Origin of the sequence: Burkholderia sp. MSMB1078WGS (assembly GCF_001528895.1) — a bacterium.
In the GTDB taxonomy this organism is placed as follows: Bacteria; Pseudomonadota; Gammaproteobacteria; order Burkholderiales; family Burkholderiaceae; genus Burkholderia.
Map to the genome: position 1 here is coordinate 170,062 of NZ_LPDI01000098.1, position 57,671 is coordinate 227,732.

Here is a 57,671-nt window from a genome sequence, read left to right on the forward strand (position 1 = left end):
TATGAACGGGACGCTCGCCGGCACCCGTCACGACTGCTGCTTTCATGGTGGTTCCTTCAATTCTGGAAGATGGGTCTTTACCGGGCATCGAGCCATGCGCGCAGCGCGGGATCGCGTACTTCCAGCACGTCGAACAGGCCGAGCGCACGCAGCGCAGGCAACGCGTCGATCGCATCGGCCTCCGCACGCGCCCGCTCCGCCGGCGCGGCATTCGGATCGGTCAACACCCGTGCGTTGACCAGAAACGCACCAACGGTCCCCTTGCGAATCGTCGTTCCGCCGGCATCGACCCGGTCGGCATGGTCGGGAAGCATCTGTTCGGCTCGCATCGCGTCTTGCTCCGGTTGTCATCGATGGACGCAGTGTAGGCGTGCGAATCCGTCCAATCTCCGGTATAACGGCCATTCGATACCGATATCCGGCCATGTCCGATCCGCTCCTGCCCGCCCGCTTCGTCACGTCCGACGACGGCCCGTTCGTGGTCGCCGCCGTCCTGTCGCAACGCGACCCGCGCATCACCGCGCCGCATTCGCATGCGCGCGGCCAGCTCGTCGGCGCGCTGAGCGGCCTGGTAACGATCGGCCTCGACGACCAGGAGTGGGTCGTGCCGGCGATCCATGCGATCTGGATCCCGCCGCATTGCCGGCATTCGTTGCGCTCGTTCGGGCCCATTTCCGGCTGGTCGGCGTTCGTCGCCGAAGCCCGCTGCGCGGCGTTGCCGGCGACGCCGCGCGCGATCCGCACGACGCCGCTGCTGCGCGAAGCCGTGCAGCGCGCGGCAAGCTGGGGCGATGGCGAGCTGGATGCCGCACAGGCCCGGATCGCCGACGTGATCCTCGATGAAATCGCGGCATCGGAAGCCGAGGCGCTGGGCCTGGTCCGGCCGCGGGATCCGCGCCTCGTGAAGATCACCGATGCGCTGGCCGCGGATCTCGCGAACGACCGGCGGCTGGAGGAATGGGCCGAATGGGCCGGCATCGGCGCACGGACGATGAGCCGCCGCTTCGTCGCCGAGACGGGGTTGACGTTCGCGCAGTGGCGTCAGCAGGCGCGACTGCTGCGGGCGCTGGAGCGCATTGCCGACGGTGCGCCGGTGACGACGATCGCGCTCGATCTCGGGTACGACAACGTGAGCGCGTTCATCGACATGTTCCGACGCGCGCTGGGAACGACACCAGGACGGTATATGGAGGCGGGACGAAGCGCGAACGGATAGGCGCGGCCACGCGCGGGCACGAAGCCGCGTGGCGAAACGCCGCGGGCGGCACACGACCACCGCCTGCTGCCGCGTCAATACGTGCCGTCGCCCTGCTTCGCGGCGGCGTCGCTGCTCCTTTTGAACTGCGCGGCGAGCCGTTCCGCGCTCCGCGCCAGCAGCGTCGTATCGACGCCGACCGCGACGAACAGCGCCCCCGCGTCCAGATAGCGCCGCGCGGCCGCCTCATCCGCGCTCAGGATCCCCGGCGCCTTGCCGGCCGCCTTGATCGCGCGGATCGCACCGTCGATCGCGGCCTGCACGTCCGGGTGCCCGGGATGGCCGAGATGACCGAGATCGGCCGCCAGATCGGCCGGCCCGATGAATACGCCGTCCACGCCGTCGACCCGCGCGATCGCATCGATTGCATCGAGCCCCGCGCGCGTCTCGACCTGCACGAGCACAGCCATCTCGTCGTTCGCGCGATGCAGATACTCGCCGACGCGATTCCACCGCGATGCGCGCGCCAGCGCGCTGCCGACGCCGCGCATGCCGTGCGGCGGGTAACGCGTCCCGGCCACCGCCGCACGCGCTTCGTCCGCACTCTGCACCATCGGCACGAGCAGCGTCTGCGCGCCGAGATCGAGTACCTGCTTGACGATCACCGAATCGTTCCACGGCACGCGCACGACCGGATGCGACGGATACGGCGCGATCGCCTGCAGTTGCGCGAGGATCGTCGGCACCGTGTTCGGCGCATGCTCGCCGTCGATCAGCAGCCAGTCGAAACCGGCGCCCGCGACCACTTCGGCGCTGTATGGATTCGCGAGGCCGAGCCACAACCCGATCTGCGCATCGCCGCGCGCGAGCGCGGCCTTGAAGACATTCGACGAAATCTGCATCGTTCGCTCAACTCATTCGAAGTAGCACTGGATCGTCCCGAGCGGGCCGTAATCGACGCTGAACGTATCGCCCGAACGCGCCGCGCACGGCCGCGTGAACGACCCGCCCAGCACGATCTGCCCCGGCTCCAGCGCGACGTCGAAGCGCGACAGCCGGTTCGCGAGCCACGCGACGCCGTTCGCCGGATGGTTCAGCACGCCGGCCGCGACACCGGTTTCCTCGACCACGCCGTTGCGCGACATGATCGCCGCCACCCAGCGCAAATCGACGTCCTGCGGGCGCACCGGCCGGCCGCCGATCACGACGCCCGCGTTCGCCGCGTTGTCGGCGATCGTGTCGAATACCTTGCGCGGCCGCTTCGTATCGGGGTCGATCGACTGGCTGCGCGCGTCGATGATCTCGAGCGCCGGCACGACGTAATCGACCGCGTCGTACACGTCGAAGATCGTGCAGTTCGGGCCGGTGAGCCGCTTGCCGAGCACGAATGCGAGCTCGACCTCGACGCGCGGCACGATGAAGCGGCTAGTCGGAATCGTGCCGCCGTCTTCGAAAAACATGTCGTCGAGCAGCGCGCCGTAGTCGGGTTCGTCGATCTGCGACGTGTTCTGCATCGCCTTCGACGTGAGGCCGATCTTGTGCCCCTTCAGCGTGCGGCCTTCCGCGAGCTTGAGGGCCACCCACGCGCGCTGGATCGCATACGCGTCGTCGATCGTGATGTCGGGATGGTCGAGCGAGATCTGGCGGATCTGCGTGCGCGCGCGTTCGGCGTCGTGCAGACGGTGCGCGAGCTGGTCGATGATGGCGGGTTCGAGCATGGTCGGATCGGGAATGGAGTTCAGCCGGCCCGCTTGTAGCGGGCGTGAATGTTGTTGTGCTTGTACGAGCCGCTTTCGCTGAACTCGGTCAGTTCCATCGACAGCGCAAGGTAGCGTGTCGCGTACAACTCGGCGAAATGCACCTTGATCGCGTCGAACAGCGCGTCGCACGCGGCCTTTTTCTGCGCGTCGGTGCGGCCCGCGCCGATCTTCAGCGTCACGTGGACGAACGCGTCGTCCTCCGTGCCGTCGGCGACGCAGTAGTCGCGCAGCTCGATCGCGCGCGAACGGATGCCGCCGGTCGGGAACACGCCGCCCTGTGCGATCAGCGTCGCGTTGATCGTGCGCAGCAGCACGGGAATGCGTGCGTCGTCGCGGATGTTCGCGGTGTATTCGACGACGATGTGTGGCATGGCAGGTCTCCGGTCGGATTCGAATGCGTGGCGGGCGGTAACGCTCAGGGCAGCGGGAAGATCGCGTTGATCTGCCCGGTGCCCGAGCTCGCGAAATAGTCGGTGACGATCTCGACGGGCCGATCGTAACGATCCCAGCCGAGCAGCCCGAGCAGCATCGCCGTGTCGTGCATGCCGCCTTCGCCGTGGCAATGCACGTTGTACTCCGGCAGCATCGCGCAGAAGGTCTTGAAATCGCCCTGTTTCCACAACTCGACCACGCGCAGGTCGACCTGCCTGAAGAATTCGCGGCTGATCTCGTGGATCGATTCCTCGGGGCTGCCGTTGTCGTTGAAGCGGTGAGACAGCGAGCCGCTCGCGAGGAACGCGACGTTCGAATCGCTCTTCTCGATCGCTTCGAGCAGCGCCTCGCCGAAGCGCCGGCTTTCGTCGAGCGTGTGCCACATGCACCACCCGGCAATCGACACGACCTTGAAGTGCTGGTCGCCGTTCATGTAGCGCATCGGCACGAGCGTGCCGTATTCGAGCTCGAGGCTGTCGATCTCGTGCGCACGGGTCGCGACGCCGCGCGCGGTGGCCGTTTCCGCGATCAGCCGGCCGAGCGCCGGGTTGCCCGGATACGCGTACTGCATGTCGCGGATGAAGTGCGGCAGCTCGTTGCTCGTATAGGTGCCGGCGAACCGCGCATTGCAGTTCACGTGATAGCCCGCGTTGACGAGCCAGTGCACGTCCGACACGACGATCGTGTCGACGCCGAGCGCGCGGCAGCGCTCGCCGATCAGTTGATGGCCGCGGATAGCCGCCTCACGGCAGCCGTGATGCCGGCCGGGCAGTTCCGACAGGTACATCGACGGCACGTGCGTGATCTTCGCAGCGAGGGACAATTTGCCCATCGTTCAAGTCTCCCTGTCGACCGGAGTTAGCGCTTTAGCGGTTACTCCGGTCCCATGCTTCGCGGTCGGCCAGAGTCAGCGCTTTAGCGCTTACGCTGGCCCCATGCTTGGCCGGCGTGCCGGCCAAGGAATCGTTCGTTCTTGCGGCGACACGACCCGCTCCCGTTACACGCCCCAGCGAGGAATGTGATGCGAACCCATCGAGATGCACACGTTCTTGATCTCCGCGAACACCTCGAAGCTGTACTCGCCGCCCTCGCGCCCGGTGCCCGACTCCTTCACGCCGCCGAACGGCTGGCGCAGGTCGCGCACGTTCTGGCTGTTCACGAACACCATCCCGGCCTCGATGCCCCGGGCGAGCCGATGTACCTTGCCGACGTCCTGCGTCCAGATGTACGACGCGAGGCCGTACGTCGTGTCGTTCGCGAGCCGCAGCCCATCTTCCTCGTCGTCGAACGGGATGATGCACGCGACCGGCCCGAAGATCTCTTCCTGCGCGATGCGCATCCGGTTGTCGACGTCGGCGAATACGGTCGGCCGCACGAAGTTGCCGTTGCGCAGATGGTCGGGCAACCCGGCCGGCTTGTCCGCGCCGCCCGCGACCACGCGCGCGCCTTCCTGCTCGCCGATGCGGATGTAGCCCGTCACCTTCTCCCAGTGCTGGCGCGTGATCATCGCGCCGAGATTCGTGCCCGGATCGGACGGATCGCCGACCACCAGGTTGTTCGCGCGGCGCGCGAATTCCTGCACGAAGCGGTCGTAGATCGTGCGCTGCACGAAGATCCGCGAGCCCGCGGTACAGCGTTCGCCGTTGATCGAGAAGATCGTGAACAGCGACGCGTCGAGCGCGCGGTCGAAATCGGCGTCGTCGAAAATCAGCACCGGCGACTTGCCGCCGAGTTCCATCGAATACTTCTTCAGGCCCGCGCGCTCCATGATCCGCTTGCCCGTGACCGTGCCGCCCGTGAACGACACCGCGCGCACGTCCGGATGCCGCACGAGCGCATCGCCGGCCGTCGCGCCGTAACCCTGCACGACGTTCAGCACGCCGGGCGGGATGCCGGCTTCGAGCGCGAGCCGGCCGAGCTGATCGGCCGTGAGCGGCGACAGCTCCGACATCTTCAGCACGGCCGTGTTGCCGAGCGCGAGACACGGCGCCGTCTTCCACGTGGCCGTCATGAACGGCACGTTCCACGGCGACACCAGTGCACACACGCCGACCGGCTGGTACAGCGTGTAGTTCAGCATCTGATCGTCGACCGGATAGGTCCGGCCGTTCATCTGCACGCACACTTCCGCGAAGAAGTTGAAGTTCTCGGACGCGCGCGGAATCAACTGCCTGCTCGTCTGCGCGATCGGCAGGCCGGTGTCCTGCGTCTCCAGCGCCGCGAGCATCGGCACGTTCCGTTCGATCAGCTCGCCGAGCTTGCGCATCAGCTTCGCGCGCTCCTTTGCCGGCGTGTTCGCCCATTTCGGGAACGCTTCCTTCGCCGCGCGCACGGCCGCGTCGACCTCTGCCTCGCCGCCCGACGCGACGTCGGTGATGACGTCGCCCGTCGCCGGGTTCAGCGTCGTGAAGGTTTCGCGGCTCTCCACTTCGCGGCCGTCGATCCAGTGCTTGATGGTCATGTGCTCTCCTTGGGCGACGGGCTCAGCCGGCGCGATAGTAGTCTGCTTCGCCGACGATCGTGTTCACGAGCCGGCCGATCCCTTCGATTTCGGTCACGACCTCGTCGCCCGGCTGCGTGTCCGCCAGCCCCTCGGGCGTGCCGGTCAGGATCAGGTCGCCCGGCGCGAGCGTCATGAAGCTGCTGATGTGCTCGATCAGCGCCGGCACGTCGAAGACCATGTCGCGCGTGCTGCCGCGCTGCGTCTGCCGGCCGTTCACCGTCGTGCGCAGCGTCAGGTCGCCCGCGTCGCCGATCTCGTCGCGGCTGACGAACCACGGCCCGAGCGGCGTGCAGGTGTCGCGGTTCTTCACGCGCAGGTTCGGACGGTAGTAGTTCTCGAGATAGTCGCGGATCGCGTAGTCGTTCGCGACCGTATAGCCGGCCACGTAGTCGATGGCCTGCGCGCGGCTCACGCGGCGCGCTGGCCGGCCGATCACGACGGCCAGCTCGCACTCGTAGTGCATGTGCGTGGCGTCCGCCGGGCGCACCGTGCGCGACCGGTGGCCGACGAACGTGTTCGGCCCCTTCAGGAAGATCAGCGGTTCGCTCGGCGCATTGAAGGCGAGTTCCTTCGCATGGTCGGCGTAGTTCAGGCCGAGCGCGAACGTCGTACGCGGCGCGACGGGCGGCAGCCATGCCACCGCATCCTCCGCCAGCACGCGCCCCGTATCGAGGCGGATCGCGCCGTCGCCGGCCGGTTCGGCTGCATGCAGTGCGCCGTTGTAGATCACGCGCGCCGTCTTCATCGTGCTTCCTCCGCAATCAACGTATGCCGCAACGCGCCGATACCGGCCGCGGCGATCTCGATCGTGCTGCCCGCGCGGGCGCGCGGTGCGCCGCCCGCGACGCCGAGCAGCAGCACGTCGCCCGCGTCGAACGACATGAAGGCCGTCACGTCGGCGATCAGCTCGCGCACCGGGCGAATCAGCGTCGCGGTCGATGCGGACGCGGCCACCTCGCCATCGATCCGCACCGTCAGGCCGATCGCGTCGACGTCGGCGAGCGCGGCAGCCGGCACGATCGCCGGGCCGAGCGGGCAAAAGCCGTCACGGCACTTGAAACGCACGGCCGGACGGTAGTAGTCGGGATGCGGCACCGACACGTCGCTCGCGAGCGTGAAGCCGTGCACGTAGTCGAGCGCCTGCGCGGCCGCCACGCGCGTCGCGCGCCGGGCGAACACGACGGCCACCGACGCACCGATCTCGAGCGCGTCGACGCCGGCCGGCACGACGACGGCAGCACCGTCGGCCACATGCGTGTTGGCGGATTTGATGTACAGGATCGGCGCCTGCGGCGGGCGGCCGTAAGGCGGTGCGTTCACCGCATCGCCGAGCGCGGCGAGCGCCGCGCGCTCGTTGAGCAGCGCGCCGTAGACGGTACCGATGGCGACCGGCAACGGCGGCGCCGCGGCGGTCGTGCAAGACAGCTCCATGCGTCATTCCCCTGCCGCGCGTCGCGGCGCATCGTCAATAGTTAATATCTTAAGTAAACAATTGGGCGCTGGCAACCTCGATTACCCTGATACACGAAATTCATCAGCTTCGGCTGTTAAGATTGATGCGTCCCCGTCCTCTGCTCACCCTGATGAACCGTACGCTCGACCATCGCAACCTGGCCATGCTGCTGCTCGAGGCCCGCGAAACGCTGATGGGCCTGTTTCGCCCCATTCTCAAGGAATTCTCGCTGACCGAACAGCAATGGCGGATCATCCGCGTGCTCGACGGCGAACCGGCGCAGGCGCTCGAAGCCGGGCAGATCGCGAAACGCTGCTGCATCCTGAGCCCGAGCCTGACCGGCGTGCTGGAACGGATGGAGCGCGACGGCCTGATTACGCGCATGCGCGCGCAGGAGGATCAGCGCCGGCTGCTGGTCAGCCTGACGCCGCAAAGCAGGAAACTGGTGACGGAAATCGGTCCGCGCATCGACGAGCAATATCGTCAGCTCGAATCGCGATTCGGCCAGGACGGCCTCGAGGACATCTACCGCGCGCTCGACCGGCTCATCGAGCTCGGCAGCCACGCGTAAAGGCGGCGCCCGCGCCCGCCACGTGCGGGAACGGGCGCCGGTACGACGCGGGCGGTCAGTGGATCGCGCCGCGCATCAGCTCGGTCACGGCCACGCCGCGCGACGTGCGCATGCACTCTTCGACGTAATCGATGAACGGCAACGGCTCGAAATCGATTTCGTCGCGCACGCGGCGATTGTCGAACACGCGATCGACTGTCGCGAATTCCCCGCAGCGCTGCAACGCCCGGCCGATCACGCGCTCGAGTGCCGGATCGCGGCGCCCGAGCACGTCGCGCACGACGAGCGGCAGTTCGGCCGGCGCGCATGCCGCGTAGCGCGGCGCCCCGGTCATCCCCGCCGCCTCGTCCATCGCGCGCACGATCTGCGCGACCTGCGGCGCCTCGTCGCCGGCCGACACGTGATAGACGTCGTGCGCGAGCGTCGGCTTGACGGCCAGCAGCATCGTCGCGCGCGCGACGTCGTCCACCGACACGATGTCGATGCGCGTCATCGGCCGCGCGGTGAAGCGGCGCGCCGCATGCGCGAGCCGGAACATCCAGAACGAATTCGGCGCGGGCCGCGTACCGAGCACCGTGTGGCCGACCACGTGCGACGGCCGCACGACGACGAGCGGCAGCCCGAGCGCACGCAGGCGCTGTTCCGTCTGCGCCTTCGCGTGCAGGTAGCCGGCCGCGAGCACCGCGCCCGGCAGGCCTTCGCCGCCCGGCGCGGCATCGTTCCCCGCGTCGCGTTCCGCCTCCTCCTGGACGATCCCGCCACGGCCGGCATGCGCGTAGGCCGTGCCGACGTAGACGAAGCGCTGCAGGCGCGGCGCGCGCGCAAAGCGTTCGGCGAAGCGCACCGCATCGGCGATGTCGGCCTGCAGGTGCGCGCCGTCGGCCGGCGACGCATGGCCCGCGCAGTGAATCACGTGTGTCGCGCCGGCCAGGCGCGGCGCATCGGCGCCGTGCCAGACGTCGGCGAGCGCGCCGACGATCACGTTCGCATCGGTCAGGCGCGACGCCCAGTACGGCGCGAGCCCCGCGCGGAGCGCCGCTTCACGCAGCCGCGCGACCGCGTGGCCGCGATCCTGCGCGCGCACGACGCAGACGATGCGTTCGAGCAGCCCTGCATTGACGAGCGCCGTCAGCACGGTACTGCCGATGAAGCCGGTCGCGCCGGTCAGCACCAGCCGTCCGACGTTCGCCGCCGCGACCGGTGCGCTGGCCGGCGACACGAGGCTCGTCCGCCAGTTCAGCGACAACGCGGTTTTCCAGATCAGCACGATAGTCTCCTTCGAAGAGTCGGCCAGGCGGCGCGGCACCCGCGGTTGCGGGCGGCGCACGGCTCACTGGCCGGGCCGGGGCTGACGCGCGCCCCGGCGGCTCCCGATCGGGCATGCGGCCAGCGATCGCGTCGATCGCGCTCTGGCACGAGGCGGCGGCAGCCGGCGCGGACGGGCGTCCGTCGCACAGGATCGGGAAGCTTCCAGTGTGGGGCCGGACCGCATGCAAGTCTGTCCCGAAAGTTTCGTGAAAGTGTGCCGATTTGTACGCGATTGTCGGAGTGTGTCGTGCCGGCCGCCGCGTCGACGCGCCGAGAGGTTCGGTCCGGCTGCATTCGACCGGCTCCGCAGCGCGTCGATCGCACCGGTTTCGACGGCGGCCGGTGCGCGACCGATCGACGCGGCCGGCGGCCCTGTCATCCCATGTCTGGGTCACCGCGCGTGCCCGCCCGGACATCGTCGTTGCCGGTATCGCCCGTGTGTGCTGGCGCATCGGGAAGACCATGCATCGTCAGACGTCGTTTCATCTGAAACCGAAATAGACTCGATACGGATTTATTGCGGATTATCACTTGCGTTTCACACCAGTCTATCTAGACTGTTCAAGTCCAAACGGTCGAATGTGTCATTTTTTTCAGGAGACGATGCAATGCGCCTCACCATTCGGATTAATGGCAGCGAATCGGCAACCCGGCATTCGTTCGCGGTATTGTGGGTCGATACCGACGAAGGGCTGTGGTCGCGCGAGGCACACCAGGGCATCGACCTTCCAACCTGGGGCAAGGTCCGCGACGTGGAGGGCGCGATGGCGCTCTGCGCGGCCGACGGCGGCAATGCCGTCTGCCAGTTGAAGGGGCTGTCGTTCGATGCGACGCAGCGCGAACAGGGCCCCGCGGTGCTCGCCGGCGAGCACCCCGACGGCGCGTGGCGCCTGCAGGCTGTCGATACCTGCACGACCCAGCCGGAATACCGGGAATTTATTTCCGTTGCCCGATAGATATCGACAAGTACTATTGACGTCAATCGTCTGCGGTTTTCGGGTTTATTCCGGTAGAAGTAATATTCATTTCGATATTCAGCATGAATGGCGCCTCGACTGGAGGCGCTTTTCATTTTCGGGATTAAAGAAATAACCGAGGCGCGGGCAATTGATCGTACGCCGGGACGATCGCCATCGAGCCTCGCCGGAGACCGCCCGGGTCGGCATGCGATGAGTCGTCCGTATTTAATCCTCCGCACCCGGTGCGAAATCCCGCACTCGGCCGCGCCTTTCCTGCTCTTCCCCCTTTTCCAGGCTGCCTTCCATTCGTCTTTTTGCGGGGCCGGAACATACTTTCCCCACACGATGTTTACTCATTTATTACAATCGCATTATTCAGACTGACCAGCCGCCGTCCGGCGGCCCGACCCCGGCCATTGCATGAGCGTGAAAAAGAAGACCCACCCTGCCGATCCGTACGCGACGGCGACCAAGAATCCAATGCTCGCTTCGCGCCTGCCGATGTGGCGCTCACGGTTGATCGTGGTGGTCGTGTTCCTCGCGTTCGCGGCGCTGATCGCGCGCGCTTTCTGGGTGCAGGTCGCCAACCAGGATTTCTACGTCGGCCAGGGCCAGAAGCGCTATCAGCGCACGATCGAGCTCGACGCGATGCGCGGGCGCATCGTCGACCGCAACGGCGCGATGCTCGCGGTCAGCCTGGCGACCTATGAAATCTGGGCGAACCCGAAACAGGTCGCCGACACCGATTACCCGCAGATCGCGAAGCTGCTCGACATGCCGCTCGTCGAGGTGAAGCGGCGTCTCGGCAACGACAAGACGTTCGTGCTGCTCAAGCGGCAGGTCGACGCGGACACCGCCAGCCGGCTCGACAAGCTCGCGATCGACGGCATCACGCAGATCGCCGATTCGAAGCGCTTCTACCCGGAAGGCGAATCGGCCGCGCACGTGGTCGGCTTCACGAACGTCGAGGACAAGGGCCAGGAAGGGGTCGAGCTCGCGGCGAACGCACGCCTGCAGGGCACGTCGGGCCAGCGCGAGGTGATCCGCGACCGGCTCGGCCGCATCGTGTCGGACACGCGCCCGCTCGTCCCCGCACAGCACGGCGCGACGATCGAGCTGACGATCGACCGCCGCATCCAGCAGCTCGCATTCAGCCAGCTCAAGGCCGCCGTGATCGAGAACAACGCGCTGGCCGGCAGCGTCGTCGTGCTCGACGCGAAGAACGGCGAAATCCTCGCACTCGCGAACTATCCGACCTTCGACCCGAACGACCGCGCCCGCCTCACCGGCCAGCAATTGCGCAACCGCGCGGTGATCGATACGTTCGAACCGGGCTCGACGATCAAGCCGCTCGTCGTCGCGCTGTCGATCGACGAGCGCAAGGTCACGCCGAACACGATCATCAACACGTCGCCGGGCACCTACAAGATCGGCCCGGCGGTAATCCACGACACGTCGAACCATGGGTCGCTGACGGTATCGCAGGCGCTGCAGAAGTCGAGCAACGTCGCGCTCGCGAAACTCGCACTGAACCTGCCCGCCGAAACGATCTGGAACAAATACCAGGAGTACGGGATCGGCCGCGCACCGGAACTGACGTTCCCGGGCGTCGCAGCGGGCCGGCTGCGCGGCTACAAGCGCTGGCGGCCGATCGAGCAGGCGACGATGGCGTACGGCTACGGGCTGTCGATGTCGCTGCTGCAGATCGCGCAGACCTACACGGCCTATGCGGGCGACGGCACGCTGCACCCGGTGTCGCTGCTGAAGAACGGCACCGACCAGCAGACGATCGACGCGCATCGCGGCCACCGCGTGACGTCGCCGCAAACGGCAGCCGCGATCCGCTCGATGCTCGAGATGGCGGTGGGTGAAGGCGGCACGGGGCGCCGCGCGCGCGTGGACGGCTACCGGATCGGCGGCAAGACGGGTACCGCGCGCAAGCAGGTCGGCGCGACCTATGCGAAGGGCAAGTACCGCGCGCTGTTCGCCGGGATGGCGCCGATGAGCGACCCGCGCCTGATCGTCGCGGTGATGATCGACGAGCCGCGCGGCAAGGGCTACTACGGCGGCACGGTGGCCGGCCCGGTGTTCGCGTCGGTCACGAGCGGCTCGCTGCAGTTGCTCGGCGTGCCGCCCGATGCACCGGTCGAACCGGAGAAGAATGCGCCGGCGAAGGCCGCCGCGCCGCAGAAGACGGCCGCGGCGCCGAAAGCGGCGGCGACGACCGTCGCGCAGAAACCGTCGGCATCGCTCAAGACGACCGCGCAATCCGGGCTCCCCGCGCCCGCGAAGGCGGCTACCGCCGGCTGACGGCGCCACGGGCGATGCCGTGTCCGCATCGCCCCGTCCCACCCCGCTCTCCAGGAACGCACCGCCGAGACCGGCGCACGCAGGGCCGATCGCGGCCGCGCGCCGTCAATGCGCGGCCGCGGCCGGCTTCGCCATCCGCCCGAGCACGTGCTCGGTCATCCCCCGCGCGAGCTCGGTCTCGCCCATGAACACGGTGCCGACGCCCTCGCTCGACAGCAGCGCGGCCTCGTCGCCGCTGTTCGTGCACAGCACGACCTCGAGCGTCGGATTCAGCGTGCGCGAGATCTCGACGATCTGCCGCACGTCGAACACGTCGGGCAGCGTCACGACCAGCATCCCGGCGCGGGCGATATGCGCCTGCACGAGCACGATCGGCTCGATCGCGTCGCCCGACACGGCCGCGATGCCGTCCGCGCGCAGCTTCTCGACGAGTTCGCGATTCTGCTCGACGACGACATACGCGATGCCGCGCTCGTCCAGCGCATGCGCGATCCGCGTGCCGACCTTGCCATAGCCGACGATCACGACCTGCCCGGTCAGATGCGTCTGCGGCGTCGACATCGGCAGCGCGGCGAGCGGATCGTCTCGCGCCTCGAGCTTGCGCGCGAACGCCGAATGCTTGCGGATCCATGCGAGCGCCGGATCGATCAGCGCGAACAGCAGCGTGTTCATCGCGATCGAGATCAGCGCGACCGCGAGAATCAGGCTCTGTCCTTCGGCCGACAACAGCCCGAGCGCACGGCCGAGGCCTGCGAGAATGAACGAGAATTCGCCGATCTGCGCGAGGCCGGCGCCCACGGTCAGTGCCGTGTTCAGCGGATAGCGGAATGCGATCACGAGCGCGACGGCCGCGAGCGTCTTGCCGATCAGCACGATGGCCGCGACCTCGATCACGTGCAGCGGCTCGTCGAGCAGCACCTTCGGGTCGAACAGCATGCCGACCGAGATGAAGAACAGCACCGAGAACGCGTCGCGCAGCGGCAGCGTCTCGTCGGCCGCGCGCCGGCTGAATTCCGACTCGCGCATCATCATCCCGGCGAAGAACGCGCCGAGCGCGAACGACACGTCGAACAGCTTCGCCGCGCCGAACGCGATGCCGACCGCCGCGGCAATCATGCACAGTGTGAACAGCTCGCGCGAGCCGGTGCGCGCGACGAGCCAAAGAATGCGCGGGAACACGCGCTTGCCGACCACCAGCATCAGCGCGATGAACGCCGCGACCTTCAGCATCGTGACGCCGAGCGTGCCCCATACGCTGCCGCCGGCCGCATGCGCGTCGCCGGGCGGCGTGCCGCCGAGCAGCCCCGCCACTGGCGGCAGCAGCACCAGCACGAGCACCATCACGAGATCCTCGACGACCAGCCAGCCCACCGCGATACGCCCGTTGACCGTCTCGACGAGCCCCCGCCCTTCGAGTGCGCGCAATAGCACGACGGTACTCGCGACCGACAGTGCGAGCCCGAACACGAGCGCCGCACCGAGGCTCCAGCCCCACATGAGCGCGAGCCCGCCGCCGAGCAGCGTCGCGACGGTAATCTGCACGATGGCGCCCGGCAGCGCGATCTTGCGCACCGCGAGGAGATCGCCGAGCGAAAAATGCAGACCGACGCCGAACATCAGCAGCATCACGCCGACCTCGGCGAGCTGCTGCGCGAGCGACAGGTCGCCGACGAAACCGGGCGTGCCGGGGCCGATCACGATCCCCGCGAGCAGATAGCCGACGAGCGGCGGCATTTTCAGTAGCGACGCGAGATAACCGAAGATCATCGCGAGACCGAAACCGGCCGCGAGCAATGCAATCAGGCTGACGTCATGAGGCATCCCCCCTCCCAAGCTCTTGTAACGATTTAGTAAGGTTCAAGAGTGAAAGGATACGGGATGAGGCGGAAAAATGGCGCGCCGCCGCGAAAATTTCAACGCGGCGGCGCATATTGGCGGGGTGCAACCCCTGCGCAGGGGAAACGCGTCGCAAGCCCGGCCGCACGTCGCGCGGGCCGGGCAGCCGGCGGGCTGGCGCCCGTCAGCGCGACGCTTGCGGGAACCGCGCGCCCGGCGGCGGCTCGGGCCGCGTCGACGGCACGCTCTTGCGCACCTTCGCGACCTGCGCGGCGGTCACCGGCGCGCCCGTGTTGCCCCAGCTCGTGCGCACGAAGTTCGACACGTCCGCGACTTCCTGGTCCGACAGGCGCCAGCCGAACGGCGGCATCGTGAAGGTTGACGGCGCGGTGCGCGTGCCCTGCAGCGCGCTGCCTTCCAGTACGACGTGGATCAGCGAGGTCGGATCGTCGCCCTGCACGACCGGGTTGCCGGCGAGCGCCGGGAACACGCGCGTATAGCCGTGGCCGTCGCTGCGATGGCAGGCCATGCAGTTGTCGCGATAGACGGCCGCGCCCGGCTTGCTCGCGTCGCCGGTCTGCAGCGCCTTCGCCGCGGCCGCGTCGTACACGTGCGGCTGCTCGCCTTGCACGCGCGGCGGCAACGTCTTCAGGTAGCGCGCGATCGCGTTCAGGTCGTCGTCGGTCATGTGCTGCATGCTGTGGCCGACCACGTCCGTCATCCCGCCGAATGCGGCCGTACGCAGCGTGCGGCCGGTCTTCAGGAACTGCACGATCTCGGCCTCGTTCCACGTGCCGAGGCCCGTGCGCGGCTCGCCGCGCAGGCTCGTCGGCACCCAGCCGTCGATCGCCGCGCCGCCGGCCAGGAAGTCGAGGCCGTCCGCGTCGGTCAGCCCGCGCTCCTGCATCGTCGGCGCGCGCGGCGTATGACACGCGCCGCAGTGGCCGAGCCCCTGCACCAGATACGCGCCGCGCGCGACCACCGGGTCGGTGTACGGCGCCGCGTCGAACGGCTTCGGCGACGGCGCGAACATCTTGCGCCAGATGCCGAGCGGCCAGCGCATCGACAGCGGCCACACGATGTCGACCGCGCGGTTCTCGTGCTCGACGGGCGCGACGCCGTGCATGAAGTACGCGTACAGCGCCTTCATGTCGTCGTCGGTCAACCGCGAATACGACGGGAACGGCATCGCCGGATACATCGTGTCGCCGTTCTTGCGCACGCCTTCGCGCACCGCGCGGGTGAAGTCCTCGTAGGTCCAGCCGCCGAGGCCCGTCTTCGGGTCCGGCGTGATGTTCGTCGAGTAGATGCCGCCGATCGGCGTGTCGAACTTCAGCCCGCCCGCGAACGGCTTGCCGCCGCTCGCGGTGTGGCATGCGATGCAGTCGCCGGCGCGGGCAAGGTATTCGCCGCGCTTGACGAGGGCCGCGTCGGCGGACAGCGCCGCCGGTGCGGCCGCCGGGCCCGAAGCCGCGGCCGGCGCGGACGCCGGCTGCGCGAACGCGGCGCCGCCTGGCAGACCGAATGCCGCCCATGCCGCGCCGATCGCCAGCGCGCGCCGCAGCGGAGCAATGCGGCGCGCGGCGTTGTGGTGGTTCATCGTCCTCTTCATGCGGTCACCAGCGGGGCGGGATTTTTCAGGTACTGCTCGCGGATCGCGCGTGCCGACCAGTAGGCCAGCGCCGCGATGATCCCGGTCGGGTTGTAGCCGATGCCCTGCGGCAGCGCGGACGCGCCCATCACGAACACGTTGTGCACGTCCCAGCACTGCAGATAGCGGTTCAGCACGCTCGTCTTCGGGTCGGTGCCCATGATCGCGCCGCCGACGAGGTGGGTCGTCTGGTACTGGCGCGAGTCGAAGTGCTTGCCGAACTCGCGCGTCGACACGCCGATCGCCTTCGGCCCCATCGCCTCCGCGATCTTCTTCATCTGCCCGGTCACGTACCGCGCCATCCTGATGTCGTTGTCCTTCCAGTCGAACGTCATCCGCAACAGCGGCTGCCCGTACGAATCGCGATAGGTCGGATCGAGGTCGAGATAGACGTCGCGGTACGACATGTTGGTGCCGTGCGCGTCCATCGAGATCGTGTGCGCGTAGTTGTCCTTCACCGCCTTCTTCCACGCCGAGCCCCACTGCGGCGTGCCGGGCGGCGTCGCGATGCCGCTGATCGGCTTCACGCCGGCCTGGTTCACCCACAGCGGCGAGCCGCCGACGAAGCCGAGCGGGCCGTGGTCGAAGTTGTCCGCGTTGAAATCGTCCACCGCGACGCCGTTGCCGCCCGCGCCGATGAACGGATTCGTGTAGGTATCCTTGTCGAAGAACGCCTTGATAGTCGACAGGTTCTGGTACGCGAAATTGCGGCCCACGACGCCTTCGCCAGACACCGGGTCGTACGGCTTGCCGATGCCCGACAGCAGCAGCAGGTGCACGTTGTGATACTGGAACGCGGCCACGATCACGAGGTCGGCCGGCTGGTGCACTTCACGCCCGGCCGGATCGACGTAGGTCACGCCGGTCGCGCGCTTCTTCGTGTCGTCGAGGTCGACGCGCAGCACGTGGCACTTCGAGCGCAGCTCGAAGTTCGGTGCCTGCTTCAGCGCCGGCAGGATGTTCAGGTTCGGCGACGCCTTCGAGTACATGTAGCACGCGTAGCCGCTGCAGTAGCCGCAGAAGTTGCACGGGCCCATCTGCACGCCGTACGGGTTCGTGTACGGCCCCGACGTGTTCGCCGACGGCAGCCGGTACGGATGCAGGCCGAGCGAGTGCGCCGCATCGAAGAAGCGCTGCGCCGAATACGTATTGAGCTGCGCGGGCAGCGGGAAATTGTCGCTGCGGTTCGCCTCGAACACGTTGCCGTCGCCGACCACCTTGCCGCCGACCTTGTACGCCTGCCCCGACGTGCCGAACACCTTCTCGGCGAAATCGAAATGCGGCTCGAGCTCGTCGTACGTGACGCCCGTATCCTGGATCGTCATCCCTTCGGGGATGAATTTCTTGCCGTAGCGCTCTTCATAGTGGCTGCGCAGACGCAGCTCTTCGGGCGTGATCCGGAAGTGCACGCCCGACCAGTGCAGCCCCGCGCCGCCCACGCCTTCGCCCGGCAGGAACGCGGCGAGCTGGCGGTACGGCAGCGCGGTGTCCTGCAGGCCATGGCGGATCGACACGGTCGTCTTCGACAAGTCGAGGAACAGCTTCTTGCGGATGTTGTAGGTCAGCTCGTCGATCGTGTTCGGGTACGCGCCGTCCGGATAGGTGTCGCGGTATTCGCCACGCTCGAGCGCGACGACGTTCAGGCCCGCTTCGGTCAGTTCCTTCGCGAGAATCGCGCCGGTCCAGCCGAAGCCGACGATCACCGCATCGACGTGCGGCTTCTTATCTGCGGCCATCAGCTGCGCTCCCCGTTGATCGAGACGGGGCCGTACGGATAGGGCTTGCCGCTCTGGTTGACGAAATCCATGAAGTCCGCGCGCGCGCCCGGGAAACCGATCATCTTCCACGCGGCCATGTCGCGATTGCCGCCATGCACCGGATCGCAGAAGTAGCCTTCACGCGTGTTCTGCAGCAACTGGCCGAGGAACACGCCGGGCGGGACGTCGTCGATCTGTGCGCTGCCCTTCTCCAGCGCGCCGAGCACCGTGTCGCGCGTCGGCGCGTCGAGATCCGCGAACGCCTTGCCGTGCGCCTTTTCGCAATAGCGGTTGACGGCCGCGATGCCGAGCCGGTAGATGTCGCGCGGCACCAGCTTCAACTGGTAGCCGAGCTCGGGCACGCCCTGCTGGAACGGCCCCTGCATGTACCACGTCGCGCCGTGCGCATACGGCGTCTCCATCTGGCGATCGATGAATTCGGGCACGCCCGCTTCGAGTGCGCCGGGGCCTTCGGCGTCGGCAGGAATCAGCCGGTCGACGGCGGCCTGGACGAACGCCCATTCCTTCGCATCGAAAAAGGTCGGCTTGTACGGCGCGCGTTCGGCGCTGGCCGACGCAGTGGACGCGTTGCCGGCCGTCGTCGCGGACGACGAGGACGAGCGCAGGTCGCAGCCGGCGACCGACGCGATCGGCACGAGCGCGACCGAGGTGCGCAGGAAACGGCGACGCGAATTGGGTTTGTCAGGTGGCGTGGACATGGTCGGATGTTGATCGTTGGGGATCGGGTTCGGACGCGCGCATGCCGCATGCCGCGTGCCCGGCAGGCAGCCGTGCCGCGGGCGGCCGGTCGCCATGTTCTTTCGGTGTTGCGCACTACCTCGATGCAGACGTCCGGCAACGCAGTCCGCAGCGGTGCCGTCAACGCAGCCGCACGTCGCCCCGGCGCCGGCGGCGCTGCGCGGCTCGACCTCTTCGCGGGCCCTATCGTCGGACAAATACCGGCATCGGCCGGCATCTACCCGCCATCGCCCACGACCCTTGTTCAACTTAGACGTCGCGTCCGCGGACAGCAAGCGCAACGTGCACGACCCTCTTTTCCGGCCGGGCGACGAGTGCGGCGAATTATATATGGAACCGGTTCCATTACTAGAGGGTTCGATGCAATTCAGTGCATCGAAATTAGCAACAATGGGAAGACTGCAAGACTGAATGTGCAAGGATGGCGAGATGGCGACGCCTTCGCCGGTCGGGCAAACGAGCGGAGCGCGGGAGATGTGCCGGACGTGAGAGGCGTGAGAGGCGTGAGGGCCGCGGGGGCTGCGAGGGCCGCGTGTCGCTTTCCGGGGACGCCCGCTCGGATGGCGATGTCGAGTTGGACCGCGCTCCGGTAGTTCCCCCCTCCTATGCATACCCACGATGCCGGGCCGGCCGAATACCTGACGCCGACCGACACGCACGCGTGCCGAATCGCGCGCGGCTTTCCCCTCACCACGGCCAGAACATCGACGCGATCGACAACGCCAGCGCCGCGCACAGCGGCGAGTAATACAGCGTGTCCATCCGCGCGAAACGCGACCCGCGAATCCGTTTGAAGAAGCCGACGTAACGGAAATCGCCGACGGCCCGCACCGCGAAGATCAATGCGAGCGCAACGACCGCGAACGCGATCGTGCCGGGATACGCGTTGCGCCCGAGCCATCCGGCACGCGCGGCGACCACGCCTGCGCCGCCCAGCAATGCCGCCGCGACGGCGAGCGTGCCGACGGCAGTCGGCCGCAACAGCGGTACGCCGTCGTGCTCGGGAATGGCCGCGCGCTTGCCCAGCCGCCCGCCGAACGCCCAGTAGACGTGCACGAACGCGATGGCGCAAAGCATCGGCACGCTGAAATACGCACCGGTCATGTCGATCAAGGTCCTCGTCTCGTCGTCTCGTCGTTTTGCCGAAAGCACTCCGGCCCACGGCCCCGCCCGCATGACGATACCGAAACCCGGCCACGCGCGCATTGCGACGTCGGGTCGCAACGGCCGCAACCGATAGCCGCGCATGTTGCGTCGCAGTGCGCATGCGTCGTCGCGCTGGCCGGCCGCTTGACTTCCCTCCGTGCACAACTACCCTGTTATTCCAGTACTGCGGTCGGCACGCCGCTACGCGAGCGGCTGCCCGCACGACGACGATAACGAAGGCCATGGAGGCGACTCATGCTGATCGGCGTGCCGAAAGAGATCAAGAACCACGAGTACCGCGTCGGCCTCACGCCGGCCGGCGCGCGCGAACTCGTGCGGCACGGCCATCGCGTGCTCGTGCAACGCGGCGCGGGCACGGCGATCGGCCTGCTCGACGACGACTACACGGCAGCGGGCGCATCGCTCAGCGACCGCGCCGACGAAATCTTCGCGCGCGCCGACATGATCATCAAGGTCAAGGAGCCTCAGCCGGCCGAATGCGCGATGCTGCGGCGCGGCCAGATCCTCTATACGTACCTGCATCTCGCGCCCGATCCCGATCAGGCCGCCGCGCTCGTGAAATCCGGCGCGGTCTGCATCGCGTACGAAACCGTGACGGGCCCGGGCGGCGGCCTGCCGTTGCTCGCCCCGATGAGCGAAGTGGCCGGCCGCATGTCGATCCAGGTCGCGGCGACCCACCTCGAAAGCCCGCGCGGCGGCCGCGGCCTGCTGATGGCCGGCGTGCCCGGCGTGCCGGCCGCGCACGTCGTCGTGCTCGGCGCGGGCGTCGTGGGCACCGGCGCGCTGCAGATGGCGGTGGGCCTGGGCGCACGCGTCACCGTGCTCGACAACAACGTGAACCGATTGCGCCAGCTCGATCTCGTGTTCGCGAACCGGATCGCGACCGTCTGCTCGAATGCGCAAACGGTCGACGAAGCCGTGCGCGATGCCGACGTCGTGATCGGCGCCGTGCTGGTGCCGGGCGCATCGGCGCCGCGGCTCGTCACGCGCGACATGATCGCGACGATGCGCAAGGGAGCGGTCGTCGTCGACGTCGCGATCGACCAGGGCGGATGCTTCGAGACCTCGCATGCGACCACGCACGCGGCGCCGACCTTCGTCGTCGACGGCGTGGTCCACTACTGCGTCGCGAACATGCCCGGCGCGGTCGCGCGCACGTCGACCTTTGCGCTGAACAATGCAACGCTCGGCCATGCGCTCGCGCTCGCCGACAAGGGCTGGAAACAGGCGATGCTCGACGATCCGCATCTGCGTGCGGGCCTGAACGTGTGCGACGGGCACATCACGTACGAAGCGGTCGCACTGGCGCTCGGCCTGCCCTACGTGCCGGCGACCGGCGTGCTCGCTTGACCATGCCGGCATGCGTTGCACGCAACGCGGCCGGCCGCGTTGCGTTCACGCGCCCTTCGATCGGCTCCGCTTCGCGCCGCCGCCCGCGCTGCCCGCACCGCTCATCGTGCGCGCCAGCAGCGGCCGCAGTTGCGCGAGCGTGCGCGTGTTCAGCACGTCCTGCCGCGTCAGCCAGCCGCGCCGCGCCTGATCGATACCGAACGCGAGGTTGTCGAGTTCGTCCGCGCTGCATGCATCCGAACCGATCGCCACCAGTACACCGGCCTTCGCGGCCTCGCGGCACCAGACGTCCGGCAGATCGAATCGCCGCGGCTGCGCATCGAGTTCGACGAAGCAGCCGCGCGCGGCGGCCCCCGCGAGCACGCGCGGCACATCGAGTGCGCAGGCGTCGCGTTCGCCGAGCACGCGGCCGGTGGGATGCGCGAGAATCGTGAAATGCGGATGGTCCATCGCGCGCAGCATGCGATCGGTCTGCGCGCCGCGCGGCAGGTCGAAACCGTCGCGTACCGCACCCACCACGAGATCGAGCCGGCCGAGCATCGCGTCGGGTACGTCGAGGCTGCCGTCCTCGCGAATGCCGGCTTCCACGCCCTTGAGCAACACGAAATCGTCGAACGTCGCGTTGACGCGATCGATCTCGTCGATCTGGCGCGCAAGCCAGTCGAAGCCGTCCCGAGCGCCATCGGGCGGGGCACGGTCGGTGACGGCCAGGTACGCGAGCCCGCGTGCACGCGCGGCGTCGGCCATCGCGCGCAGGCCGTCGCGGCCGGCCGATGCATCGGTATGCGCGTGCAGGTCGCCATGGAGATGCTTGCGCTCGACCAGCGCCGGCAGCGTGCCGGCACGCGACGCATCGACCTCGCCGCGATCCTCGCGCAACTCGGGCGGCACCTCGCGCAGCCCGATCGCCGCATAAACCGATGCCTCCGTCGCGCCGGCAATCCGCTCGTCGCCGCGAAACACGCCGTATTCGTTGATCTTCAGGCCGCCGGCCTGCGCGATCCTGCGCAGCGCGATGTTGTGCGCCTTCGATCCCGTGAAGTAGACGAGCGCCGCGCCGAACGCATCGGCATCGACGACGCGCAGGTCGACCTGCAACCCGCTGGCAAGCGTCACGCTCGACCGGGTCTTGCCGTGCGCGAGCACGCGCGCCACGTCGGCGTGGCCGACGAACGCTTCGGCGACCGCGACCGGCTCGCGTGCGGTGACGAGGATGTCGAGATCGCCGACCGTCTCGCGGCGGCGGCGGAAGCTGCCGGCCGGCACGGCCTTGCCGACGCCGGCCACCGCACGCAGGCGTTCGAGCAACGGCATCAGCGCATGCGCGGCGTCGGGCAGCAGAAAGCGTTGCGGCTCGCGCTGCAGGCGATCGTCGATCGCTTCGAGCAGATGCGCTTCGGTTTTCGCGCCGAAGCCCGGCAGCTCGCGCACATGCCCGCTCTTCGCTTCGGCGCGCAACTGTTCGAGCGAATCGACGTGCAGCGCGTCATGCAGCGCCTTCACGCGTTTCGCGCCGAGCCCGGGCACATCGAGCAGCTCGACGATCGCGCCCGGTAACGCATGACGCAAGGTCTGCTGCAGTTCGCAGGTGCCGGTCGCGGCGATCTCGCGCAGCTTCGCCGCGAGATCGGCCCCGATCGACGGAATCTTCGCGAGATCGTCGCCGTTCGCGATCATCGTCGGGATATCGCGGCCGTAGTCGGCGACCGTGCGCGCGGCGTTGCGGTACGCACGCACGCGAAACGGGTTGGCGCCCTGGATCTCGAGCATGTCGGCGATCTCGGCGAACACGGCCGCGCACTCGGCATTGTGGATCGGCATGATCGGCGTGGCTCCTTCCACGTGGATGTCGCGCCGCGCGCGTGCGCGACGGCGTCTGCCCGCCCGGCGCCGCATATCGACGCCGCCGGGCGCCCGTTGGTCATCCTACGCCGGCCGCGCGTCGCGTGCAGCGCGGTTCAAGCCGCGACGTCAGAGCGACGCGCGCGGCGTCGTCGCGTAGCGTCGCTCGTAGAGCGACTGGCAATGCGCGCAGCGCTCGGCGGTCGGACGCGCCAGCAGGCGCTCGTAACCGACCGAGCCATCGCAGTCGATGCATTCGCCGTAACTGCCGTCGCGCATCCGCTGCTGGGCGCGGCCGATCGCGCGCAACTCGGTCAGCTTCATGCCGATCAATGCATGATCGACGTCGACGAACAGGTCCGCGTTCGCCTCGTCGCCCTCGTCCGGCGCCGCGCCGGCCAGATCCGCATAGGATTCCGACGCGCGCTGGTCTTCGCTCGTGCGGATCTCCGCACGCAGCGCCTGCTCGCTCTCGTTCAGCCGCTGCTTCAGCGTCTGCCTTTGTTGTGGGTCGAGCGACATGGCCGTCTCTCCTGTTCCGGGTTCCGCGCGAAAAAGAGCGGCGCGCGGTATCGCGCCGGTGCACGGCACGCAGGCACGACTGCGCCGCCGCATCCGGATGGGCGGCCGGACGTGCGAAACGCCGGACGCATTCGACGCAGGATAAACCCATTGAACACGCGTGTGTTGACCGAAATCGGCGTACCCGTCATGCAGCGGCAGCGGCGCGGAAACTGGGGACCGACGCGCAATCCCGGCTTGCGGCGCGCACCGCGAAGGCCGCCGGCGCAACCGCAGCGCAGCAATTTCCCGTGCGGCCACGGTGCATCCTTCCGTTCTCGCGAACCGGCATCACGCAGTCGATACGATCGCGCGCACGGCGTCGCCTCGATGATTCGGTATCCTTAGAACGCGTTGCGCCCGACGAAGCCGCGCACCACCGTCATCAGGATGATCTTGATGTCGAACCAGAAGCTCCAGTTCTGCATGTAGAACAGATCGAGCTTCACGCGCGCCTCCATCGCCTCGATCTTGCGCGTCTCGCCGCGATAGCCGTTCACCTGCGCCCAGCCGGTGATGCCGGGCCGCACGCGGTAGCGGTACATGTAGCAGTCGATCAGTTGCCGATACAAGTCGTCGTGCTCGATCGCGTGCGGACGCGGACCGACCACCGACATCTGCCCGAACAGCACGTTGAAGAACTGCGGCAGCTCGTCGAGCGACGTGCGCCGCAGGAACGCGCCGACGCGCGTGATGCGTGCATCGTTGCGCGACGCCTGCCGCACGACGCCGGGCTGGGCGCGATGCACGCGCATCGTCCGGAACTTCAGGATGTCGAACTCGCGGCCGTCGACGCCCTTGCGGCGCTGCCTGAACAGCACGGGCCCCGGCGACGACAGCTTGACCGCGATCGCCAGCAGCGCCAGCAGCGGCAGCAACGGAATCAGCACGCCGAACGCGAACAGCCGGTCGAACGCGAACTTTGCCCACAACTCCGGCGCGGAGCGCGGCGTGGTCGCGAGATTGATCGCCGGCATGCCGAGCACGTCGGTCGCGGAGCGATCGACGATCGCCATCTGCCGCACGTCGGGCAACAGCCGCAACTCGACGAACTCGTCGCGCAACTCGCGCACGATGCGGTGGATCCGCCACTCGTGCGACATCGGCAGCGTGAGCCAGACCTCGTCGATGTCGCCGCCGCGAATCAGGTCGCGGAGCGTGTTCCAGTCGTCGATCACCGGTACGCCGCCGATGCCGCCCGCGGCGGCCTGCGCATCGTCGTCGAATACGCATGCGGGCACGAACGGGCCGTTCGGCGCGAGCTGCATCCGCTCGATCGCCACGCGCCCGTAAGCCGTTGCGCCGACGACGGCGACGCGGCGCTGCCGCGCACGCGGGTCGCCGCGCGTCAGCGCGAGCGCCAGCAGCGCCGCGCGGCCGAGCAGCAGCGCCGCGTCGCCGGCCAGCACCGTGCGCACGATCCAGCGGGTGGTCACCGTGCCGCCGCGATTCATGATCCACATCGTGCCGGCCACCGTCAACACGCTCGCACACATCACCGCCACCAGCGTGTGCGTCAGCACGTGCGCGCCGCCCTGCACGGCCACACCGCCAGGCACGGTGCGCAGGTAGCGCGGCAGCAACGCCACCGTCAGCACGCACAGCAGCGCGATCGAACCGCGTTGCGCATCGGACAGTTCATGCCATCCGAGACCCGACGCCGCCTGCGCGACGAGCGTCCCGGCCAGCACGAGCGCGACGTCGGCCGCCGCGATCGCGGCACGCCGCATTGCATTCGTTCCACCGGACATCGACTGCATCGTCACGCACCGTGCGCGGGGAATCCGAAATGCGCATCCGGCATGCGCGGGCGAACCGTCGCCGGCCTCGCATTTGCGCGCGTGCCGAGCAACCGGCGATAGTCGGCACGAATCAGGTCGTAGCACTCGCACGCCTGATGTTCGAGGCCGTGCCGGTCGAGCACCGTGATGCGGCCGCGGCGTTGCCGGATCAGCCCGGCTTCCTGCAGGTTCCCGGCCGCTTCCGTCACCCCCTCGCGCCGCACGCCGAGCATGTTCGCGATGGTCTGCTGCGTGACGGCCAGCTCGTCGCCGTCGATCCGGTCGTGCGCGAGCAGCAGCCAGCGGCTGAGTTGCTCGCTGACCGAGTGATGCCGGTTGCACAGCGCACTGCGCGAGATCTGCGCCATCGTCGCCTGGCAAGTGTTGAGCAGCAGCCGGTAAGTCTGCGCCGATCGCTCGAATTCGGCGCGCATCACGCAACTCGGCACGCGATAGGCCATTCCGCCGATACGCACCTCGACCCGGTTCGATGCGGCGACACCGCCGACCAGCGTCCCCAGCCCGACCACACCCTCACGGCCGACCACCGCCACTTCGACCATCGCACCGTCCTCCATCAGGTGCTGCACCGACATCATCGCCGTCGTCGGGAAATGCAGGTGGCGCATCGGCTCGCCGACCCGGTCGAGCATCCCGGCCTTGATCCTGACCAGTTCGAGATGCGGTGCGATGGCGCGGATGCTGTCCTCCGGGAGGGCAGCAAGGATGGCGTTCGCCGAATAGCTCGAGTGAAGATGAAGCATGTCTGTATCCCTTTTATCGTCCGCGCCGCCGGCAGCAGCAGGCACGGAACTCGTTATCTCGATGCGCGCCCGGACATTGACAGCGGTTGCGGCCCACAACCCTGAATCCGACTGATCATCGGCTTGTCATCGCCGAATTGAGTCGACTGCCCCGTTTCGACACGCCAGCCCGAATAAGCGATTTACGTGCCAATACCCGCCCGTCCTTAATATATGAATCACATCCGATTTAGAGCCGCCGAATAACCGTCCCCAAATCCCAAAAAGCGTCTCATTTCCGGACACTCTCCCGCGCGACGGACACAGCGAGCATTCGACTGATCAATTCCCTTGCCTCGGGCCAGGACGGCCGGTTGGCGGCCGCGACGCTTATCGTTCAAATACTTACAGCCGATTTTCAATTGTTTTCTTGATGTGCGGCGCAGCATTTCGCGCCATCGCCGCACCGCACACGCTCGTTTCAAACTGTCTCAAATTTGAATCGATACACTAATTCGCGGCTCTGTCCGTTACCGCACATATCACAATCAAGCCATTGATTTTAATGACAAATCAGGTTGACCCCATTAATTTGTCAAATAATGTTCAACGCCATCTCGCCACTTTCGCTGTACGATTCGCCATGTCGATCGATTGATTCCCGGTCGACATAGAATGACAAGCAGGCTCATGATTCCATTTCCGGATGATTAATTCCGGGAAAACGAATCATTAAATCGATATAACGTTCCGGCTCAATTGCAATCGTCAAACTTTGTGAAATGACAGAATGCGGAATTGCTCGAATTCAATTGCGTGCTAGCCTTTTTCGCGAGTATCGTCATTCCGTTTTTGATCAACAAAAGTCCGCACGATCGTGCGAAATCCCGTTCCGGGGTTCGCCGAAACGACGCGCGACCGCCAACCTGCGAGGATGCGCCGTGACTCACCAGGCCGCCGACGCCGTCGCGTATGCGAACGGCGTGATCGAGCTTTCCCACAGCTTCGACGCCAACCGGTTTCTCGCGGCCATCGACCGCGACGAACTCGCCACGCTGACACCCCACCTGCAGCTCGTTCACCTGAAATCCGGGCAGGTGCTATGCGAACCCGGCGAAATGCTCGCCGCGGTCTACCTGCCGGTCACGAACGCGATTTCGCTGCAGTACGTGTCGTCCGGCGGCATGACGCTGGAGGTCGCGGAGATCGGCAGCGAAGGCGTGGTCTGCGACGACGTGATCGGCGGCAGCGGCCGGATGCCCTGCCGCGCGGTCGCGTGCCGCGACGGTTTCGTCTACCGGCTCGACCGGCGCGTCTTCGCGGCCGCGTTCGATGCGTCGCCGGTGATCCGCCATCTCGTGTTCGTCGGCGTGCGGCTGCTGATGGCGCAGGTCTCGCAGATCACGTTCTGCAGCCGTCATCACGTGCTAAAACATCAGTTGTGCAGATGGTTCCTGCTCGCGTTCGACCGCACGCGCAGCATCGAGATCCAGGTGACGCACAGCATGCTCGCGCAAATGCTCGGCGTGCGGCGCGAAACGGTCACGGACGCAGCCGGCGAAATCCAGAAGCTCGGCCTGATCCGGCAATACCGCAGCTCGATCGAGCTCGCGGACCTCGACGGCCTCGAAAAAATGTCGTGCGGCTGCCGCGCGATCGTGCGCGACGAGATGAAGCGCATCCTGTCGGCCGACTCGGGCGTGCCGGCCGCGTCACGCGCGTGACCGGCGCACCGGGCCGGGACGGCGCTTCTGCGCCGCCGGCGTGCCGGGTCAGCTGTTTGTAGGGTGGCGAACAGAACGCCGTGTCCACCGATGGTCTACTGATGCCGGACTGCCGGGGGGATGTCAGCGCTTATCGCGCGTCTGCCCGAGCGGACGACACCACGCATGCCGGAGCAGCACGTGAAAAACGAAATCAGAACCATCCTGAAGCACGTCGCCCACCTCGAAGCCGCGATCGATTCGATCGGCGACGGGGACGACCTCTACGAAGCGGGCCTCTCCTCGCTCGATACGATCCAGTTGATGCTCGCGATCGAAAAGCAGTTCAACATCGAGATTCCCGACGAGATGCTGAACCGCAACCTGTTCCGCAGCATCGACGCACTCGCGGACACGATCGCCACGCTGCAACGCACCGAGCACTCCGCATGAGCGCGCTGCTTCCCGAACTCGCGTCCAACAGCGATTCGCATCGGCTCGACGAGGCCGCGCATGCCGTCGCACAAATCGCCGCCCAGCATGCCGATGCGGTCGATCGCGACGCGCGCTGCCCCGTCGAGGCGATCGAGGCGATGCGCGCGCGCCGGCTGCTCGGCGCCATGGTGCCGACCCATCTCGGCGGCGCGGGTGCGTCGCTCGAAGATATCGCGTCAGCCTGCTCGATCCTCGGCCAGGCGTGCGCATCGTCGGCGATGGTGTTCGCGATGCACCAGATCCAGGTCGCCTGCATCGTCGACCACGCCGCCGACCAGGGCTGGCACAAGCTGTTCCTGCAGCAGCTCGTGCGTCACCAGTGGCTGCTCGCATCGGCCACGTCGGAAGACGGCGTCGGCGGCAACCTGCGCGCGAGCCAGTGCGCGCTCGAAATCGACGCCAGCGGGTTCCGGTTGCACAAATCCGCGCCGACGATCTCGTACGGCGACTACGCGGACGGTATTCTCGCCACCGCGCGACGCGATGCGGACGCGCCTGCTTCCGAGCAGGTGCTCGTCACGCTGCTGCGCGACGGCTATACGCTCACGCGCCGCGGCGAATGGGACACGCTCGGCATGCGCGGCACGTGCAGCAACGGCTTCGTGCTCGACGCGCAAGGCGCCGCCGTGCAATGCCTGCCGGTGCCGTTCGCGAAGATCGCCGAGGAAACGATGGTGCCGGTCTCGCACATCCTGTGGGCCGCGGTGTGGATCGGCGTGGCCGGCGACGCGTTCCATCGCGCGCATCAGTTCTTCCGCGCGCAGGCGCGCCAGACCGACGGCGCACCGTCACCCGCCGCGCGACGCATCGCCGAATCGCTCGCGCTGATGCAGGCGATGCAGGCCCGCGTCGACAACGTGCTGCGCCTCCACGCGAACGCGTCGGCCCGCTCGTGGTCGGCCGGCATGGCCTGGGCCGCCGAGATCAATACGCTGAAGACCTACGTGTCGGCGACCGCGCTCGAAGTCGCGCACCAGGCGATGATGATCTGCGGGATGGCCGGCTACAAGCAAGGCACGCCGTTCAGCATCGGCCGCCACATTCGCGACCTGCACGCGGCGCCGCTGATGATCAGCAACGACCGCATTGCCGCCAACACCGCGAGCCTGTTGCTCGCCCTGCGTCCCGCCACGCTGGAGAAACATACGTGAACGATCGCCTTGCCGTGCCCTCCGCCGCCTCCGTCCCCGCCGACGCACCGCTCGACCGTGCGGGCGTCAATCCGCTGCGCGATGCGCTGATCGACGCGGGCCTGCTGGTTTCGACCGGCATCCAGGGCCTGTTCGGCCGCAGCGAACGATTCGAGCGCGTGGTCGAAGCGCTCGACGCGTTCGTCACGCGCCTCGGCGCCGACCAGCAGGCCGAAGTGCTGCGCTTCCCGCCGGCGATGAGCCGCACCGAGTTCGAGCGCAGCGAATACATGAAGAGCTTCCCGCAACTGGCGGGCAGCGTGCACGCGTTCTGCGGCGACGAACGCCAGCACCAGCGCGTGCTGCAATGCCTCGATCGCGGCGACGACTGGACCGAAAACCAGAAGCCGACCTACGTCGTGATGACGCCGGCCGCGTGCTACCCCGTGTATCCCGTCGTCGCGCGCGCGGGGGCGCTGCCCGCCGACGGCCGGATCGTCGACGTGTTCTCGTACTGCTTCCGTCACGAACCGTCGCTCGACCCGACCCGCATGCAGCTGTTCCGGATGCGCGAATACGTGCGAATCGGCACGCCCGAGCAGATCGTCTCGTTCCGCGAGACGTGGATGGAACGCGGCACGCGGATGATCGAAGCGCTGCACCTGCCGAATGCGATCGATCTCGCGAACGATCCGTTCTTCGGGCGCGGCGGCAAGATCGTCGCGAACAGCCAGCGCGAGCAGAACCTGAAGTTCGAGCTGCTGATTCCGATCGAGCACGACGGCCGGCAGACTGCGTGCCTGAGCTTCAACTACCACATGGACCATTTCGGGCTGCTGTGGGACATCCGCACCGCGACGGGCGACGTCGCGCACACGGGCTGCGTCGGTTTCGGCCTCGAACGGCTCACGCTCGCGCTGTTCCGCCACCACGGCTTCGACATCGACGCCTGGCCGCAAGCGGTCCGCGACGTGCTGTGGGGCACGCCATGAGGTTCGTTTCCCGCGACGGCGAAGACGCGTCGTTCGAGGGGGTGCGCCACCGCGCACGCCACTACCGGCCGCACCCGCTGCACAGTCAGGAGATGGTCTGGAAGCAGACCAACTGCTATGTCGACATGTGGCTCGAGGTGCTCCGGTGGTGGGGTCTCAATCCGTATGCGGCGCTGCCGTTTACGATCGCGCTCGATTTCGAGGGCGACCAGTTCACGTTCTTCAAGTTTCCGCACGACGAGCTGGAGCGGCTCTACGGGATCGTCGTGCAGGAACATTCGATCTACGAGCCGCTCGACCAGCACATCGAGACGCAGGTCGCGCGCGGCCACCTGATGATCGTCGAGGTCGACGCGTGGTTCCTGCCCGATACGCGCGGCAGCAGCTACCGCACGCAGCACACGAAGACGACGATCGGCATCGACGCGATCGACCGTGCGAAGCACCAGATCGGCTACTTCCACAACAGCGGCTATTACGTCGCCGAGGATTTCGACTACAACGGGCTCGTAGGCGCCAGCTCGCCGATGACGCTGCCGCCGTACGTCGAATGCGCGAAGCGACGCTTTGCACCGCTCGACGAACGCGCGCTGTGCGAAGCCTCGCTCGCCGCGTTGCAGCGCCACCTGCGGCGCCTGCCGATCGTCGATCCGATCGCGGCGTTCCGCCGGCAGTTGCAGACCGACGCGCGCATCCTCGCGGGCGCGCCGCTCGAGCGCTTCCACGCGTACTCGTTCAATTCGGTGCGGCAGCTCGGCGCGAATTTCGAACTGTTCGGCCACTATGCACGCTGGCTGCAAGCGAGCGGCTGCACCGGACCGTTCGCCGAAATCCGCGCCGCGTGCGATCGCATCGCGTCCGAAGCGATGGTGCTCGAATTCCGGCTCGCGCGCGCGTGCGCACGCGGCAAGGAAGAATACGGCGATTCGACGCTCGAAGCGATCGAGGTCGCGTATGCCGACCTCGTCGCGTGCGCGCGGCAGATTGGCGCGCCGCTGCGGCACGTGACGCCCGTGCGCGCCGACACCGCACCCGTGTCGGCCATGCGGTGACGCGCGCGCGCCCCCTGCCCGCATGGTCGATGCTGGCGACGGCCGCGGGCGCCGTGCGCGAACCGCGCGACCTCCCGGCCGATCGCGGCAGCTGGATTGCGGCGCCGGTGCCCGGCACGGTCGCGCAGGCGCTCGCGCTGGCCGGCCGGCTCGACGAAGCCGCGTCGCTCGACGAGCGCGATCACTGGTACCGGCTCGAGCTGCGCGGGCGCGGGCCGCGCATCCTGCGCTTTCACGGCCTCGCGACGCTCGCCCACGCATGGCTCGACGACACGCCGATCCACCGCTCGGACAGCATGTTCGTCGCCCACGACGTGCCCGTGTCGCTCGACGGCACGCACCGGCTGACCATCTGCTTCCGTGCGCTCGCGCCGCATCTGCGCGACGCGCGCGCGCCGCGCCGTGCGCGCTGGCGCACGCGGCTCGCCGAACCCGCCGCATTGCGCACGATCCGCACGTCGCTGTTCGGGCACATGCCGGGCTGGTTTCCGCCGTATGTACCCACCGGCCCGTGGCGGCCCGTCGAGGTGCTCGATCCGGCCGACGGCCCCGTCCTGGCCGATTGCAAACTGCATGCCCGTATCGAAGGCGACACGGGCTGGCTCGACGCGGAACTGACGTTCGCCGCGCCGCTGCCCGACGCGTTCGCGGCACGGCTGTCGTGCGGCGACCATCACGCGACGCTAGAACGTGCCGACATCGACCAACTGCGCGCAAGCGTTGCGATACCGAACGTGCGTCGCTGGTGGCCGCATACGCACGGCGACCCGGCGCTCTACGAGGTCGTGCTGCATATCGGCGCCGCGCGCCGGTCGCTCGGCTCGACGGGTTTCCGCACGATCGAGATCGATTCCGGCATCGACGGCAAGGGGTTCGGGCTGCGCATCAACGGCGTGCCGGTGTTCGCGCGCGGCGCATGCTGGAGCAGCGCCGCGCCGCTCGCGCTGCACGCCGACGACGCGACCTACGCCCGCCTGCTCGGGCTCGCACGCGACGCCGGCTTCAACATGATCCGCGTCGGCGGCACGATGACCTACGAGGCCGACGCGTTCCACGCATGGTGCGACCGGCTCGGGCTGCTGGTCTGGCAGGACTTCGGTTTCGCGAACTTCGATTACGCGCTCGACGATCCCGAGTTCGCGGCCAACGTCGATCGCGAAGCGAGCCAGTTCCTTTCGCGTCACGGCGCTTCGCCGTCGCTTGCGGTGCTGTGCGGCGGCAGCGAGATCGCGCAACAGGCCGCGATGTCGGGGCTCGGGCCGAAGCAGCGCTTCGTCGAGCTGACGGCCGACCGGCTGGCCGGCCACGCGGCCGCGCACCGCCCCGATGTCCCGTACGTGCCCGATTCGCCCGACGGCGGCTTGCTGCCGTTCACGCCGCGCGAACGCGTGTCGCACTACTACGGCGTCGGCGCGTACCTGCGTCCGCTCGACGACGCGCGCCGCGCGGACGTGCGCTTCGCGAGCGAATGCCTCGCGTTCGCGAACGTGCCGTGCGATGCGACGCTCGCGGAACTCGGCTGGCCCGGCGTGCACGAGCCGCGCTGGAAGGCGGCCGTGCCGCGCGACCCCGGCACGTCGTGGGATTTCGACGATATCCGCGACCACTATCTGCAGACGCTGTACGACGTCGCGCCTGACCGGCTGCGACGCGAGGATCCGGCGCGCTACTTCGAGCTGTCGCGTGCGGTGATCGCGGACGTGATGCGCGAGACGTTTTCAGAATGGCGACGCACCGGTTCGCGTTGCGCCGGCGCACTCGTGTGGCAGTTCCAGGACGTGATGCCGGGCGCCGGATGGGGCGTGATCGACGCCGCGCACCGCCCGAAATCGGCATGGTATGCGCTGCGCCAGGTGCTGCAGCCGATCCAGGTGCTGCTCGTGGACGAAGGCCTGAACGGGCTCGACGTGCACGTGGTCAACGAGCGCCCGGCGCCGCTGTCGGCCGCGATCGACCTGGTCGCGCTACGCGACGGCCGTACGCCGGTCGCACGGGCCGGCTGCCCGGTGCGGATCGCCGCGCACGACACGGTGCGGCTCGGCTCGGCCGAGCTGCTCGGCCGCTTCTTCGACTGGACCTACGCGTACCGCTTCGGCCCCTGCGAACACGATACGGTCGTCGCGACACTGCGCGCCGACGACGGCACGCTGCTGTCGCAGGCGTTCCATTTCCCGTCCCGCACGCATCCTGCCGTGCTGGCGCGTCGCGAACCGGGGATCGAAGCGTGCGTATCGCGCACCGGCGAGACCTGGCACGTCGACATCGACACGCGGCATGTCGCACGCCACGTGCAGATCGACGCACCGGGTTTCATGCCGAGCGACGACTGGTTCCATCTCGCGCCCGGCACGCCGGCGCGCATCGCGCTCATTCCATTGCGAATCGACGGAAAGCCCGCGGCGGCCGACGGCGATGCGCCGCCCGCGGTGGAAATCCGGGCCGTGAACGCCGCGCGCGCGGTGCGGGCCAGCCAGGCCGGGTGACGACGCTCGCGGCCGCCGCGAGCGTCGCGCTGCCGCGTATCAGTCGGACGAGCCCGTGCTGCGCGGCCGCTCGATGCCGTACGCTTCCATCCAGCGATACAGCGTCGCGCGCGACACGCCGAGTTCGCGCGCGGAAGCGGCGACGCGCCCGCGCGTGCGCAGCAACGCGGTTTCGATCGCTTCGCGCTCGATCGACTTGCGGATGTCGGCCACCGACGGCGACGCCGCGTCGAGACAGTATTCGAGCTCGAGATCCTGCGCGGTGATCAGACGCCCTTCCGTCATCACGACCGCCCGGCGCACGCGGTTGATCAATTCGCGGACGTTGCCCGGCCAGTCGTGCTTGTAGAGCGCCGTGATCGCATCCGTCGAGAACCCGCGCACGCGATGGCGCGCATCGCCGCGAAAGCGCTCGAGCATGTGATGCGCGAGCAGTTCGATGTCCTTGCCGCGCGCGCGCAGCGGCGGCTGATCGATGCGCATCACGCACAGACGGTGGAACAGGTCGGCGCGAAAGCGCCCTTCCTCCATCGCATCGCGCAGATCGACGTGCGTCGCCGACACGATCCGGACATCGACCGGTACCGGATCGCTGCCGCCAAGCCGATGAATCGCGCGCTCCTGCAGAAACCGCAGCAGGCTCGCCTGGCTTTCGTGGGGAAGGTCGCCGATTTCGTCGAGCAGCAGCGTGCCGCCGTTCGCGGCCTCGACGTAGCCGATCTTGCGCGCGTTCGCGCCGGTAAACGCGCCGCGCTCGTAGCCGAATAGTTCCGATTGCAGCAGATGCGGCGGAATCGCGCCGCAGTTGACCGCGACGAACGGGCCGTTGCGCCGCTCCGAATGACGGTGGATCGCGACGGCCGTGAGCTCCTTGCCCGTTCCCGTTTCGCCGAACACGAACACCGGTGCGTCGGTGCGCGCGAAACGCCGCACCGTATCGAACAGCCGCAGCATCGCGCTGCAGGTGCCGACGATGCCCTTTTCCTCCGATTCGAGCTGTTCGCGATCGCGCGCGAACAGGCATTCCATGCCGTAGGCGTGGCCGACCGTATCGGCAATCCGCTGGTGCGACGCCGGCAGCGTGACGTAGTCGAAGCAGTAGTCGCGCAACAGCGCGCGCACGTTCGGCGACGCGGTCTGGCCGGCATCCACGAGCGCCACCCAGACGACGTCGCGCATCGACGCGCAGGTCGACGCGATGCTGCCGATCGCATCGGCGTGGCCGCCGCTCAAGTCGAGAATGCCGCAGGTAATTTCGCCGGACGTGTCGCGCAGCTCGTTCGCATGCGCGACGACCGACACTTTCCAGTCGCGGCGCGACAATTCCTTTCGCAGCATCACGGACGGCGACTGCGTCCAGTAAATCAGCGGACGCTGCCCGTTACCGCTCCCCACGCCGGCGCTCTTATCGCGCGTTATTGGCATATTCATAACGAACCATCACTTTCCGCACTCCGCGAACCGTTCGCGTGCGCTGCGGCCGGCGGCGCATGGCCGCCTTTCCGCGCTGCGTTTCCGCAGCTTTGGCGAAGATCGAAACTGCACACGGCGAGAACCCCCGGAGATCGAGCCGGCTGTCATCCGGCCTCGTTGTCATCGAACTCGAACGGAATGCGCGACTGCAGGAGCCATGACATTCCGGCTTTGAAGCGACCCGCCGTCAGGCGGGGCACGTCGGCACACGGAAACGCCGACCCGCATGGGCGTCGCATCGTACACGACGGTCGCACCCGATGCCGAGCCGGAGGGCGGCCAAACCGCGCCCGGATCGCCCGCCCCATTTCATCCGCACCTGAATTTACACCCCGTTGCCAGTTGGCCTTGTTACCAAAAGATAAACGTGAATCAGTCGGTTACGCTGCTCGTGGCCCGGCGCTCCGCGCTTTTGACCACTGAGATTTGATTATCTATGACCATTCCCGTCAATCAGTGGCAAATACTACTTTTCCGCAAGATTGATCCGGTCGATTGCCCGCGATTTCCATCGAAATCTCCCAAAAAGCAAAGTACCGTGCTCCGCGGACCGCATAATCGCGCGCGCCCCCGGGTCGCCGCATCGCCTCCCGCCGGCGCGCCGGCCACCCGGCCGTTACACGTCGTAATCACCGGCATCGCGCCGCGCAGGCGCTTTTCGGCGAAATCCTGCCGGCTGGCCGGATACCGGGCGGCGGCCCGCGCGTCGTGCGGTGCAGCATGATGGCCATCCTTGCGCGATCCGCCCGCCCGCAGGTCCCGGCCCGAAGCGCCCCCACCGGCAGATCACCGCGGCGGTGCAGGCACGCGAGCGGCAGCGCCCCCTTGCGGGCGTGCAGGATGGCGATCGGATGGCGGGGGGATCACCTCGCCCGGTGTGCACGATGCGATCGACGGCGAGCCAGCGCCCGGCACTCCTGCGCGCAGCCGGTCCGTCGTCAACGATGCAATCTCGGCCCCGTCTCCCGGCGCGCGGTTTGCGTGCGATGTCGGCCGGGCGCGCTTCATTGCAGGCCGCCACGATGAACCAATTATGAAAAAGCACTGGCCCCGACGGTGTGTGCTACCGCACATTGCGACGCTCCCGTGACGCGCGCATCGCCTGGTATCCCGCGCCGCGCCCTGCGAATCCGGAGCGTGAGTGCGCTTTCGAACAGACCGCTGCACCACGCATCGGGATGATGAAGATCGCCGCGCCGCACGGATCGACCGCATCCGCGCGGCGTGCCGAAGGCATCACGCGAGGACAGCATCATGGAATGGCATTGTTGTGAATTCGAACATCTGAGCGCCGTCGATCTCTATGCAATCCTGCGCGCGCGCAACGCCGTGCTGGTGGTCGAGGACGCGCACACGCATCTCGACATCGACGGCAAGGACGCGGGCGCGCTGCACGTCTATGCGAGCGTGCGCGACGGCGACGCGATGGAAGTCGCGGCCTACGCACGCATCCTGCCCGGCGACGACATCGATCCGGACGTCGTGATCGACAAGGTGCTGACGAGCGAAAGCTGCCGCGACGACGACACGCTCGAACGCCTGATCGGGCGCGCGCTCACCGCCGCGCAGGCCGCGTGGCCCGAGGCGGCGGTGCGCACGCACGTCCCCGCGCCGCGCCAGGCGTTCTACAAACAGTTCGGATTCCGCAAGGCCTACGGGCCGTATCTCGAACAGGGCGCGCCGTTCGTCGGCATGATACGGTCGGCCGACCGCGCGGCCGGCGCGCTGCGTCACCTGCTGTCGCGAGCCGTTTCGGTCTCGCGCCACGACGACGCGCGCGCCGACGGCCGCGCGCGCACCCTGCTCCCTGCCGATACCGGAGCGAACCGATGACCCGCACCCTTCGTCCGGTTCCCGAACCCGATCTGCCGAGCATCCTGCCGGTGATTCTCGCCGGCGGCTCCGGCACGCGGCTGTGGCCGCTGTCGCGCGAGCAGTATCCGAAGCAACTGATCGAGCTGGTATCGAACGAGTCGCCGCTGTCGGCAACGGCGCGCCGCCTGAACGGTATCGCGAACGCATCGCTCGGCGACACGCTGCTGCTCGTATGCGGCGAACAGCATCGCTTCATGAGCGCCGAGCAGGTGCACGGCCGCTCGGCGCCCGCCCGCATCCTGCTGGAACCGGCCGCGCGCAACACCGCGCCCGCGCTGACGCTCGCCGCGCTCGACGCGAGTGCGCTCGCGGACGATCCCGTGCTCGCCGTGATGCCGGCCGATCACGTGATCGTCGACGTCGGCGCGTTCCAGGACGCGATCGCACGTGCGGCACGCTATGCGCAGGAAGGCGCGATCGTCACGCTCGGCGTGCTGCCGCGCCGCGCGGAGACGGGCTACGGCTACATCCAGGTTGGCGAGCCGCGTTCGGGCCGCCACGGCAGCCAGGGCGGTTACGCGATCGGGCGTTTCGTCGAAAAACCCGACGCGACGCTCGCCGAACGCTATCTGCAATCGGGCGATTACTGGTGGAACAGCGGGATCTTCGTCACGCGCGCATCGGTCTGGCTGAAGGCCATCGGCGCGCTTGCGCCCGACATTCATGCGGCCTGCGAGAGCGCGTGGCGCGCGGGCGTCGCCGACGATCCGTTCTTCCGGATCGACGCGGCGGCCTTCGACGCATGCCCGTCGGATTCGATCGACTATGCGGTGATGGAGCGCCTCGCGGAACACGGCGAGCTCGGCATAGAAGGCATCGTCGTGCCGCTCGCGGCCGGCTGGTCGGACGTCGGCACATGGGACGCGATCTGGGAAATCATGCCGAAGGACGATCACGGCAACGTCGCGCGCGGCCCCATCGTGTTCGAGGATACGCAGGACAGCCTGGTGCGCTCGGAAGGCCGCCTCATCGCGTGCGTCGGGATGAAGGACGTCGTCGTGATCGAGACGGCCGATGCGGTGCTGGTGGCGAACAAGCACGACGTGCAGCGCGTGAAGAACATCGTCGCGCGCCTGAAGACCGACCGGCGCCCGCAGGCGAGCGAGCACCGCAAGGTGCAGCGGCCGTGGGGCCATTACGATTCGATCGATCTCGGCGAGCGCTTCCAGGTGAAGCGGATCGTCGTCGAGCCCGGCAGGCGGCTGTCGCTGCAGATGCACTATCACCGCGCCGAACACTGGATCGTCGTGCGCGGCACCGCGAAGGTGACGCGCGGCGCCGAGACGTTCCTGCTGTGCGAGAACGAATCGACGTACATCGCCGTCGGCGAAGTACATCGACTCGAGAATCCCGGCCGGATTCCGCTCGAAATCATCGAGGTGCAATCGGGCGACTATCTCGGCGAGGACGATATCGTCCGCTTCGACGATCAGTATGGCCGGGAGACTTGCGTACCGCCGGAACCGGCTACGCGGAAGGCGGCCGTGCTGGCCGCGCCGTCGACGGGCGACGCGTGCTGACCGCACGGGCATGGCGCCCGCGCGTCACCGCACGACGATCGCCGTCGACACGACGTTCTGGATGAACGGCTTGCCGACGGCCTTGATGAAGTAGGTGCCCGCCCGGGCGCCCGGCAGCGGCATGCTCGTCGTGTCGGCCGGATAGCGGCCGGCCAGCGCGAACGCGCCGTCGCCGAGCCGCTCGTACAGCTCGAGATGGTCGACGGTCTCCGGATGGGTGATCCTGACGGTCAGGCTCGCACCCACGGGCTGCGCGTCGATTGCGGTGCAACTGGCGATGCCGGTTTCGAGCGCGCTGCCTTCCTCGTAGTCGTTCCAGGTGATCAGTTGAACGAACGGCAATTGTTGCCGCACGCTGTAGCGCTCGTTGATCGTCCTGAACGTGTCCAGCCAGGTCTGGCCGCACGACGGCGCGAGAAAGCGCGGCGCCGCGGCGCCCCACGATGCCTTCGTATCGTCGAAGCCGCTCCATACGCCGCCGACCGTGATCGTCCCCGGCGGCTGATTCCGTGCGATGTCGTAGAAGCGCTCGCGATACAGCAGGTCGCGTCGTATGCCGACCGCTTGCGGCGCGGCGCGCGGCGACGGCTGCGTCCACACGTACGCGCCCTTGCTGTACGGAAGATCGAAGCCCTGCACCAACGTATGAATCCAGTAGACGTCGGGGTACGCCGCGTGAATCCGTGCCCAGTCGGCCTTGCCGACCGCGTCCATCCCGAACTCGGACACGACCGGATGGCCGTTGTAGCGCAGATACTGGCTCGACGTGAAGTATTCGCGGCTGATGTACGCGAGGTTGTGCAGGATCGTCGCGGTCAGGTCGCAGCCGCGGCACGCATTGAACTTGAAGGAACCGCTGTCGATCATGATCGAGAACGTCATCCCGGGAAACTTCGCGAGTTCGGGCAGCGATGCCTGCCACGCCGTGTCGACGAAATGGCCCTCGCCGTACCAATCCACGATCACGCCGTCGATGCCTCTCGAACGCATGTCGGCGAAGGTGCGAAACGCCTGGCGGGGATCGTCGGATCGATAGCCGACGTTCACGCCGCGCCGGTCGGGGCCCCACCATGGAAGGTAGTGCGCGAGCACCTGTGTCGTGCTGCCCGGGTACAGCAACGTGTGCACGTCGATTTTCGATATCGACGTCGTGCCGGCGAGCAGCCCGTTCGACGAGCCCTTGAAATCGGGGCTGCCGGACGTATTGGCCGGCGCGAGCGCCATCACGCGCTCACCGCCCTGGCAATGACCGTAGACGGCCGACAACGCCAGTGCGCCAAGGGCGACCGCCACGATGCGTCGCAATGCCCGCATAACGCTCCTCTTGATCAAGTATCGCGGCCGCGGGACGAACGCGCGGCCGCGATGTATCCTGGCCGAACCCGGCCCAGGTCGACGCATCCGCTGCGCGCCGCTAACCGCCCTGCTGCCCGCCGAGCCCCATCCACGATGCAAGCTGCGCCGCGTAGCGCGACGGCGTGTACGCCGAACAATCGTAGTGCCGATCGGCGATGCGCAAATGACGACCCAATTCGTCGAACGCATTCGTCAGGCCGTCCGGCGAATTCCGGTACAGGATCTTGTTGCCGATCTCGCTACCGAACGTCGACAGGCTGCCGATCTCGTGCGCGAGCACCGGCAGCCCCAGCGTGGCGGCCTCGACCAGCACGAGCGGCGCGTTTTCGGCCCAGACCGACGGCAGCACCAGCGCATCGTGCGCGCGCAGTGCGTGAAACAGCTCGCCGTGGCCGAGTCGCCCGGCGAAACGCAACCGGCCGGCCTGAACCAGATCCTGGTGGCGCGTTTCGAGCTGCGTGCGCAGTGTGCCGTCGCCGTACAGCGTCAGACTGCCGATACGGCGGAACGCGGTCCGGCGCGCCAGTTCGATGAACTCGTGAATGCCCTTCTCCGCATCGAGCCGCCCCACATAGGCGAGATCGAACTGCTCGCGATCGCATACGCGCGGCGGGAACGGCTCCGCCAGCGTGCTCACCGGATTCGGCAGCAGTGCGGTGCGCGTGATGCCGCGTTGCGCCAGCGCCATGCGCATGTACGGACTCGGGCACAGGAACAGGTCGAACACGTTCCGCGGATTGCAATACGCGTACACCGCGTGCCAGTGCAGTTTCTTCACCGTGTCGTGCAGCCGCCCGCGCGGGCTCGCCAGCGCGAACAGGCGCGCCGGATTCGACAGCGCATCGACCGGAACCGGCACCGGACGTCCGTTGCGATAGGCGAGCAGGTTCGGGTTGTAGAACACCAGATGGTAGTCGTGACACGTGAGATACGTGCGAAATCCCTGCTCGCGCCGCCGCCGTGCGAGTACCGGCAGGATCGATTGCGTCAGCAGATTGTGATAGTTGTGCACGAGCACGCGATGCGGACGCACGTCGTCGAGCAACGTCGCCAGTGCGCCCGCCGCGGCGCGGTTCCAGCCGCGCGCGAACGCGCCTTCGCCCGCCGCGAAATTCGTCTCGTCGAACGAGTACACGTCCACGTCCGGGATCTTGCGCAGCACCTCGATGGAGGTCTGGTAGACCTCCTCCGCGCCGCCCTTGCGCGCGTAGTCGTTGACGACGACGACGCGCGTCGCCTCCGCGCGGGAGCCGATCGACGACCACCCGTTCAATTCGGCATCCCGAACGTGCATCGAACCACCCGGTATCGCGGCATGCCGCCGCCATCGTCATGCACCACCGTACTCGTCAGCATCGTCTGCGCTCCGTATCGTCCATTCCATTCGTATCGGCAACGCGAGATCGCCGTTCCAAACCGTTCCAAGCCATTTCATCCGTCCGCGCGCCAGCCGCTTCGCACCGGGCCCGGCGTCGCATCGACCGACCGATTGCCGACCGGCAGATCGCCGCCGCGCCACCGCGATGCGGTCAAGCGATGCGCGAGCCGCACACAGGGCGCTTCGCAATACCGGTAGCTCAGATACGACAACGCAATCAACGGCACGACCGGAACGATCATGTAGACGCCCAGCGGCCATCCGGTCCATCGGTAGTGTTCGCACAGCCAGTAGAACCCGAACAGTGGGATCGCGTGAAACAGGTAAATCGAGTAGCTGACCTCGCCGAGCTTCGCCATCGCGCGCGCGCGGACTTTCAATACCGTCGCCATCGCCACGAAGATCGCGACGCCGACCACATAAGCCAGCGACGACGGCAGATGATCGACGTTGTGATGACGCCAGTCGTTGGCCGCGCCGACGAGCGCCACGCCGACGATCATCGCGGTCAGCAGCCCCGCCACGCATCGGTACGTCAGCGCGATGCCGGCGTGTTCGCCCCGCCCCCCTCTCACCCGCAGCGTGTCGAGCGGCCGGTCGTAGGCCTGACGAAAACATGCGCCCCAGAACATGATCGCGAGGTGGTACGGCATGGCCTTGTACTGGCCCAGCGTGTCGTCGGGAAAGACGTGCAGCGCGACGGTCGTCACGAACACCGCGCACAGCCCGATGCAGGCGAGCGACAGGTCGCGCATCCGATGCAGCCCGCCCCACCAGAACAGCACGAGGCAAAGCCCGTAGAAATACAGCTCCGTTTCGAGCGTCCAGTAATGCCCCATGACGGGCTCCTGACCGAACGCGGTCGGGATCATCGTCGCATTGGCGATCAGCAGCGTCGCGCTCACCGGTTTGCCGAACAGCGTCCAGAAGACGACGCAGCCGATCGGAATGGACAACCAGAATGCCGGATACAGCCGCAGGAAACGGCGGATCAGGAAGCGCCGTGTGCCTGGTCCGGCGGGGCCGTGCAAACTGACCGGAATCAGCAGGCCGCTGATGCCGAAAAAGACCACCACGCCGATCCGCCCGAAATTGACGGAGCGCTGCAGCGTGTCGAGCCACTGCTGAGCGCCCGCCAGCGCGACGAACCGCTCGGCATAGTGCGTCCATATGACGAGCAGGACCGCGACGGCGCGCATCGCATCGATATGGTCCAGACGTCCGGAAGGTTCGGAATGCATCGTCATGGTCGCGTAGAGGTTGCCGGCGTCGGCGGAGGACAGACGCGTTACCGTATCACCGCACCGGTGCAGCGACTGTGCGACATGTGACACAGCCCCGCGTCGGTCCGGTCATGCCGGCGACTCCGCGTTGATGATCGTCGCCGCCGTCGCGCGACGCGATTCGAGCCCCTTGACGAATTCGCTGCACAGCCCGACCACCGCGTCGGCGGCATGCGAACCGAACACACTGTGATCGAGATCGTCGAGTACGACGGCGCGCGCACCGGCAAATCGCGACAGCCGCTTTCCGCGCGGGCCGAAATACATCGTCACCAGATCGAGGCTGCTGTCGTATGCGCCGCAGACGAACAACGTGCTCACCTCCTTGCGCTGGAGCGCACGCAGGATCTCGTGCGGATCGACCGGGGTCGTGTCCGCGCACGACCAGCCGGCGATCCGGCGTCGCCATGCGCCGATTCGCACGGCCAGCGTCGTCGTCGAGCGCTTCAGCACGAGCCGGACGAACGGCATGATCTTTCGATCGCCGCTCAGCACCTGCTTCCACTTCTTCAGCTCGAAGAACGACGACCGGTATCCGGCCATCGAATTGGGACGATGCTCGCGCAGCGCGTCGGTCGAGATGCCGTCGGGCATGTGGAAACGCTGCAGGTTCACCGATATGACGCCCGACAGTGCGCGTCCCGCGAGCGCCGCACGCAACGCGCTGTATGCGCCCGAGCAGATGCCGAACGACACGACCTGCCGATACCCTTGCTCCTTCAACCAGTGGGCTGCCGTCGCGACGTCGTCGACGACGGCGCTCGAATAGACCGGCTGGGGCGCATCGAGCGGCGCGCCGTCTTGCGCTGGCGAACTGTCGCCGATCCCGCGTCCGTCGAACCGCAGCGACGCGATGCCGCGGCGCGCGAGCTCGCGGGCGATCCGCACCGACAGCCGGCTGTCGCCGACGTGCGGACTGGCCGACGTGTTCGTGATCAGCACCACCGGCCCCCGGTCGTGCATCTCGTGCGGCGTGCACAGAATGCCGAACAGGCGGCCGGCCGCCCCGAATCGAACCGGCTGCTCGCAGGCTTCCGGCGTGCGCAGCATCAGGTCGGGCTCCCAGTCCGTTTTCTGCGCGGTGCGCGCCGCCGGTCGCTGCGGGCCATCGGTGGCCGCGATCCAGTCGACGACGGCATCGAACACGCGCGTCGGCAAGCGCGAGAACGTCGTTTCCTGCATGAACGCCGCATAGCCTTCGAACGGCCTTTGCTCGACTTTGCCGCCCAGCGCTTCGAGCCGTTTGCGCAGCGGTTCGGTACCGCCGCCGCTCATGTCGACGATCAGCGTTTCCGATGCCGGCGCACCCGTGCGGTCCTTCAACGCGTCGATCGCGTCGAATGCATTGAGCCGCGTACGGAACGCCGCACTGTAGACCTGCCCGAGCACGTTGAGCGGCGCGTCTTGCGGCTGGGCCGCGCGCAGCGGCGCCGGCAACTGGTCGAGCCAGATATTGCGCATGATCGACAGCTCGCGCACGTAGCTGCGCCCGCTCGCCACCGGCGCCAGCAACACCAGCCGATCGACGTCGTCCCGGTCCGCCGCAAGCAGCGCGAATGCCGCGCCCAGCCGCAGGCCGCACAGCGTCACGCGGGTCACGCCGGTTTCCTCGCGCAATCGCGAGATGGCCGCACACACGTCGTCGACGGCCGTTTCGAACTGGTCGTTCGCGCCATCGGCCCCGGCGGAATCGCCGGTGCCGCGGTAATCGAAACGCAGCACCGGCATCCCGCGCGCGGACAGGCGATCCGCCAGATTCCGCATGCCGCCGTGACTCCAGACGGATTCGTGTCCGTACGCGTTGCACAGGACGACACCCCGCGTCCCGCTGCCCGGATGCAGCCATCCGAACCGCCCGTCAAATATGATCGGTCTCATTTTCTATTAGGTATCGGTGAAGAATGGGTACGGCGCCCTGCGGCCCGACCGCTGAACCGGTCGGCCGCAGGACGGCAAATCTCCCGCGGAAGCCTTCCCCTTTCCGGTATCCATGCCGCACATGCAAGGTCCGGAAGCCGGCCGCCCGCGAGCCGTTCGGATCACGCCATCGGGGCCCTCCTCTTCGTTGCGGCGCCCGTCACGACGGGCTGCCTGCCGGCGGCGCGATCAGCTCGCGCCACCGACGATCGAATACGGGCATGCTGAAATGCTGCTCGCAGTACGCGGCGAAGCGCGTGGCCGCCGCCACGACGCGATCCAGATCCGCGGTCGGATCGGCGACGAACCGCTCCAGTCTCGTGTCGCTCATCGCGAGCGCATCGTCGTGGAATCCGAGTCCTTCGAACGCGGCTTCGTTGCCGACCGGCACGCAACCGTACGAAACCGCCTCCAGCACCTTCGACTTGATGCCGCCACGCAGAAAAGCAGGACACAACGCGATCGAGCACTCGGTGTAGACATCCGCCTGTGTCGGCGCGAACCCGGCGAACTCGACGTTCGGAACGGGTGCGTACCGGCCGGCCATGCGCCCGTAGATCACCAGCGGCGTGGCCGGCCGGATACGCGCCCACAACGCCACCAGGAATTCGATCGCGAGCCGGTTCTGCAACTGCCGGTCCGAACCGATGAAGACGAACCGGAACGGCGCCGCCGGACGCCGCATCGGCACCAGCGCATGCATCGGCGGTGCGATCACGTGCGTCTTCACGGCCTCGTCGTTCGTGAGGGACCGCCGCAGCGACTGCGCGTCCTCCGTCGAAACGAGCGTGACGGCATGCGACGAGCCGATCGCCGCGCGCTCCTGCCGTTTCAGCGCGAATGCTTCATAGCCGAGGAATGCGTTGCGAACCAGCCTCGCGTTGGCGAGCCTGACGAACGGCCCCGGAATCGACTTCTCCAGATACCCGGCCGACAACGGCAAATCCTGCTCGCGCAGGATGTTCGCGCGGCGCGACATGAGATCGTCGAAATCCACGACGATCCGGCAGCCGGGCACGCTGCGCCGCACCAGGATCGCGTAATCGACGAGCCGGATGCCGTCGAAATAGATCACGTCCGGCCTGATCGCCTCGACGGCGCGCAGCAGCGCCGTGCGCTTGCGCGGATGCGAAAACATCGCCACCTGAAGCGCGCACGGCGCGCCGCGCAACACGCTCCATCCGACCCGCACCGCCGCGCCGATCTTCGCGCGCCAGCCGCCGTCCTCGAACACCGAGCGGATCTTGAATTCGGTTACGTCCATGTGGTCGCCGATTGCCTTCCGGATGAAGCTCAACGTGCGCTCCCGTCCGTTCGATACGTCCTGCGGAATGTCCCGCGTCATCACCATCAGCACCCGGTTTTTCACGAGTGACCTCCCCTACGATCCGAAACCTTCCCGATTCCATGTCCCGCCAATCCACGCCGGCGCGGCGAACGACCGCCTGCACGCCGGCTCATGGCCGCTCCCGGGTGAACGCGAGATTCCCGAGCACCACGCACCAGAACACCACGAGCGATACCGCAATGCCGGTCGACGGCGCATACATCACCAGCGTGCGCGGCATGACGAACGGCGCGGCGACGATCGCCGCGACGATCAGCACCTGCTTGATCATGATGAGCCGGTAGCGCCGCACGGCCAGGAGCCACGTGCTCAGCCCCGCATCGATGAACGTGGCGATCGCGCAGCCGGTCGCGTAGATCATGATCGGCACGCCCTGCACGAACGCGGGCCCGTAGATCATCAGGAACACCTTGCGGCCGACGAAGTAGCTGCCGACCCACGCGGCACAGCCGACGAGGCCGAGATAGAGACCGAGCTTCAATGCCTTGGCGCGCACGAGCGGCTCGGTCCGCGCCGAAAAAACCATGCTCGGCGCCAGGGCCAGCGCCAGCGTCGTGCCGACCGAATTCCATTGCTCGACCAGCGACGCGGCGGACGCATAGATGCCGAGATCGGCCTTGGACACCAGCACGCCGAGCAGCAGCCGATCCATGCGCAGCACCAGCACGCTGGCCGCAATGGCCGGCCAGATCCGCAGCCCGCGCACGACCAGCGCTTTCGTGACGGCCGCGCTGCCGCGAAACGATTTCGGCGTCTTCAACGCCAGCTCGCGATAACGGCTGAACGGCGCCGCGGCCGCCACGCAAGCCTCGAGCGGCCATGCGAACGCGGCGACGATCACGCCGAGCGACGCGTGTGCCGCGATGTACAGCCACAGCACCCGCACGCAGCTGGCGTACGCCCGCGCCCGCGTGATCACCCACGGCTTCGATTCGGCGTAGGCCATCAGCGAACCGAGCGCGATCGGCTCCACGATCAACGCAAAGGCCGCGATCAACGTGAGCTCGGATACGCTCGACGGCCGCATGACGATCACCACGACCCCCATGAACAGCAGCATGACGGCCAGCGTCAGCGTGAGCCGCAGGCGGAACGCGCGGTAGACGACCATGTGCCGCAGGCGCGGGTGCTTGCCGAGGATCGGCTGGATCACCTGTGCGCCGAAAATCAGCGCGACGCTGCCGATCACGTAGGCCAGCGACAACGCGAACTGCAGCTCGCCGAACAGCCGCGCGCCGTAGATGTTCGCAAACAGGTGATTGCTCGCGATCGCCGCTAACGCACCGATGATCTTTTCGCACACCACGCCCGCGAACGACGAAAACAGAAGCCTGACGAACGCGTTCAAGATGTCCCCGTCCGCATCGCATCGGCGTGCACGCGCCGCGCGTCGACGCAATGCCACCAGATCAGCGCGATCGCCAGATAGAACAGCGTGCGTGCGCCGAACAAGGTCCAGTAATCGCCCTGTTGCATCGCATAGGTCGCGTAGGCGAAGATCTTCGTGGCCAACCACAGCATCACGACCCCGCCGCGCATCGCGACCAGGATCAGCATCGCGCTCGCCACGCCGTAGATCGCGCCCGTCAGCGCAATGAACAGCGCGCCGCCCGCATAGCCGAACCAGTAGACCGGCACCGCCATGTTGCCCATCGTGAACGTCACGTCGTCGAACACGTAGGCCTTGAGGATCTCGGGCGTGCCGTACGACAGCATCAGGTCGCGCAGCCCGCTCACCGGCGCATCGCTGAAGAACGTCGGCTCGGTGAACGAACCCAATGAATCGACGAAGCGCCCGAACGCCGCCATGCCCCCGAACGTCGGCGCGCCGAACAGGTGTGCGTCGCCGTCCACCACGTACCACGCCTGCCCCTGTTCGAGAAACCGCGACACCACCGTCTCCGCGACGTCGAGCCCCTGCCCCCGGTACGCGTAGAACACCGACACGCTGCCGATCACGAGTGCGATGAGCGAGCCGATTCCCAGGTAGCGCATCACCGGCTTGCCGTTCATCGCATGGATCGCGATGAACGGGATCAGGACGGTCAGGCATACGTGCAGCACGGCCATGAACTGTTCGCCGTGCAACGCTTCCAGCACCAGATCGACGACGAGCAGGCACACGGACGTCCAGCGTACGACCCGCGCCGAACTCGTGCAGAAGGTGCCGAGCAGCACCGCGACGAAGGTCTGGTTGTTCAGGAACAGGTTGAACAGCGTGCTGTTCGACGCGTCGTTGCGCAGCGCGTAACGATTCACGCCGCTCAGCACCGCGAAGCCGCCCGTCAGGCCGGCCAGCACGCCCGTCGCGAGGATCGCGCCGACCAGCCCCAGCCCGAGCGCCACGCTTATCGGCTGAAGCGTCATCCGCGCGCGGATCGGCGGATGGCCGGAGCGTGCGTTCAGGATGCGGTCGAACGCGAACAATGCGCATGCGATGAAAACGACATAGAACGACAGCAGCCGGCTGAACGCGCCGTTCGCGACGCCGAAGATGTCCGTTTCCCGCAGGAATCCGCCGGACTCGATCCCTACGCCGGCAACGAACGCGGTCAGTCCGATCACCAGCGTGTACAGGATCGACACGGCGAACACCGGCCGCGCGACGATCAGCGCGATCACGCCCGCGACCGCGACCAGCAACGTGCAGGTCGCACTCGGTTCCATCGCGCCGAGCGCCGGCAGCATCGCATTGACGCTCAACGCGAGCACGAACAGCGTCGATACGGCCACGCCCGTGAGCGCCGCGGTTCGGCCGTCGGCCTGAATCGTTCGCATCGCCGCCTCTTTCACGCTTGTGCCCGGCCGGCGCGCGGCCGGCCATGCACGGCGCGCTCCAGCGCATCGTGCAGTTGCGCGCTGACCGCGCCGGACGAAAAACGCCGCGCGTTCGCCCGCCCGGCGCTCACCAGCCCGGCGCGCAGCGACGGGTCGCCGGCGACGCGTTCGATCTGCCGGCCCCATTCGGCGGCATCCATCGCATCGGCGACGGCCACGAACGACTCGCCCATCGTGTAGCGGTACACCGGCAAATCGGACGCGACGACCGGCACGCCGACGAATTGCGCCTCGATCACCGTGCGACCGAAGCCTTCGTGCAACGTCGGCGATACGTACAGATCCGCCGCCTGGAAAAAGTAGCCGAGATCCTCGTCGCCGACGTTCTCGACGAAATGGGCAGCGATGCCAGCCTGCGCGGCAATGCTGCGGCATTCGTCGCGGTTGGCCTGGTTGTGCGCGCTGCCTACCCGCAGCACCATCACGTCCTTGCGCCCGAGCGACGCGAGCGCGCGAAACAGCGTCGCATTGTTCTTGCGCGTCTCGTCCGAGCCGACGTTCAGCACCACCAGCGCGTCGCCGACGTCGATGCCGAAGCGCGCGAGCAGCATCGCGCGCGCCCGTTCGCGCACCGCGGCGTCGATCGGCGCATAGCGATCGTCGAACGCATTGGGAACGACCTGTATCCGGTCGGCGCGGATGCGCAGCTCCGCCAGCGCTTCCTGCGCGGTCACGTCCGACGGCGCGAGCACCACGTCCGCGGTCGCGATCAGCGACTGCGTCAATCGCATGTACGCATTCTTCAACTGCTCGACGACGCCGCGCACCTGGCCCGGACGCTGCACATGATGCAGCACGATGCCGACGCGACCGCCCGCCCACCGGATCAGCGGAATCATGAAGGCCAGGTCTTCCTGGTACAGCATCACGAAGTGTCCGGCGCGCGCCGCCGCGATCGCACGCAGCGGATACAGCACGAACTGCGTCCAGTACCGCAGGAACGAACGCGGCTCGGCCGGAATGTCGACCGGCTCCACGTCGAATCCCGCCAATGCCGGGATGAAATCGATACATTTGAGGCTGTATCGCATGACGCCGTTCCAGCTCACCGGCCGCGGGCCGAGAAACCACACGACCCGCACCGCGGGCGACTCGCGCCGCAGCCCGTCGTTGCCCGCCATCGAATCGCTCATGCGTTGCACCTCCTCGCCCGATTGCATCGACACCTCCCGAGCGGTCAGGCGCGCGCTGCGGCGAAGCCGGCGCCGATCCGGCGTACGCCGTGCAACGGCGACGGCTCGAACCCGTTGAACACCAGCCCGTCGATGCGCACACCGATCTTGCGCAGGCTGTCGAGCGCGTCCGCCATGCCGGCCGAGTTCGCCGAACCCTGGCGCGCCACCAACAGCGTCATGTCGGCCACGCGCGACAAGGCCGCGATGTCGGCCACCGGCAGCACGGACGGCGCATCGACGATGACCATGTCGTAGCCGCTGCGCAACCACACGACCAGCTTGTCGAGACGCGCGACGTCGAACAGGTTGCGCGTCGACGCGCGCTGAGTGCCGGCGGACAGCGCATCGAGCTTCCCGGCCACGCGCGTGATCGCCTCGTCGGCCGGCAGCGCGCCCTTCAGTACGTCGGACAAGCCCGGCGTCGCGGCGACCGGCAGATAGCGATGCAGCGCCGGCGCGCGCACGTTGGCATCGACGATCACCGTCTTGAGCCCCCTCTCGGCGAACAGGTACGCGAGGTTGGCGGCAATCATCGACTTGCCCTGCGCGGGCGCTGCGGACGACACCAGCACGACCTTCGCGTCGCCGCCATAGGCCGCCAGCCGGTGTCGCAACGTCAGCGCCAGGCTGTCCATCGCATCGGCCAGCGGTTCGTCGGCCGACTCCTGCGTCGCGATGAAGGCCGGCGTGCGATTCGCATCCGCATCGGCCTGACGGCGCGATTTCGGCAGGACGCCGAGCATCGGGATGCCGAGCGCCGCTTCCAGCTCATTCGGATCGCGAATGCGGCCGGCCAGCAGCGCACGGCCCTGCGCCGCGAGAAACCCGAGCATCAGCCCGATCACCGCACCGGCGAGGATCGCGATCAGGCGCTTGGGCCGGATCGGCTTGTCGCTCGCGACCGCCTTGTCGACGATCGATGCGTTGCCGACCGTGCCGGCCTCCGCGATCTGCAACTGCTGCGTATTGTTCAGCAATCCGACATAGAGCTGGTTGTTGACCTCGACGTCGCGCGCAAGACGCAAGTACGTCTGCTGCTGCGACGGCAGGCGCGCGGCCTTGTCCTTCAACATCGCAGCCTGCTTGTCGAGTTCCTTCAGCTTGTTGGCCGCCGCAACGACCTGCGGCTGCCCCGGCACGTATTTCGACAGCAGATCCTGATACTCGAGCCGGGTTTCGAGCCGCGACTTGTCGACGAGCGCCAGTTGCTCGACCAGCAGCCGGATATCGCCCTGCGCGTCGATCGACCCCTGCTGGTTGCGAAACGTGTTCAGCGCCTGCTCGGCCTGTTGCAGCCGCGCCTTGACGATCGGCATCTGCGCGTTGAGGATCGTGAGGCTGCGCTCCGCATCGTCGGCACGGCGTCTCGCGTTGAAGTTCAGGTAGGCCGCGGCGATCGCATTGAGCATGCGTGCGGCAAAGACGGGGTCGGGATCCTCGAAACTCAGTTGCATGATGCCCGACTGGCGCTTCGTCTCGATCACGCCGAGTTTCTTCAGGATCGCGTCGAGACGCACGTCGGTAGCGATGCGCCGCACCCTGAATTGCGCACCGGGGCGCGCGACGATCTGTGCGACGTCCACGCGATAGCCGTCGTTCGCACTCGGCACGCCGACCACACCGCTCAGCACCACCTGGCCGCCGCGGTCCGTCAGCTGGAAGCGGTTGCCGTCGAGATAGTCGAACGTCAGCGGCTTGCCGATCTGCGCGGCCGGCACCTCGAACGTCCTGAACTCCAGACGCTCGCCGCCCCAGGCCCACGACGACATCCCGAGCGGTGCGTCGACGAGGCCGTTCGCGTCCTTCGGCAGGAACGAACCGATCAGCCCGCCGACGATCGGAAACCGGTTCTCGACCGACACCTCGGCCTGTGCGGCCGTCGCGTTCATCGCTTCGAGAACGACCGAGCGCGAACGGACGATGTCGATTTCGCCGACCACCGCCGAATTCTGGATATCGAGCGCCTTGGAGATCGACGACAGCGACCCCAGTGCGCTGGGCTTGTTCTCCTCGATCTGGATCAACATGTCGGCCGAATACACGGGCGTCGCCGCGATCGCATAGACGATCGCGAGCAGCAGGCAGGCCGCGAACACGGCCGCAAACAGGCGCCCGTTGTCGAGCACGTTCTCCAGCAAATCGATCGGCGACAACCGCGTCGCATGTCCGGCAGCCTGTTTCGGTTCGTTCTGATGCCCGGTCAATGCAGGTCGGTCCATCTTCATGCTGAACTCCAGAATGGAAGATCCGGCTGGCTTCGCCGCCTTACGCGCGTTGTGATTCACGTTCATGTCTTTGAAAATCCGGCTGGAAACCCTTCGGTGCCGGCCGGAGCGCACTGCGTCGGGAGCCTGGATGCCTCGCGCTTGCCCGATCGGCGCAACGGCCGGCAAGCCGTCGTCGAGTCCTCGTTCGTTTCATCTCGGCATGCAGCCGTCGAGGCTGCGACCCGCTATACACCCGCCGCGACGACACCCGTGGGTTGCAGCGCCGCACCGATGTCGGACAGCCGCGCGACGACGTCAGCCGCCGGATCGGCTCGCACCGGGCCCGGCCGGTCGCCCACGAACAGGAAACGGCGCCCGACGCCGGCGCACGCACCGGCCTCGAGATCGGACGGCTTGTCGCCGACCAGGATCGACGCCGACAGGTCGAGGTCGAGCTCGCGCCGCGCGTCGTGCAGCATCCCGGGCTGCGGCTTCCGGCATGCACATGCCTGCCGGTAGCGGCCCATCCCGGCCACCGGGTGATGCGGGCAAAAATAGACACGGTCGATTCTTGCGCCACGCTCGTCGAACCTGCGGCGCATCCAGTCCATGAATGCGGCGAACTGCCACTCCGAAAAATATCCGCGGCCGATCCCGGCCTGGTTCGTCACGACGATCACCTGGTAACCGTTCGCATTGGCCAGCCGCACGAGATCGAAGATGCCGTCCACGAACACGCAGTCCTGCGGCCGGTGGACGTAACCGTAGTCGATATTGATCACGCCGTCGCGATCCAGGAACAGGGCTTTACGCTTCACTGGTTCCGGTCTCCAGCATCGGCGGAATCGCGGTCTGCGCGCGCCGGTAGTCCGCCGGCACGCCGATGTCGATGAACGACGTGACCTCGGGAAATACGCGGATGTCGAGCGCGTCGGCGCGTTCGGCCAGGAAATCCTGCTCGAACGAGAATTTCGCCGGCAGCGCGAAACCGAGCAGCCTGCTCGCGTCGACGACATACGTGCCCGCATTGATGTAGCCCCGTGCCGGCCGCTTCTCGCGGAATGCCGACAGCCTGCGCGACGTCGCATCGAATTCGAGCGTGCCGTAGCGCGACGCATCGTCGACATACGTGGCCGCCACGACGAGATCGGGGCGCGTCGCACGATGGAACGCCGACAACGCGCGCAGATCCAGGTTCGACCACGTATCGCCGTTCATCACGATCATGTCGCGCGCGCCGTGAGCCTTCAGCGCATGAACGATCGCGCCGCCGGTACCGAGCGGCTCGTCTTCCTCGATCACGGAAATCGCGATGCCGAAGTCGCGCGACGTCACGAACGACTTGATCGGATCACTGCCGTAGCCGAGCGACAGCACGACCTCCGTCACGCCCTGCTGCTGGAGCCCGCGCAGCATCCAGCCCAGAAACGGCTCGCCGTCGATCGACGCGAGCGCCTTCGGCAGTGCGTCGCCCAACACGGGGCGCAGCCGCGTGCCGAGGCCGCCGGCCAGGATCAGGCAGGGCAGCATCGCGTTCATGCAAAGATCCGCTCTTCGACGATGCCGCAAATGATGTGGCCGCATACGAGATGCCCTTCCTGGATCTTCGGGGTCGACGCGGACGGAATCTCGATGCAGATGTCGGCGCGCGTGCGCATCTCGGCCGCGCCGGGTCCGTTGCCCGTGAAGCCGACGCAAACCATGCCGGCCGTCCTGGCCACTTCCAGCGCGCGGAGAATGTTCGGCGAACGCCCCGACGTCGAATACGCCCAGAAGACGTCGCCGGGGCGCCCGGTCGCCTGAATCTGACGCTCGAACAGCTTCTCGTAACCGTAGTCGTTGCCGATCGCGGTCATGACCGAGCTGTCCACGGTCAGCGCGAACGCCGCAAGCCCCGGCCGGTCGAAGTTGAAACGGCTGACGAATTCGCCCGCGATATGCTGCGCGTCCGCGGCGCTGCCGCCGTTGCCCGCGAGCAGGATCTTGTTGCCTGTCCGTAGCGCTTCCGTCACGCGTTCGGCCACCTGTTCGATCCGCGCCACTTGCTCACGGTCGGAAACGAGCGCCGTCAGCACCGACAGCGTCTGGCGAATTTCGCTCTCCACGCCGATCGTCATTGATTCTTTCTCCACGACTGCGCACCGATGTCGGTGAACGTACAGTTGAGCACCTGGCCGTTGATCCCGTTGTACGCGTCCAGCGCGCGCATCACCGCCGACCGTTCGACCGGATCGACGAAGAACATCATGAAGCCGCCGCCACCCGCGCCGGACACCTTGCCGGCCTTCGCGCCGGCCCGGACCGCGACGCGGTACAGATCGTCGATCATCGAGTTCGAGATGTTCTTCGCCATCCGCTTCTTCGATTCCCACGCGTCGCGCATCGACGCGGCGAACGCTTCGAAATCGGCGCGCAGCACGGCTTCCTTCATGCGTACCGCTTCATCCTTGACCTCGTGCAACGCGGCCAGCGAATCGACGACGCCTTCCGTCACGTTGCTGCTCTGTTCCTTGATGATGTTGGCCGACTCGCGCGATACGCCGGTGTAATACAACACGAGCGACGCCTCCATCTCGGCCTTGATTTCCTGCTTGATCCGCAGCGGATTGACGATCACGCGATCGCCGTAGAACTCCATGAAGTTCAGTCCGCCGAACGTCGCCGCGTATTGATCCTGCTTGCCGCCGGCGAGCCCGAGATCCTCTCGTTCGATGTCGTGCGCGAGGTGTGCGATGTCGTATTCGCCGAGCGGCAGCGACAGCAGTTCGCAGAATGCCCTGACCAGCGCAACGACGATCGTCGACGACGAGCCGAGCCCGGAGCCGGGCGGCGCTTCGGAGCACGTCGTGATCGTGACGGCCAACGGATGACCGCCGTGGAAATCCCGCACGATCCGGTTGTAGACGCCCACATGCAGCCCGAGCCCCTTCTGCACGTCGAGCACCGGCGACACCGGGCCGATCCAGCGCGTATCCGTATCCGCCGCCACCAGTTCGACCTTCGCGTCGTCGCGCGGCGCGATCGACGCATACGCGAACTTCTCGATCGTGACATTGAGCGCCAGACCGCCGAACCGGTCCGAATAAGGCGGCACGTCGGTTCCGCCGCCGCCCAGACCCAACCGCAAAGGCGCCCTCGAACGGGCAATGAAGCGTGTCATGAAATCTCTCGCAGACAGTGAGTCGGACGCCGGCACGATGCCGTTCGCGCCTCCGCACATTCGGTCGGGAATGCACGACCATGTTCGTTGGCGCCACTATGCGATAGATGTCCGGCGCGCTGCGTGCGATGGCTTACATTAAGCCGCCACCGCTCGATCCAGGCGTTCAACCTGCGTTACGCTCTGTTCGCGAGCGGCACGGCGACGTGCGAACCTGCGTCGGAATCGCCGTCACGTCCCCGCCACGCATGACGACTTCCTGCCGTCATTGGCAATGTTTGACAATCGATGCCGGGAGCCGCCTCGCCATGAACGACGCGTGGATCGCCGTGCGCCCGAATGCCGCCCGCGAGTGTCGTCACGATGTGCAGAACGAAGCGAAGGCGCGACAGGCACCTTCGATTCGATCCGGATAACGTAACAATCGATTCAACGATGCTGGACACAAAAATGAAAATCGCTCAACCGCTGGACTCCGTGGCGCCGGGCCACCCTCGCACCGTCATGCGCCGCATGTGCATGGCGTTCTCGTTCGCGACCATCGCGACGCTGTCCGCCTGCACGGTGCCGGGGCAGCACATGAATTCGACCGCGTTGCCGGTCACGACCGCCGACAACGGCGACGTCACCAGCGACATGCAGGTGCCGGTCAAGCAGATCGACCTGACGCAGATCGAGCAGATTCGCGCCGCACAGAAACGTGCGCCGGGCGCGACCATTGCGCCGAACCTGTTCGCGAAGGCGGACATGTACCGGATCGGCGCCGGCGACGTGCTGCAGATCACGGTGTGGGATCACCCCGAATTCGCGACGGCCGCCGGCCAGCCGGTGCAGAACACGAAGGCCGCGGACGCCGCGCCCGGCTTCGTCGTCGACGGCAACGGCAACGTGCAGTTTCCGTATATCCCGCGGCCGATCCACGCGGCCGGGAAAACCGTCGCGCAGCTCCAGCACGAGGTCAGGACCGAACTCGCCAAGGTGTTCGTGAAGCCGCAGGTCACGGTTCGCGTCGCGTCGTTCCGCGCCACGCAGGTCTACGTCGACGGCGAAGTGCGTAATCCCGGTGCACAGCCGATCAACGACATTCCGATGACGCTGATCGAAGCCGTCAGCCGCGCGGGCGGCTTTGCGCCGACCGCGGATCAGAGCCGCATCACGCTCACCCGCAACGGCACGATCTATCCGCTGAACGTCGCGCAGATGATGAAGACGGGAAAAAACCCGGCGGACATCATGCTGAAGCCCGGCGACATGCTGCATGTGAGCGCGCGCGACGACAATCCCGTGTACGTGATGGGCGAAGTGGTCAGGCCGCAAGCCGTCGCGCCGCTGCGCGACGGTTCGCTCACGCTGAGCGAAGCGCTCACGCAGGCCGGTCAGCTCAACCAGCAAACGTCGAATGCCAAGCAGGTGTTCGTGCTGCGCAAGGCCGCCGACAGCGCGCCCGTCATCTATCACCTCGACATGCAGTCGCCGGTGTCGATGCTGCTCGCGAACCAGTTCCCGCTCGCGTCGAAGGATGTCGTGTATGTCGACAACACCGGGCTCGTCCGCGCAAGCCGCGTGCTGAACCTGCTGCTGCCGGCGATCAGCGCGGGGTTGACCGGCGCACTCGTCACGAAGTAGCCAGGCCGGCCGCACGCGGGGAGCGGGTTCGCATGACACCTCCCCGCGTTCGATGCGCACGCAACGAGTCGGCCGCCATCCCGACGCACTCCTCCGCAAAACCGCTTGCCTCCAAGTACTTCTTACTCGCCCCGCCTCCGCCGTCGGGAACGATGACCGCCTTTCCACCCCGCCGCGCGCCCCTACGAAATAAAGATCGCACGTATCGGTAGAAACACCGATGCTGTAGTCAAACTACATTCATACCATTTGTCGTTGCAGAGAATCGCTACATCCGATTCGACAGTGTCGGGCGGCCTACGCGTCGCCGCCCGCATTGACCGGTCGAGCCCAACCGGCCGTAACGATTCCCCGCCTGGCCTGGCATGCCGACGCGCAACCACCCTGCATCGCCAGCCGAATGCGTCCGGTGCGAATCCACCGGGCGCGCGCAGCTCCAGACATCATCCGAACAACCGGCAATACGATCATGGAGAGCAACATGCGGGACACCCTCTGGCCGGCCGTCGTGCTGGCAGCGACCCTCTGCACCACCGCCTACGCCGGCGACGCCGATTTCAATGCGCAGGGCGACGCCACCGACGCGTTCGCATCGGCCGCCGCGCAACGGCGCGCCGACCTGCTCGTGCGCAAGATGACGCTCGACGAGAAACTTCAATTCATTCATTCGCAATACGAAATGTCGAAGGTGCCGGGCGGCGGCGCCGGCTACATCCAGGGCG

General features: G+C 67.3%; 48 protein-coding genes (2 of these 48 only partly in view). 15 read left to right on the top strand and 33 right to left on the bottom strand.

The genetic code is table 11. From position 1 onward, the window contains the following. Both WT24_RS25160 and WT24_RS25165 read right to left on the bottom strand, forming a co-directional pair. Nucleotides 1-46: the 5' end (the start) of a zinc-binding alcohol dehydrogenase family protein gene (locus tag WT24_RS25160; protein WP_060036180.1), read on the bottom strand. It extends 917 nt beyond the left edge of the window; only the first 46 of its 963 coding nucleotides appear in the window; the start codon lies at nucleotides 44-46; the stop codon falls past the left edge of the window. Between the two features lie 31 nt (nucleotides 47-77). Further along, the gene (locus WT24_RS25165; RefSeq protein ID WP_034204951.1) at nucleotides 78-329 is read right to left on the bottom strand and encodes a hypothetical protein; all 252 of its coding nucleotides are present in this window, start codon (nucleotides 327-329) and stop codon (nucleotides 78-80) included. A 95-nt stretch (nucleotides 330-424) separates the two neighbouring features. On the opposite strand from WT24_RS25165, the gene WT24_RS25170 reads away from it, so the two are divergent. After that, nucleotides 425-1,216: a helix-turn-helix domain-containing protein gene (locus tag WT24_RS25170; protein ID WP_059789410.1), complete on the top strand. Its 792-nt coding sequence runs from the start codon at nucleotides 425-427 to the stop codon at nucleotides 1,214-1,216. 74 nt (nucleotides 1,217-1,290) lie between these two features. Here WT24_RS25170 and hpaI read toward each other — a convergent pair whose 3' ends face one another. The 7 genes from hpaI to WT24_RS25205 form a co-directional block, all read right to left on the bottom strand. Next, nucleotides 1,291-2,097 carry a 4-hydroxy-2-oxoheptanedioate aldolase gene (hpaI, locus tag WT24_RS25175; RefSeq protein ID WP_060036181.1) on the bottom strand — a complete coding sequence of 269 codons (807 nt, stop codon included), beginning with the start codon at nucleotides 2,095-2,097 and terminating at the stop codon, nucleotides 1,291-1,293. 12 nt (nucleotides 2,098-2,109) lie between these two features. Then, nucleotides 2,110-2,913, bottom strand: a complete 804-nt coding sequence (gene hpaH / locus WT24_RS25180; RefSeq protein ID WP_059500669.1) for a 2-oxo-hept-4-ene-1,7-dioate hydratase — start codon at nucleotides 2,911-2,913, stop codon at nucleotides 2,110-2,112. Nucleotides 2,914-2,933: 20 nt separating this feature from the next. Then, on the bottom strand, nucleotides 2,934-3,326 hold the full coding sequence (locus WT24_RS25185) for a 5-carboxymethyl-2-hydroxymuconate Delta-isomerase (protein ID WP_059500670.1): 393 nt from the start codon (nucleotides 3,324-3,326) through the stop codon (nucleotides 2,934-2,936). 44 nt (nucleotides 3,327-3,370) lie between these two features. Beyond that, on the bottom strand, nucleotides 3,371-4,219 hold the full coding sequence (gene hpaD, locus WT24_RS25190; protein ID WP_059500671.1) for a 3,4-dihydroxyphenylacetate 2,3-dioxygenase: 849 nt from the start codon (nucleotides 4,217-4,219) through the stop codon (nucleotides 3,371-3,373). 165 nt (nucleotides 4,220-4,384) lie between these two features. Next, nucleotides 4,385-5,848 (bottom strand): 5-carboxymethyl-2-hydroxymuconate semialdehyde dehydrogenase, encoded by a 1,464-nt coding sequence (gene hpaE / locus WT24_RS25195; protein ID WP_060036182.1) that lies wholly within the window; start codon nucleotides 5,846-5,848, stop codon nucleotides 4,385-4,387. A 22-nt stretch (nucleotides 5,849-5,870) separates the two neighbouring features. Continuing rightward, entirely contained in the window at nucleotides 5,871-6,635 is a 765-nt protein-coding gene (locus tag WT24_RS25200) for a fumarylacetoacetate hydrolase family protein (protein WP_059500673.1), read from the bottom strand. Next, nucleotides 6,632-7,321 (bottom strand): fumarylacetoacetate hydrolase family protein, encoded by a 690-nt coding sequence (locus tag WT24_RS25205; RefSeq protein WP_059500674.1) that lies wholly within the window; start codon nucleotides 7,319-7,321, stop codon nucleotides 6,632-6,634. Before WT24_RS25205 ends, WT24_RS25200 begins: the two co-directional genes overlap by 4 nt. Before the next feature lie 152 nt (nucleotides 7,322-7,473). On the opposite strand from WT24_RS25205, the gene hpaR reads away from it, so the two are divergent. Then, nucleotides 7,474-7,914, top strand: a complete 441-nt coding sequence (hpaR, locus tag WT24_RS25210) for a homoprotocatechuate degradation operon regulator HpaR (protein ID WP_027782888.1) — start codon at nucleotides 7,474-7,476, stop codon at nucleotides 7,912-7,914. 55 nt (nucleotides 7,915-7,969) lie between these two features. On the opposite strand, the gene WT24_RS25215 is transcribed toward hpaR, so the two are convergent. Continuing rightward, nucleotides 7,970-9,181 (bottom strand): SDR family oxidoreductase, encoded by a 1,212-nt coding sequence (locus tag WT24_RS25215; RefSeq protein WP_059500675.1) that lies wholly within the window; start codon nucleotides 9,179-9,181, stop codon nucleotides 7,970-7,972. Nucleotides 9,182-9,830: 649 nt separating this feature from the next. Here WT24_RS25215 and WT24_RS25220 point away from each other — a divergent pair. Next, nucleotides 9,831-10,178 carry a DUF3564 family protein gene (locus tag WT24_RS25220; RefSeq protein ID WP_059500676.1) on the top strand — a complete coding sequence of 116 codons (348 nt, stop codon included), beginning with the start codon at nucleotides 9,831-9,833 and terminating at the stop codon, nucleotides 10,176-10,178. Nucleotides 10,179-10,601: 423 nt separating this feature from the next. Further along, a complete protein-coding gene (locus WT24_RS25225) occupies nucleotides 10,602-12,491 on the top strand; it encodes a penicillin-binding protein 2 (protein WP_060036183.1) in 1,890 nt (629 codons plus the stop codon). Nucleotides 12,492-12,596: 105 nt separating this feature from the next. Here the strand turns inward: WT24_RS25225 and WT24_RS25230 are convergent, their stop codons facing one another. The 5 genes from WT24_RS25230 to WT24_RS25250 form a co-directional block, all read right to left on the bottom strand. Continuing rightward, on the bottom strand, nucleotides 12,597-14,312 hold the full coding sequence (locus WT24_RS25230) for a cation:proton antiporter (protein WP_060036184.1): 1,716 nt from the start codon (nucleotides 14,310-14,312) through the stop codon (nucleotides 12,597-12,599). 199 nt (nucleotides 14,313-14,511) lie between these two features. After that, nucleotides 14,512-15,939, bottom strand: coding sequence for a cytochrome c (locus tag WT24_RS25235; protein WP_059500679.1), 1,428 nt, complete (start codon nucleotides 15,937-15,939; stop codon nucleotides 14,512-14,514). Next, nucleotides 15,936-17,714 carry a GMC family oxidoreductase gene (locus tag WT24_RS25240; protein WP_059500680.1) on the bottom strand — a complete coding sequence of 593 codons (1,779 nt, stop codon included), beginning with the start codon at nucleotides 17,712-17,714 and terminating at the stop codon, nucleotides 15,936-15,938. The genes WT24_RS25235 and WT24_RS25240 overlap by 4 nt, the downstream gene beginning before the upstream one ends. Then, complete coding sequence (locus WT24_RS25245) at nucleotides 17,714-18,454, bottom strand: gluconate 2-dehydrogenase subunit 3 family protein (protein ID WP_059500866.1); 741 nt, start codon at nucleotides 18,452-18,454, stop codon at nucleotides 17,714-17,716. The genes WT24_RS25240 and WT24_RS25245 overlap by 1 nt, the downstream gene beginning before the upstream one ends. Nucleotides 18,455-19,181: 727 nt before the next feature. Beyond that, nucleotides 19,182-19,598 (bottom strand): DUF3995 domain-containing protein, encoded by a 417-nt coding sequence (locus tag WT24_RS25250; protein WP_059500867.1) that lies wholly within the window; start codon nucleotides 19,596-19,598, stop codon nucleotides 19,182-19,184. 297 nt (nucleotides 19,599-19,895) lie between these two features. On the opposite strand from WT24_RS25250, the gene ald reads away from it, so the two are divergent. Then, the gene (gene ald, locus WT24_RS25255; protein WP_060036185.1) at nucleotides 19,896-21,011 is read left to right on the top strand and encodes an alanine dehydrogenase; all 1,116 of its coding nucleotides are present in this window, start codon (nucleotides 19,896-19,898) and stop codon (nucleotides 21,009-21,011) included. A gap of 45 nt (nucleotides 21,012-21,056) precedes the next feature. On the opposite strand, the gene polX is transcribed toward ald, so the two are convergent. The 4 genes from polX to WT24_RS25275 all read right to left on the bottom strand — a co-directional run bounded on the left by polX (nucleotide 21,057) and on the right by WT24_RS25275 (nucleotide 25,959). Continuing rightward, nucleotides 21,057-22,832: a DNA polymerase/3'-5' exonuclease PolX gene (gene polX / locus WT24_RS25260; protein WP_060036186.1), complete on the bottom strand. Its 1,776-nt coding sequence runs from the start codon at nucleotides 22,830-22,832 to the stop codon at nucleotides 21,057-21,059. A 150-nt stretch (nucleotides 22,833-22,982) separates the two neighbouring features. Continuing rightward, the gene (locus WT24_RS25265; protein ID WP_059500683.1) at nucleotides 22,983-23,375 is read right to left on the bottom strand and encodes a TraR/DksA family transcriptional regulator; all 393 of its coding nucleotides are present in this window, start codon (nucleotides 23,373-23,375) and stop codon (nucleotides 22,983-22,985) included. A gap of 383 nt (nucleotides 23,376-23,758) precedes the next feature. Further along, a complete protein-coding gene (locus WT24_RS25270; RefSeq protein WP_059500868.1) occupies nucleotides 23,759-25,165 on the bottom strand; it encodes an undecaprenyl-phosphate glucose phosphotransferase in 1,407 nt (468 codons plus the stop codon). An 11-nt stretch (nucleotides 25,166-25,176) separates the two neighbouring features. Further along, a complete protein-coding gene (locus tag WT24_RS25275; RefSeq protein WP_059500684.1) occupies nucleotides 25,177-25,959 on the bottom strand; it encodes a Crp/Fnr family transcriptional regulator in 783 nt (260 codons plus the stop codon). A gap of 920 nt (nucleotides 25,960-26,879) precedes the next feature. Between WT24_RS25275 and WT24_RS25280 the strand changes: the two genes are divergently transcribed. The 6 genes from WT24_RS25280 to WT24_RS25305 all read left to right on the top strand — a co-directional run bounded on the left by WT24_RS25280 (nucleotide 26,880) and on the right by WT24_RS25305 (nucleotide 33,793). Further along, a complete protein-coding gene (locus WT24_RS25280; protein ID WP_059500685.1) occupies nucleotides 26,880-27,662 on the top strand; it encodes a Crp/Fnr family transcriptional regulator in 783 nt (260 codons plus the stop codon). Between the two features lie 180 nt (nucleotides 27,663-27,842). Continuing rightward, a complete protein-coding gene (locus WT24_RS25285) occupies nucleotides 27,843-28,094 on the top strand; it encodes an acyl carrier protein (RefSeq protein ID WP_006490451.1) in 252 nt (83 codons plus the stop codon). Then, entirely contained in the window at nucleotides 28,091-29,287 is a 1,197-nt protein-coding gene (locus WT24_RS25290) for an acyl-CoA dehydrogenase family protein (protein ID WP_059500686.1), read from the top strand. Before WT24_RS25285 ends, WT24_RS25290 begins: the two co-directional genes overlap by 4 nt. Next, complete coding sequence (locus tag WT24_RS25295; protein ID WP_059500687.1) at nucleotides 29,284-30,258, top strand: amino acid--[acyl-carrier-protein] ligase; 975 nt, start codon at nucleotides 29,284-29,286, stop codon at nucleotides 30,256-30,258. Before WT24_RS25290 ends, WT24_RS25295 begins: the two co-directional genes overlap by 4 nt. Next, on the top strand, nucleotides 30,255-31,310 hold the full coding sequence (locus WT24_RS25300) for a DUF1839 family protein (RefSeq protein WP_059789711.1): 1,056 nt from the start codon (nucleotides 30,255-30,257) through the stop codon (nucleotides 31,308-31,310). Before WT24_RS25295 ends, WT24_RS25300 begins: the two co-directional genes overlap by 4 nt. 29 nt (nucleotides 31,311-31,339) lie before the next feature. Continuing rightward, nucleotides 31,340-33,793, top strand: coding sequence for a glycoside hydrolase family 2 protein (locus tag WT24_RS25305; RefSeq protein ID WP_257127559.1), 2,454 nt, complete (start codon nucleotides 31,340-31,342; stop codon nucleotides 33,791-33,793). Nucleotides 33,794-33,832: 39 nt separating this feature from the next. On the opposite strand, the gene WT24_RS25310 is transcribed toward WT24_RS25305, so the two are convergent. After that, nucleotides 33,833-35,224, bottom strand: a complete 1,392-nt coding sequence (locus tag WT24_RS25310) for a sigma-54 dependent transcriptional regulator (protein ID WP_034204976.1) — start codon at nucleotides 35,222-35,224, stop codon at nucleotides 33,833-33,835. 1,296 nt (nucleotides 35,225-36,520) lie between these two features. Between WT24_RS25310 and WT24_RS25315 the strand changes: the two genes are divergently transcribed. Further along, nucleotides 36,521-37,099: a hypothetical protein gene (locus WT24_RS25315; RefSeq protein WP_059789400.1), complete on the top strand. Its 579-nt coding sequence runs from the start codon at nucleotides 36,521-36,523 to the stop codon at nucleotides 37,097-37,099. Beyond that, nucleotides 37,096-38,661, top strand: coding sequence for a mannose-1-phosphate guanylyltransferase/mannose-6-phosphate isomerase (locus WT24_RS25320; RefSeq protein ID WP_060036188.1), 1,566 nt, complete (start codon nucleotides 37,096-37,098; stop codon nucleotides 38,659-38,661). The genes WT24_RS25315 and WT24_RS25320 overlap by 4 nt, the downstream gene beginning before the upstream one ends. Before the next feature lie 24 nt (nucleotides 38,662-38,685). On the opposite strand, the gene WT24_RS25325 is transcribed toward WT24_RS25320, so the two are convergent. The 13 genes from WT24_RS25325 to WT24_RS25380 form a co-directional block, all read right to left on the bottom strand. Next, nucleotides 38,686-39,975, bottom strand: a complete 1,290-nt coding sequence (locus tag WT24_RS25325) for a hypothetical protein (protein WP_060036189.1) — start codon at nucleotides 39,973-39,975, stop codon at nucleotides 38,686-38,688. A 100-nt stretch (nucleotides 39,976-40,075) separates the two neighbouring features. Continuing rightward, complete coding sequence (locus WT24_RS25330; RefSeq protein WP_082742287.1) at nucleotides 40,076-41,290, bottom strand: glycosyltransferase family 4 protein; 1,215 nt, start codon at nucleotides 41,288-41,290, stop codon at nucleotides 40,076-40,078. A gap of 158 nt (nucleotides 41,291-41,448) precedes the next feature. After that, nucleotides 41,449-42,642, bottom strand: a complete 1,194-nt coding sequence (locus tag WT24_RS25335) for an acyltransferase (protein WP_060036190.1) — start codon at nucleotides 42,640-42,642, stop codon at nucleotides 41,449-41,451. Between the two features lie 105 nt (nucleotides 42,643-42,747). Then, on the bottom strand, nucleotides 42,748-44,556 hold the full coding sequence (locus tag WT24_RS25340; protein ID WP_059789397.1) for an alpha/beta fold hydrolase: 1,809 nt from the start codon (nucleotides 44,554-44,556) through the stop codon (nucleotides 42,748-42,750). 199 nt (nucleotides 44,557-44,755) lie between these two features. Then, on the bottom strand, nucleotides 44,756-45,964 hold the full coding sequence (locus WT24_RS25345) for a glycosyltransferase (protein ID WP_059789396.1): 1,209 nt from the start codon (nucleotides 45,962-45,964) through the stop codon (nucleotides 44,756-44,758). A gap of 88 nt (nucleotides 45,965-46,052) precedes the next feature. Next, a complete protein-coding gene (locus WT24_RS25350; RefSeq protein ID WP_082742288.1) occupies nucleotides 46,053-47,291 on the bottom strand; it encodes a hypothetical protein in 1,239 nt (412 codons plus the stop codon). Then, nucleotides 47,288-48,721, bottom strand: a complete 1,434-nt coding sequence (locus WT24_RS25355; RefSeq protein ID WP_060036221.1) for a DUF6418 domain-containing protein — start codon at nucleotides 48,719-48,721, stop codon at nucleotides 47,288-47,290. Before WT24_RS25355 ends, WT24_RS25350 begins: the two co-directional genes overlap by 4 nt. Nucleotides 48,722-48,732: 11 nt before the next feature. After that, complete coding sequence (locus tag WT24_RS33630; protein WP_179949392.1) at nucleotides 48,733-49,914, bottom strand: glycosyltransferase; 1,182 nt, start codon at nucleotides 49,912-49,914, stop codon at nucleotides 48,733-48,735. Nucleotides 49,915-49,958: 44 nt separating this feature from the next. After that, nucleotides 49,959-52,181 carry a GNVR domain-containing protein gene (locus WT24_RS25360; protein WP_082742290.1) on the bottom strand — a complete coding sequence of 741 codons (2,223 nt, stop codon included), beginning with the start codon at nucleotides 52,179-52,181 and terminating at the stop codon, nucleotides 49,959-49,961. A gap of 227 nt (nucleotides 52,182-52,408) precedes the next feature. Further along, nucleotides 52,409-52,981 carry a D-glycero-beta-D-manno-heptose 1,7-bisphosphate 7-phosphatase gene (gmhB, locus tag WT24_RS25365; protein ID WP_060036193.1) on the bottom strand — a complete coding sequence of 191 codons (573 nt, stop codon included), beginning with the start codon at nucleotides 52,979-52,981 and terminating at the stop codon, nucleotides 52,409-52,411. Further along, nucleotides 52,971-53,702 (bottom strand): nucleotidyltransferase family protein, encoded by a 732-nt coding sequence (locus WT24_RS25370; protein ID WP_257127560.1) that lies wholly within the window; start codon nucleotides 53,700-53,702, stop codon nucleotides 52,971-52,973. The genes gmhB and WT24_RS25370 overlap by 11 nt, the downstream gene beginning before the upstream one ends. Beyond that, nucleotides 53,699-54,280: a D-sedoheptulose 7-phosphate isomerase gene (locus tag WT24_RS25375; protein WP_059500698.1), complete on the bottom strand. Its 582-nt coding sequence runs from the start codon at nucleotides 54,278-54,280 to the stop codon at nucleotides 53,699-53,701. Before WT24_RS25375 ends, WT24_RS25370 begins: the two co-directional genes overlap by 4 nt. Continuing rightward, nucleotides 54,277-55,323, bottom strand: a complete 1,047-nt coding sequence (locus tag WT24_RS25380) for a dehydrogenase (RefSeq protein WP_034206207.1) — start codon at nucleotides 55,321-55,323, stop codon at nucleotides 54,277-54,279. Before WT24_RS25380 ends, WT24_RS25375 begins: the two co-directional genes overlap by 4 nt. A gap of 450 nt (nucleotides 55,324-55,773) precedes the next feature. On the opposite strand from WT24_RS25380, the gene WT24_RS25385 reads away from it, so the two are divergent. After that, a complete protein-coding gene (locus WT24_RS25385) occupies nucleotides 55,774-56,949 on the top strand; it encodes a polysaccharide biosynthesis/export family protein (protein ID WP_060036195.1) in 1,176 nt (391 codons plus the stop codon). 481 nt (nucleotides 56,950-57,430) lie between these two features. Beyond that, on the top strand, nucleotides 57,431-57,671 hold the 5' end (the start) of the coding sequence (locus WT24_RS25390; protein WP_059500872.1) for a glycoside hydrolase family 3 C-terminal domain-containing protein. The gene runs 1,961 nt beyond the window's last position; the window shows 241 of its 2,202 coding nt (coding positions 1-241); its start codon is at nucleotides 57,431-57,433; its stop codon lies beyond the right edge, outside the window.

Coding starts and splice junctions, on each gene's coding strand:
- WT24_RS25165 (WP_034204951.1), bottom strand. CDS start 329: ATGCGAGCCGAACAGATGCTTCCCGACCATGCCGACCGGGTCGATGCC.
- WT24_RS25170 (WP_059789410.1), top strand. CDS start 425: ATGTCCGATCCGCTCCTGCCCGCCCGCTTCGTCACGTCCGACGACGGC.
- hpaI (WP_060036181.1), bottom strand. CDS start 2,097: ATGCAGATTTCGTCGAATGTCTTCAAGGCCGCGCTCGCGCGCGGCGAT.
- hpaH (WP_059500669.1), bottom strand. CDS start 2,913: ATGCTCGAACCCGCCATCATCGACCAGCTCGCGCACCGTCTGCACGAC.
- WT24_RS25185 (WP_059500670.1), bottom strand. CDS start 3,326: ATGCCACACATCGTCGTCGAATACACCGCGAACATCCGCGACGACGCA.
- hpaD (WP_059500671.1), bottom strand. CDS start 4,219: ATGGGCAAATTGTCCCTCGCTGCGAAGATCACGCACGTGCCGTCGATG.
- hpaE (WP_060036182.1), bottom strand. CDS start 5,848: ATGACCATCAAGCACTGGATCGACGGCCGCGAAGTGGAGAGCCGCGAA.
- WT24_RS25200 (WP_059500673.1), bottom strand. CDS start 6,635: ATGAAGACGGCGCGCGTGATCTACAACGGCGCACTGCATGCAGCCGAA.
- WT24_RS25205 (WP_059500674.1), bottom strand. CDS start 7,321: ATGGAGCTGTCTTGCACGACCGCCGCGGCGCCGCCGTTGCCGGTCGCC.
- hpaR (WP_027782888.1), top strand. CDS start 7,474: ATGAACCGTACGCTCGACCATCGCAACCTGGCCATGCTGCTGCTCGAG.
- WT24_RS25220 (WP_059500676.1), top strand. CDS start 9,831: ATGCGCCTCACCATTCGGATTAATGGCAGCGAATCGGCAACCCGGCAT.
- WT24_RS25225 (WP_060036183.1), top strand. CDS start 10,602: ATGAGCGTGAAAAAGAAGACCCACCCTGCCGATCCGTACGCGACGGCG.
- WT24_RS25230 (WP_060036184.1), bottom strand. CDS start 14,312: ATGCCTCATGACGTCAGCCTGATTGCATTGCTCGCGGCCGGTTTCGGT.
- WT24_RS25235 (WP_059500679.1), bottom strand. CDS start 15,939: ATGAAGAGGACGATGAACCACCACAACGCCGCGCGCCGCATTGCTCCG.
- WT24_RS25240 (WP_059500680.1), bottom strand. CDS start 17,714: ATGGCCGCAGATAAGAAGCCGCACGTCGATGCGGTGATCGTCGGCTTC.
- WT24_RS25245 (WP_059500866.1), bottom strand. CDS start 18,454: ATGTCCACGCCACCTGACAAACCCAATTCGCGTCGCCGTTTCCTGCGC.
- WT24_RS25250 (WP_059500867.1), bottom strand. CDS start 19,598: ATGACCGGTGCGTATTTCAGCGTGCCGATGCTTTGCGCCATCGCGTTC.
- ald (WP_060036185.1), top strand. CDS start 19,896: ATGCTGATCGGCGTGCCGAAAGAGATCAAGAACCACGAGTACCGCGTC.
- polX (WP_060036186.1), bottom strand. CDS start 22,832: ATGCCGATCCACAATGCCGAGTGCGCGGCCGTGTTCGCCGAGATCGCC.
- WT24_RS25265 (WP_059500683.1), bottom strand. CDS start 23,375: ATGTCGCTCGACCCACAACAAAGGCAGACGCTGAAGCAGCGGCTGAAC.
- WT24_RS25270 (WP_059500868.1), bottom strand. CDS start 25,165: ATGTCCGGTGGAACGAATGCAATGCGGCGTGCCGCGATCGCGGCGGCC.
- WT24_RS25275 (WP_059500684.1), bottom strand. CDS start 25,959: ATGCTTCATCTTCACTCGAGCTATTCGGCGAACGCCATCCTTGCTGCC.
- WT24_RS25290 (WP_059500686.1), top strand. CDS start 28,091: ATGAGCGCGCTGCTTCCCGAACTCGCGTCCAACAGCGATTCGCATCGG.
- WT24_RS25300 (WP_059789711.1), top strand. CDS start 30,255: ATGAGGTTCGTTTCCCGCGACGGCGAAGACGCGTCGTTCGAGGGGGTG.
- WT24_RS25305 (WP_257127559.1), top strand. CDS start 31,340: ATGCTGGCGACGGCCGCGGGCGCCGTGCGCGAACCGCGCGACCTCCCG.
- WT24_RS25310 (WP_034204976.1), bottom strand. CDS start 35,224: ATGAATATGCCAATAACGCGCGATAAGAGCGCCGGCGTGGGGAGCGGT.
- WT24_RS25315 (WP_059789400.1), top strand. CDS start 36,521: ATGGAATGGCATTGTTGTGAATTCGAACATCTGAGCGCCGTCGATCTC.
- WT24_RS25320 (WP_060036188.1), top strand. CDS start 37,096: ATGACCCGCACCCTTCGTCCGGTTCCCGAACCCGATCTGCCGAGCATC.
- WT24_RS25325 (WP_060036189.1), bottom strand. CDS start 39,975: ATGCGGGCATTGCGACGCATCGTGGCGGTCGCCCTTGGCGCACTGGCG.
- WT24_RS25335 (WP_060036190.1), bottom strand. CDS start 42,642: ATGACGATGCATTCCGAACCTTCCGGACGTCTGGACCATATCGATGCG.
- WT24_RS25340 (WP_059789397.1), bottom strand. CDS start 44,556: ATGAGACCGATCATATTTGACGGGCGGTTCGGATGGCTGCATCCGGGC.
- WT24_RS25355 (WP_060036221.1), bottom strand. CDS start 48,721: ATGCGAACGATTCAGGCCGACGGCCGAACCGCGGCGCTCACGGGCGTG.
- WT24_RS33630 (WP_179949392.1), bottom strand. CDS start 49,914: ATGAGCGATTCGATGGCGGGCAACGACGGGCTGCGGCGCGAGTCGCCC.
- WT24_RS25360 (WP_082742290.1), bottom strand. CDS start 52,181: ATGAAGATGGACCGACCTGCATTGACCGGGCATCAGAACGAACCGAAA.
- WT24_RS25370 (WP_257127560.1), bottom strand. CDS start 53,702: ATGAACGCGATGCTGCCCTGCCTGATCCTGGCCGGCGGCCTCGGCACG.
- WT24_RS25375 (WP_059500698.1), bottom strand. CDS start 54,280: ATGACGATCGGCGTGGAGAGCGAAATTCGCCAGACGCTGTCGGTGCTG.
- WT24_RS25380 (WP_034206207.1), bottom strand. CDS start 55,323: ATGACACGCTTCATTGCCCGTTCGAGGGCGCCTTTGCGGTTGGGTCTG.
- WT24_RS25385 (WP_060036195.1), top strand. CDS start 55,774: ATGAAAATCGCTCAACCGCTGGACTCCGTGGCGCCGGGCCACCCTCGC.